Consider the following 57,671-nt stretch of genomic DNA (forward strand, 5'->3'; position numbering starts at 1 on the left):
GCCATAGCGGTATGGCACCACCTGGCTCCATCCCGAACCCAGTAGTGAAACATACCAGCGCCGATGGTAGTGTGGGGTCTCCCCATGTGAGAGTAGGACACCGCCAGACTTCAAATTAAGAAGCCCCAAGCTAACGCTCGGGGCTTTTTTTATGCCCGTCGGCAAGCCAACGGGTACCCACGATATGAACGATATCCCGGAGCCCGAAAATATCGATTTTTGAACACCGATTGGTGTTAAATGCTCGGATGTCCATGGCTACCGGAAATCCCTTCATATCGTAGGTAGCCTTCGGCTTGCCGAAGGGGCGAATGTTCAATGGTGTCCCTGATAGCTAGATCCGTAGGGTCCGTGGTACAATTTTCGTATCATTAGTTTGGATTTTGCTATGAGCGTCGATCTACAACCTTTACACACATTCCGATTACCGAGTCGTGGATTACGTCTATTAAAGATACGTAATGCTGAAGACGTGCAACAATTAGCGGATATTGAACGATATATTATTCTCGCCGACGGTAGTAACACATTGTTTTTGGAAGACTATGATGGGGTTGTGGTACAGCCGGAATTCTATGGAATTGAGATTAAGGAACAAGAAGCTCATTTTGAGATAACTGTTGGTGCATCTGAAAACTGGCATCAGTTAGTCGTTTTTTGTTTAGACAAAGGCATTTTCGGCCTCGAAAATCTTGCTTTAATTCCAGGTAGTGTTGGCGCGGCCCCGGTGCAGAATATTGGTGCTTACGGTGTTGAGGTTTGTGATTTTATAGACTCCGTTGAATGCATTGACTTAGACAGTGGAAACCCAATTACCTTAACCAATGAGCAATGCCAATTCTCATACCGCGACAGCTTGTTTAAACGAAACCCCGAACGTTGGTTGATCAGCAAAGTTCATTTTGTCATCAACAAAGACTGGCAACCTAACCTTAAATATCCTGCGCTTACGGCGCTACCGGACAACGCCACAGCAAAGCGAGTGTTCGAACATGTGGTTGCGACTCGACAAAGCAAACTTCCGGATCCTATAGACATACCGAATGCAGGAAGTTTTTTTAAAAATCCAGTGGTTAGTGTTGAGAAGTTGGAAGAGTTGCAATCGATTTGGCCAGATATCGTTTATTTTAAAACGACAGGTGGAATTAAATTAGCCGCTGGTTGGCTTATTGAGCAGCTTGGGTTAAAGGGTTTACAAGTAGGGGCTGCGTCGGTACACACTCAACAAGCTTTGGTCTTAGTTAATAACGGATCAGCGACAGGTAACGATGTATTAGCGCTCTGCCGACACGTGCAACAACAGATACAACAGCAATGTGGTATCGAGCTTGAGCCCGAAGTTAGGTTAATAGGCCACGAGGGTCTAAAACAGGAACTGTATCCAAAGTGACGCGACAAGAAAATTTTCGAATTAATGATGTACTCGAATTATTGGCCGATGGTGGGTTTCACTCCGGACAAAAGCTGGGTGAGGCACTTGGCGTTAGTCGTGCTGCGGTCAATCAACACGTACACAAGCTGATTGAGTTGGGCGTGGATATTTACTCGGTACAAGGTAAGGGTTATCGCTTAGCCAAGCCGATAGAGCTATTGCAGCTGCACAAAATTGCTTCGGCAGCCAAAGTCGATCCTCAGCGGATCGCAGTGAAGCCAGTTGTCGGCTCTACTAATGATGAGATTAAAAATGACCTGCTGAGTGTTACCTTGAACCCCGGTTATGGGTTGTTTTCCGAAGCGCAAACGGCAGGACGAGGCAGGCGCGGGAAAAGTTGGCATTCGCCTTTTGGCAGTAATCTTTATATTAGTATCTATTGGCCTCTTAACGAGGGCATAAACCGCGCTATGGGCCTCAGTCTAGCCGTAGGTATTGCGGTCGCGGAAGGTTTGATTGAACTGGGTATGGAAGACGTCGGTCTTAAATGGCCAAACGATGTTTATGTTGCGGGCCATAAAATTGCCGGTATTCTGGTGGATATAGAGTCGTGTTACGATGGATCTGCAAGTTGCGTTATCGGTATAGGTGTAAATGTAAACATGCCAGATAGCGTTGGCCAAAAGATTGATCAATTATGGACAGACGTTGCAAAACAGCTCACCGGGCAATGGTCGCGTAATGAAATTGCCGGGGTTATCTACCGACATGTGATAGAACAATTAACCTTGTTTTCGGCGGAGGGTCTGGAAACTATGCGTAAGCGCTGGGCAGAGTTGGATGTTTTTATCAATAGATCAGTAAAGCTGTTAATGGGCGAAAGGATTGTTCAGGGAACCTGTCGGGGCATTGATGAAAATGGTGCGATCCTTATTGAAAGCGACAACAATATTGTGCGGTATTTTGGTGGCGAAATATCTCTCAGGGCAGCGACTTAATGCTATTAATTGACAACGGTAACACGCGTACAAAATTCGCTGTCTATAGCGACGGAAAACTGTGCTTTGAGGATAAAATCGTGAACTCAGAGTTGAGTTCAGCTATGACTCCTGCCTGGCTAAGAAAAATAGCGGATGTTCGTGGGGCTAGAGAGCGTTGTTTCGGATGCAGCGTCGGCGAAAAGCAGTCCGCGTTATTTATCGAACAGCGGCTACAAAACTATGTAGGGCCAATCACCTGGTTACACACCGAGCGCCATTTTGGCGGTATACAAAATGCTTATGGTGACGACTATTATCGACTGGGAGCTGATCGATGGTTTGCGTTAGTTGGTTATCGTAACCTGGCCCGCGATAATGCGGTAATTATAGATGCAGGTACCGCATTGACCATTGACTGGCTTGAGGCCAGCGGAAATCACCTTGGCGGGTGGATTGTTCCGGGTAGACGTTTAATGCAGGAATCTATGCATAATGGCACCGCGAACCTTAACGAACAACTTACCGAAGAATGCTATCGACAGCCTGCAACCTCTACTCAACAGGCGATGAGTTACGGTGCCCATTACGCCTTGGTCGGCGCTATTGCACAAGCGTTGAGCGCATCAGCAGAACTGTTTGCTAATAAACCCTACTCAGTAGTGGTTACCGGTGGCGATGGGGAACGCTTAGTAAAGTCATTACAGACAGTGCAATCAATTAATTATTGCCGTATTGATGACTTAGTATTTAAGGGTTTGGCTGTCGCTGCCGATAACCTTGATAACTAGGTTAAGCAGGAACTAGACAATGACATTGGCGCGTACCTCAATTTTGGCAGGCAGCTTGGTTTTGGCAGGCTGGCATCAATCAGCACTGGCACAGGAAGAAGAGTTGGAAGCCGTGCAGTTATATAGTGATGAACGCTTGGTTGAAATGTTTGAGGCTAATACTCACCTGCGCCAAGTAGAGGACGTTGATCGTTGCCAGCTGGTTATGGATATAGAGGCTCAAGCGGAGCTGGAACGTCGTCCAACCTACCAGTTTTTATATGGCGATATGCTGGCTCAGGGAGTCTGCTACGAACAAGACGTTGAACTTGGCCTGCACTATATGAAAATAGCCGCTGATCAAGGGCTTGTTCAGGCGTTAGAGCAACTTGGACGATACTACCATGAAGGTAAGTTAGTTCAGCCTGACACTGAGCGTGCGATTCTTTATCTGCGTGAAGCTGCGTCACTTGGCAATCTTACAGCGCAGAAACGCTTTGCTGATATTATGTTAGCCGGAAATGGCAGTCCGTATGACTTTACGCACGCCTATCACTGGCTGCACAATTCGGTAACCGGTGACGACCAGGAGCATGCCGCAATTGAGCAGCGGCTTGATGCGTTGGCGAAGCTGATGCCCGAGTCGGCGATAGAAAAAGCCCGGCAACCTGTTTTATAACCGGGCTAGTCGTTATTTATTGCGGCAACTTTAGGATAGACGGTTTCGAAAGTCCTGGTAAGTAAATTGGCGAACACAGTCGAACTCGCCAGTTTCTCGTAGAATCCCAATAGCGGGATGTTGTACACCATTAAAGAAACTGGTCTTAACCATGGTGTAATGCATCATATCTTCAAATACTAAACGGTCACCAACCGCCAATGGCTGGTCAAAGCTGTAGGTGCCAATGACGTCACCTGCCAGGCAGCTATTACCGCCCAAACGGTACACAAATGGTTTGTCATTGGGGAGGCCTGCCCCTGTGATCTCCGGACGATATGGCATTTCCAGAACATCTGGCATGTGGGCTGTGGCAGAAATATCAAGTAACGCAATCTTTCCGTCATTTTCCACCACATCAACAACTTCGCAAATTAATGGCCCAGTTCGCCAGGCGACCGCGGATCCAGGCTCGAGAATAATCTTAAGGTCATACCGATCGGCTAGTGAACGGAGCAGTTCTATTAGGTGCTCAACATCATATCCTTCGCGCGTCATTAGGTGACCACCACCTAAATTAAGCCATTTCACCTGCTTGAGGTAGTTGCCAAAACGTTTCTCGACCGCAGCCAGGGTACGCTCTAAAGCATAGGAATCACATTCGCAGAGATTGTGTACATGTAAACCTTCCACACCGGTTAAATCAACTCCCTCGAGGCTGGATGCCCTTACGCCAAGGCGTGAGCCCGGAGCACTTGGGTCATAAAGCTCTGTATCGGCCTCTTGATGTTCTGGGTTGATTCGTAAACCGACAGATACCCCAGCAGCCTGGGCCTGTTCGCGATAGCGTTGCCACTGGCTTAAGCTATTAAATGAAATATGGTTAACGAGAGGTATTAGCTCATCAATATCCTGTTGCTTATAGGCCGGAGCATACGCATGCACCTCGCGGGCAAATTCTTTTGCAGCGAGTTCTGCTTCCCATACAGAGCTAGCAGTACAGCCTTTAAGGTATTCGCGGATGATCGGAAAAGCCGACCACATCGAAAAGCCTTTAAGCGCCAAAATAATATCGGCGCCGCTTTGTTGTTGTACTCGCTCCATTAACTGCAAGTTTTTCCGCAGTAAGCCCTCATCTAAAACGTAACAAGGCGAAGGAATAGAGGATGAGCTGTAGTTAGCCATAATTATTTACCAAACGGTTGGTCACATTCCATGACCTGCCAGGGTAGTCCATATTGGTTTAACCGTTTCATAAACTCGTCAGGATCGAACTGTTCCATGTTCCATACGCCTGGCTGCATCCACTCTCCCTGCAACATCATAGAAGCTGCAATCATGGCCGGAACACCCGTGGTGTAAGATACTGCCTGAGCGCCCACCTCTTTGTTGGTTTCTGCGTGGTCACAGTTGTTGTAAACGAAAATAGTTTTCTGTTGACCGTCTTTAACGCCAGTGACGTAGCTACCGATACAGGTTTTACCGGTATATCCCTCAGCTAGTGAACCGGGGTTTGGTAACACGGCTTTTAAAAACTCGAGAGGAACAATTTCCTGGCCCTGAAATTTAACCGGTTGAATAGACGTCATGCCGACGTTCTCCAACACTCTCAGGTGAGTAAGGTATTCATCACCAAAGGTCATCCAAAAGCGCGCACGCTTAAGCGTTGGAAAGTGTTTAACCAAAGATTCAAGTTCTTCGTGGAAGAGTAGATAAGATGGGCGAACACCTACGTTCGGGTAGTCTAAATCTTTGCGAACACTGATTGGATCGGTTTCGTGCCATTCACCGTTTTCCCAGAATTTACCGCGTTGGGTAATCTCGCGGATATTAATTTCTGGGTTAAAGTTGGTGGCAAATGCCTGACCGTGATCGCCACCGTTACAATCGACGATATCGAGATAGTGAATTTCGTCAAAATAGTGCTTAGCGGCATAAGCTGTGAACACGTTGGTGACACCCGGGTCAAAACCGGCTCCCAGCAGTGCCATTAAACCTTGCTCTTTAAAGCGTTCTTGGTAGGCCCACTGCCAGGAGTACTCAAATTTAGCTTCATCTTTCGGTTCATAGTTGGCGGTATCCAGATAATGTACGCCAGTCTCCAGGCAGGCATCCATAATTGGTAGATCCTGATAGGGCAAAGCGACATTAATAACCAACGATGGTTTTACTTTGCGGATTAAGTCGGCAACTTTTGCTGCATCGTCCGCATCAACCTGATAAACACCAACCACCCGATCTTTACCGGCGGTTTCCTGCAGTGCTTCACACTTTGAAAGTGTACGGCTTGCTAAGTGAATTTCGGAAAAAACTTCGGGTAACTTAGCACATTTTTGAACGACTACACCGGCGACGCCACCAGCGCCAATAACTAAAACTTTTGACATAAAACCAACCTTTTAGGCGATTGAAATTGAACGTATTAATGTGGCGAAAGATAGCACATTTTTGCGAAACCATCATTGCCAACCTTTATTCGGCCGGCAATTTTTTTAACCAGTCGACGCCAAGCTGGTTAAGTGCAAAGCTCCATTGTTTGCTGGTTTGCTCAATTTCCATCCAGGTAGGGTTTTTAGTTCCGTGCCCTGCATCTTTGGCAATATCTAAGATGATTGGCTGCGGGCAGCCTTGAGCGTACTGTAACTGAGCCGCAAATTTATAGCTGTGCCAGGGTGCTACTCGCTGGTCTTGCAGGCCGGTACTGATCAAGGTAGCGGGATAACACTGACCGTATGTCACGTTGTGTAAGGGGGAGTATGCGTAGAGAGTTCTGAAGTCATTGTCATTACTACTAATACCAAATTCATTTTGCCACCCCAGCGCGTTCGAATTGGCCGTGTGATAGCGCAGCATGTCGTATAGACCGACTTCCGGCAGCGCCGCCGCAAACAATCCTGGATAACGGGTCATGGCTGCAGCCACAATCAGGCCGCCATGGCCACGCCCGTGAATGGCCAGCTTGTCGCTAGCGGTATAATCGTTGTCTATTAACCAACGGGCAGCGGCGACAAAATCTTCGACAGCGACAGTTTTACGATGCTTAACAGCTGCCTGATGCCAGCCGCTACCGAACTCGCCGCCTCCCCTGATATTAGGGATCGCGAGTACGCCCCCCAGTTCCAGCCAAGCCATAAATTCTGCGTGATAGGCTGGTGTTAAAGATTGGCCAAAACCACCGTACCCGTGCAATAAAGTCGGATTTTTTCCATTTAGCAGAGTGTCTTTGGCAGACACCAGAAACATTGGAATGCGAGTACCGTCGTTAGCGCGATAAACCACTTGTTGAGTCTGGTAACGCTCCGGATCTACTGGTAATGGTTCGTCGCGCCACAAGCTGGTGTGTTGGTCGGCAACGTGATAGCGATAAATTTTCCCCGGTTGGGTAAAGCTGGAAAATTTAAAGAAGGTTTGTTTAGCACTGGTATCGCCGTTAAATCCTGAAATGGTTCCTAGCCCGGGTAACGCTAGTTCGCGTAAAAACTTGCCTGATAAATCAAAAGTAATAAGGCGTGAATGGGCGTCATCTAAATAGTGGGCGAAAATTTGCTGGCCAATAATTGAAGCTGATTGCAGCTTGTAATCTTGCGCGGCAACGACTTGCTCACTGGCTTGCCAGTTATCTGCTGAAACTCGAATGATTTGACCCAGACCGCCATCGGCTACGCTGTGAAAATATAAATGTCCGTCATAGCTAGCGAGATATTGATGATTGCCGACTTGCTGCTCTAAAATCAACTGAAAAGGACGCTTGGTTTTATTTAATGGTCGAATATAAAACGCGTTGCGGGTAGGACCTTGTTGAACCCTCAACATTAGGTATTTACCGTCGGAGCTGACTTCGGGATAAGGGTTTTCTCCCGGGTGTTCGGTAATTTCTGTTACCTGAATATCACTGTGCTGGTCACTGTTTAATGAATGATAATAGACTTCGACGGATTCTTGATCGTCGTAACCATTATCAGTTTTCGGATAGCGGCTATAATAAAACCCTTTACTATCAGGGTACCAACTGATGTTGGTAAATTTGGTGCCGGTTATTGCTTCATCCAATAATTGCTGCCGGTTTAGATCTTTAATTCGCCAAGTTTTCCAGTCCGTTCCATTGGACGATAACGCATACGCCAAATACCTACCGTTGGGTGATACACTAAAGTCAACCATCGCTGTAAGCCCTGTCGGATCGATTGCATTTGGATCTACCGCGATTTTAGGTGCTGCGTTGAGGTCTTCCTGTAGATACAAAATAGGCTGGTTTTGCAGCCCATTATTGCGTAAATAAAAGATTTTTCCGCCACGCTCAATCGGTGCCGTTGTTTGTTCCACATTCCACAGCTCGGCCAGACGCTCCTTGATAAATCGGTTGGCTGAAAGTTGTTGCAGGTAGTTGTCGGCAAACTTAGTCTGCGCAGAAGTCCACTGACTGACACTAGCCTTGTGACCCGCCTCTAGCCAGCGATACGGTTCTTCAACCGCGATACCGTGATAGTTTTGGCTGTGCTGCTGGCGTTCCGTCTGCGGATACGCATAGCCCTGGTCGAGTTTGGGTTCAGCCTCTGGTGGGGACTGGGTGGAACAGGCGGTTAACAATAAACTAAAGGTTAAAGCGACACGGCGGTTAAGCTGTTTCATGATACTGAAGCCTGATTAAGTAATGGAATGAAGTTAGCATAATTGCTCACCTGGTCTGAATGCTCTTTACCCTTTGTTAACGTTATTTTAACCTAGCTGCTGGCGAAGTACATCGGTAAGTTGCTGACGACTTTCCACATTCAGTTGCTGCTTTAATTCTGCCAGCGGTAATGGTGACTGACGAAATAACTTTTTGATGTTGGTCGGCAACACGGATTGCGATGATAGCGAGAATTGCGCGGATGCGATGCTCAAACGACCGCTGATAAAGCCATTGAGAACATCTTGCATCACCGAGTCATCGGCTATTATTGGTGAGCTGTCAGCAACAAGCCACTGCAGCTCAGCGTTGCCGTAAGCCGTTAATTCCGACCACTGCGTTTCTAACTGGTTACACAGCCTCTGACCCATAAGCATTGGATGACGAGCACTGACGCGGTCAACGGCAGTACTAATGCGCAGTGGTTGATAGTTATTTTGTTGCCAGAAGGCGTAAAGCGATGACTCGAACCCAAAGCTTGTGCCGATAAAGCCACAACGACGACTCTGTGCCCATTCTTTAGCCTGGCTAAGTAATTGAGAGCCAACTCTTTGGCGGCGACAATTTATCGCGACGGCAACCCGGACAACGCGACACCATTGCTGCGCCATTGCCCAGCGTTGCTGTAGAAAGTAGCCGAGTGCCTGCGGTAGTAAATTACCCTTAGGTCGCCGTTTCCCGTGCATAACAGGATCGAGTAAATCCTCTGCTAAGGGACCTTCTAACGCCAGCCAGGCAACGCCAATAACTTGCTGGCCATGGTAGTTAATTAGTAGCCACTGGTTTGGGTCATCAAGCAGTAGCGCCAGGTCGTTGGGGCTGCTCTGATAGTGAGCTTCCAGCAGTAGCTCAAACGCCTGGTGAAGGTGCGCTTCGGGCAGTTCACTTGCGTGAAACACGCCATTTTCAAATGGGCCGGGCAATGTCTGCGGGGCTGGCTTGAGTAGCAGCGCGTTGCTTAGCCAGCTTTCTAGAGGGTCACCCTCCGGCCAGCGGATCGGCTGGTGTAGCTGGTGCTGTTTTACCCGTTGATAACGCTTACACACCCAATCTCGAAAATGCACAGCAAAACCACGTCCGCAGCCTTCGTAGCCATTAACGGTGGTGGCTAAGATCCAGGGAGTGTATTTATCACAAAGCTTTTGTGTGGCCCATAGTGGAATTCCTGCTGCCTCGTCAATAACTAGCAGTGCGTCGCTGGGCTGGCTGTCTAGCAATTTATCCCAGGCAACGAAGGTTGCGTTATCGGCGATGTTTAACAGAACCTTCGCATTAGCGCGCCGGGGCGCCGTAATCAATACTGATGTTTGGTTGTCAGCTTTCGCTAACAGCTGCTTAACCGCAGTACCCACAATATGGCTTTTACCCCGGCCCCGATCAGCAATGAGCAGATGAGTAGTTTTAGTATCGGTGAGTTGTTCTAATACTGCGGTTTGTGCCGCTGTAGGTAGTTCGGGCAGAGACGCTGTGAGAGCTGTTGGTGTAGGTTGCCAATGATTGATTAAACGCTGCAACATAACGGAGCGTTGCTCGCCGACTAGCAAACTGAGTTGGCCACCGGCTACTACTGTTCCGCATAATGCGGCAATGGCGTCTACGTGCAGCTGCTGGCGACAATCAATGATCACGTGTTTAAATTCGTGACCCAGATAATCCCGGTATCGGCTTAATGCTGCGTCCGCAGTTTTTGATTGGTCAGAGAGGAATAAACGACTTGAGCAACGAACCGGCAGCGATTGCTGCCAGTTCGCAGTATGCTCAACAACTTCTAATTGTCGATACAGTGGCTGTGTCATTAAAACAAGGCATATTGAGGCCCAAAGAACTTGGCTAGCACAGTATTAATAAACACGACCGCTAAAATAAACGGAATAAAAGTACTGATAGAGAAACGAACATACTTAGCCAGAAGGGTGGATGGGTAAGCATGGTTCCCGTGCGTAAGTTCTTGCTCAAGGCCTTTATTGCGCCAGTGCAACCAAACAAACAGACAAATTAGTAATCCGTTTAACGGTAAAATGGTGTCGTAAAAGACATCATAGATAACATCGAATACCGATTTTGACTGGCCGGCATAGCTGACGAACTCAGTAAACGCCGGAATAAAGCCGAATGAGGTTGCTGCGATAATGGTCAAAATAGAGTTAGCGATGACCATAAACAATAGCGCTTTTTTACGACTAACCTTTTTCTGCTCAATGATAGCTGCTGTTGGTACTTCCAAAATAGAAACCAGTGACGTAATTGCAGCAATAAAGGTCAACAAGAAGAAAATAGAAGCAGCAATGCTGGCGCCTACATAGCCAACAGAACTTTGTAGCTCCATAAAAATTTGTGGGAAGAAAGAGAATATCATTCCGACTGAGGATTCACTCAGTTCTGCCGGGTTAGTATCAGGATTTATCGCGAAAATTGCCGGTAAGGTCATCAGGCCAGCAGTAAAAGCCACGGCAGTATCGGTTAGCGCTACCAATTTACCCGAGGTAACAATATCGTCTGAGCGGCTAAAGTAAGAGCCATAAGTAATCAGAATTCCCATCCCTAATGAGAGCGAGAAGAACGCTTGAGATAAAGCACCACTTACTACTGAGCCGTCAATCTTGCTAAAATCTGGAACTAGATAAAATTCTACACCAAGAGCTGCATTGTCCAATGATAGAACAAAAATAACCAACAAAATCAGCATTACAAAAAGAGCGGGCATCAAAAATTTTGCCGCCTTTTCGATACCCTGACGAACACCGCCCAATAATATCACGTTAATGATGACGGTTACGGCGACCAGGAAACCAATAAACCAGTAGTCATTGACGAATTCGGTAAAGTAACCCGGTTGAGCGAGTTGGTCGAGGTTGCCGGTTACGGCGTAAAATAAGTAGCCAAAAATCCAAACCGTGATAACCATGTAAAATATGGCAATCATGAATGGCGTTAGTACCGCAAGAAAGCCTGCCAGGCTCCATATTTTTTTACCGTTGCCAAGGCTTAGGTATGAGCCCAGAGGATTCTTTTGCGCATGTCGGCCAACGCCCATTTCAGCCAACATGATCGGCACACAGATAAAGGCGACAAACAGTGCATAAATTAATAAAAACGCACCACCACCATTTTTGGTGGCAGCCACCGGAAAGCCAACTAAGTTTCCGATTCCTACCGCTGAACCAGCGGCGGCCAGAATAAAGCCTATTTTAGAGCTAAATTGATCACGTTGCTCGCTCATGGTTTTCCTTTTTTAGTCATTATTATTATCAGGCGACAGACTCGCTGCGCGGAAAATTCCAGCAATCCTAGCAAGGGGCTTGCAGGTCGGCAAGCATGGGCTGACTGTTTATGCGTTGAAAGGTGTAAATATTTCGCTCAGTTTACCAATTTTGCATTTCTATGAGGCGGGATATACTGCGCTGAAATGGGAACTTGAGCAATTCTGCTTGGTACAGTTGTTCGATGTCTGTGGCCGCGGAAATAATAAGTAGACAGCCACGGTCGTAACACTCATCCACTAATGCAATAAAACGGCGGGCTTCGTTATCAAGATGGCTTAAATGGGGCAGGCTTTGGCGCTGATAGCCATCCTCGGTACCTTGCGTTGTTTGGTCTGAAGTCGTATAAGTGAACGCTGGAACATTGAGTAGCACTAGACTCTGATAGCGACCCGCCAGTTCCATATAGTCTCGTTGACTGCGGGGGCCGGAACAAAGCGCCCAAAAATCAAAGCCGATGACTTTATCATTTTTCCATAGACAAGGAACTTGCCGGTTCATCACGGTCTCGGATTCTGTGTTATCAAGTGCTCCAAAAAGTTGATTAGCCAGTTGACGCAGACTTTCTTGCTCGCCGTTAATAAAGTAGTAAGGAGTGCCGTTTTCATTTAAACGTCGATAATCAATACCTGAGTCGAGACTCATGATAAGACATTGCTGCTCAATTAGTTGGATAAAAGGTTCGAATCGATGCCTGGCGAGCCCACCACGATAAAGTTCCTTCGGCGGTGTGTTGGATGTCGTTACTAGAACGACATCACGGGCAAATAATTCAGACCAGAGCGTGGCTAGTATCATGGCATCACCAATATCCTCGACAATGAATTCGTCAAGGCAGATCACCCGATATTGGTGTGCCCAGTCGTCGGCAAGCGCTTGCATGGGGTTAGCAAGACCTTGCAGCTCGTTTAATTGGCGGTGAACGCGCTGCATAAAGTGGTGATAATGTAGGCGGATTTTGGCCGTTGTTGCTATCTGTTGCTCAAATAAATCCATTAGCATCGATTTACCGCGTCCAACAGGACCGTATAAATAAAAGCTCTTGGTTGTCTCTTGCCGCTCGATTTTAGGGCATAAAGCGGTTAACGCTTCCCATGCCTTTAATTGCTGAGAATCGTGGATTAACTGTTTCTGCTCGAGCAGTTGCTGATAACTTTGCTGCATAAAAAAACGGCCGGCAGAGGGTGCCGGCCAAACTAGTAGCTAGTGAACAGCCATTAATACATCATGCTGTAAAGAATTCTACGCGCCTTCGACGCCAGCGGATCACCATCAGGCAGTGCGTTGATAATATCCATGGCGTAACGTTTTGCGTCGGCATTTGCCGGTTCCTTACGTAGCACAGTAAACGCGTGATCCAGAGCCTCTTCGTCTCGGTGTGCCTGCTGTAATTGCAGTGCAAGTTTAAGTCGTAATTCGTGATCGTCAGGGCTCTTCTCAACCTGTTCTTGCAGGGCTCGTAGCTCTGGTGAGTCAGCTGCCTCAGCAGCTAATTCTATTTTACTAAGGATACGTTGGTAATCGTTATCGTGCTCGACCATAGGGATTGTGGCAACGAGCTCCCGCGCCTGCTCTAAACGACCGTTATCAACTGCCGCTTCGGCGAGAAGCTTCAGCGCTTGCATATTGTTACCGTCAATATCGTACGCCTGTTTCGCAAAAGTGTACGCATCAGCGGCGCTACTTTCGGCCATCGCCTGTTGTGCCTTTTTAATAAGCTCGTCGGCGGGACCCGGTAAATGTTGGCTAAGCATCTCTTTGATTTCAGCTTCGGATTTTACGCCGGTAAAGCTATCAATCGGCTGACCGTCTTTAAACAACGCTACGGTTGGCAGACTGCGGATACCAAATTGCATTGCCAGTTCCTGCTGCTCATCGCAATTTATTTTGGCCAGGGTGACTTGTTCCGGGTATTGGCTGGCAATACGCTCTAAGGTAGGCATCAATTGTTTGCAGGACTCACACCAATCCGCCCAAAAGTCGATAATGACGAGTTTTTCCTGGGAGCCTTCTAACAGAACTTGTTGAAAGTTTTGAATAGTTACGTCGACAATATTTTCGGCAGCCATAGTTGGCGCGTGCTCCTTTTAATTCGTTTGGTATTAATCAGTGACTAACTGAGATATGCAGGCACTAAAACGGAAATTCAATGGTTGGAAGTTAAGAGATTAACTAAACCAACCCAACACCTTGTCTTTTAGGCGGCTATAGGGAGGATAACGCAGCGCGATATCAAGCATAAATCGGCGTGTCATTACGGGTTTTAAATGACTAAAGGTGTCAAAACCCCAGCGCCCGTGATACCGGCCCATGCCGCTGCGGCCAACACCACCAAAGGGGAGCTTAGGATTAAGCATAAACATTAGAGTATCGTTGTAGCAAACATTACCGGCGGAAACCTGTTCGGTAAACTGACGTAATAACCGTTTGTTTTTGGTAAACGCATAGAGAGCTAATGGTTTTGGCTTTTTCTGAATAATGCTAATAGCTTCAGCGGCTGAAGATATTGTAACAATCGGTAAAATGGGGCCGAATATTTCTTCTGTTAACAAAGGGTGCTCAGGGTCGACTGAGTCCACCAATGTTGGAGATATATAGCGCTCACGCTTAGAATAGTCGCCGCCGTATAGGATATTTTGCTGATCAAGCATATCGACCAGTCGTTGCCAATGTTGCTGGTGAATAATACGGCCATAATCGTCACTGTTTTGTGGCTCGTCGCCGTAAAACTCAGTAATTGCTACGCGCATGGCAGTAACTAGTTGCTCTTTGACGGAGTCTTCTACCAGTAGGTAATCTGGAGCGATACAGGTTTGTCCTGTATTGAGGAATTTACCCCAGACAATACGCCTCGCTGCTATTTGGATATCGCTATCTGCAAGCACCACTGCGGGACTCTTTCCGCCTAACTCCAGAGTTACAGGGGTTAGGTTCTGTGCAGCAGAGGCTAAAATTGAGCGTGCTGCCCGCTCGCCCCCAGTGTAAAAAATATGGTCAAACGGTAATTCGGTTAATTGCTGCGAAGTTTCTACGGCACCGGTAATGACTGTATAGGCTGAGCTGTCGAGATAGTTGTTTAAATGCTTATGCATTACCTCAGCGGTTACTGGAGCATGTTCGGACGGCTTCACAACCGCACAGTTGCCAGCAGCTATCGCTGCGATTAAAGGGGCTAGCAAAAGCTGCACTGGATAATTCCAGGCTCCCAATATTAGAACAGTGCCTAATGGTTCTGGTATTAATTCGCTACGAGCGGGCCAGGCCAATAATGGTGTCGGAACACGTCGCGGTCGGTTCCAGTGGTTGAGGTAACTGATTGTGTGCTTAATGTCTGACAGTAAAAACTGTAACTCGGTTAATTGAGCTTCACTCGGGTGTTTACCGAGATCTTGTTGCAGAGCATCTAGCAGTTCTTGTTGATGATTGATTAAAAATTGCTTTAAGTTATTAAGTTGCTGTTTACGCCAAGCCACCGGGCGCGTTAGCCCGGTGCGAAAAGTGTGATTTAGGTCTGTTAACAGGTGTTGATGGGTCTTCATCCAAGTCCGCCAAGGGTAACCGTTTTAATTTCCAGGTACTCATCTATACCGTATTTTGACCCTTCTCGTCCAACACCGGATTCTTTAATTCCGCCAAACGGATTATAGGCATGCGAAATTCCGCCAGTGTTAACACCAACCATGCCGTACTCTAACGCTTCGCTGACTCTAAATATACGGGCCGTGTCTTTAGCGGCAAAGTAAGAAGCTAAGCCAAACGGCGTGTTGTTCGCTTTGTCGATAGCCTCTTGTTCGGTTTCAAAGGTGCTGATTGCAACAACTGGACCGAAGATCTCTTCGCTATCAATTTCCATTTCTTCGGTAACGCCGCTCAATACCGTTGGTGCGTAAAACAAATCTCCGATATCTGTCAGCACGTGGCCACCGGTTTCGACAGTAGCTCCGTCTGATTTAGCGCCAACAACAAGCCGTTGGACTTTATCAACTGCGTCCTGGTCAATTAGCGGTCCTAGCTCCACGCCTTCCTGATCGCCAGGGCCAACTTTTAGGGCACTGACTTTGCTTGTGATGGCTTTAACAAACTCGTCTTTGACGGATTCATGCACTATAACGCGGTTAGCCGCAATACAAGTTTGGCCACCGTTACGGAATTTACAGGCCATTAGCTGTTCAGCTGCTGCGTCGATATCAGCATCCTCAAATACGATAAAGGGTGCGTTGCCACCTAACTCGAGAGATATTTTTTTGACGTTCTCTGAGCACTGCTGCATAAGTATTTTACCAACCCCGGTGGAGCCGGTAAACGACAGCTTACGTACTTGCGGCGAGGTTGCCAGAATCTTGCCAACAGTTTTCGCGTCACTGGTGGGGATTAGATTAATAACACCATCAGGAATGCCCACTTCACTGGCAAGTTGAGCCAGCGCTAAACTCGACAGTGGTGTCAATTGTGGCGGCTTGACCACTATTGTACAGCCGGCAGCCAGAGCAGGTGCGATCTTACGGGTGATCATAGCATTGGGGAAATTCCACGGTGTGATAGCCGCACAAACCCCGATTGGCTGCTTCATCACAAAAACGCGTTTACTGTTATCAGCAACAGGCAAGATGTCACCATCAATACGCTCGGCCTCACTGGCGAACCAGTCGACAAAGCTGGCGCCATATTCAACTTCGCCGGCTGCTTCGGCAACGGGCTTACCTTGTTCGGCGCTCATTAATTCCGCAAGAGCTTGCTTATTATCCATCATGGCCTGATACCATTTACGCAATAGGTCACTGCGTTCTTTAGCGGTTTTTTTCGACCATTTTTTTAATGCCGTTTCCGCGACGTTTATCGCCCGGCGCGTAAGTTCTTCGTCGGCGTCGGAGACTTCGGTAATCAGTTCACCAGTAGCTGGATTGGTAACTTTAAAACGGTTGTCTGTCGGGACCCAGTGACCCTCAATAAAACAATCCTTTTTTGTAAGCGATGACATAGAATGCGCTGACATAGTGCCTCCTTAAAATAAGTATCTATAACAATGTAGGCAATAAATCGGCTAATGGTTCAACTTTTTCGTAAAAAGCCTTCGCTTGTTGAAACTTTGGCCTAATAAACCAAATTAAGTTGTAATTTACGCAGAAATGCGTAGAATGCGCACTTCTTCAAGGAAATCCGCTTACATCAGTGATAGACACTGAGTCAGAGAGGCTGCGGAAACCCTTGATTCACGGGGTTGAGCGCCTGATTCCAGATAATGGCAAAGTTTTAGCGACTATTCGTGCTACGAATAGCTGCACCAGCACTTATCATTGATTCCTGTTGCCGGGCCAGACCCCCTTATTTTGTAGTTCGTTTGCCACAAGGCAAACAGGAATGAGTGAGATATTCATGTCAAATAATTCTACTGGCATGTCGTTTACCGACATGGCACTACCCGCTGATCTTTTCAATCAACTTGAAAAATTGGGCTTTACCCAACCAACACCTATTCAACAACAGGCGATACCAGCTTTGTTGGAAGGTAAAGATGTATTAGGTGAAGCGCAAACGGGTACCGGCAAAACCGCAGCGTTTGGTTTACCTGCACTGGCAGCGATCGACCCTAGTGTAAAACAAACTCAGGTATTGGTCGTTACCCCAACCCGCGAGTTGGCAATTCAAGTTGCAGAGGCAATTGAAGGTTTCGCCAAGCAAATGAAAGGCGTTGATGTTGCAACAGTCTATGGTGGTGCTGCATTCGGTCCTCAAGTTCAGGCGCTAAAAAAGGGAACTTCTGTCATAGTCGGAACCCCGGGTCGATTAATTGACCTGCTTAACAAAAAAGTTCTGAAGCTGGATGCGTTGCGTGTAGCAGTGCTCGATGAAGCTGACGAAATGCTGAACATGGGCTTTATTGAAGACATCGAGACTTTGTTAAGTGCGGTACCTGAAGGTGCACAACGCGCGTTGTTCTCAGCGACTATGCCTGCGGCAATCCGAAAGCTGGCAAAAACTTTCCTCGATAAGCCGATGAACATTCAGATCGAAGCTATTGCGCGTGAAAAGGCGACAATAACTCAGAAGGCCTGGAAAGTTGCTGGTTTAACAAAAATGGCAGCATTGACGCGCTTATTGGAAGTGACGCCATACCAACGTGCTCTGATCTTTGTTAGAACCCGTCAGGATACAATGGATCTTGCCGAGTTGTTACAACGCTCGGGCTTTAAGGCATCACCTTTGAGCGGTGACCTGAACCAGGCACAACGTGAGCAGACAGTTAGTCAGTTACGCAGTGGTCACATTGAAATACTTGTTGCGACCGACGTTGTAGCCCGTGGTCTGGATGTGCCAGAAATTACGCACGTCATTAACTATGATTTACCAGGCGATACGGAATCTTATGTTCACCGTATTGGTCGTACCGGCCGTGCCGGCCGTGAAGGCGAGGCAATTTTATTCTATCGTCCGAAAGAGCGTCATTTGTTACGTCACTACGAGCGTCTGACAAACTCATCAATTGAGTACTTTGATGTACCAAACGCACAGCAGCTAAGTGAATATCGCCAGCAGAAACTGTTAGGCCAAATTGAGCAAAGCTTGCAGCAGGAAAATCACCAGCCGGTCGAGCAATTACTGCAGAAATGGTTGAGTGAGACGGAGCTGAGTGCAGAACAAATCGCGCTGGCGCTGTTAAAGCAACAGCACAAACAGCAGCCGTTGTTCCTGAAAGAAGACCGTGTCGTGCGTGAACGTCCAGAGCGTTCTGAGCGTGCAGACCGTGGCGGAGATCGTCGCAAACCTCGCGCTGAGCGCAGTAATCGTGCTGCCGATGTCGATTTTGATACTTACAAAATTCAGGTAGGCCGTGAGCATGGTGCTCGCCCAGGCGATATTGTTGGCGCTATCGCTAACGAAGGTTCAATGGATAGCCGCTTTATCGGTCAGATCCAGCTATTTGATCAACATTCGTTAGTGCAATTGCCTAAGGGTATGCCAGCAGAAGTGGTCAAGGTACTAAAACGTGCTCGAGTACGTCAGCATCCAATGTCGTTGGAGCTTTCGACTGAACAGGTAAGCCGTAGCCCTAAACCACCTCGTGGTGGCCGTGACGCTCGTAAACCTGCGGGGCGCCGCGGACAGGGTGCTGCCCGCCGCTTTAACTAAGCTATTACTTGAGTTTGGCCGGGTGATCAACTTCGATCATCTGGTCAATATCAAAGCCCCACTGGTTAGCTTTCGCAAGCGCAAGGTCTATATCACTCTGATCAACATTCGGTGAACGCGACAGTAGCCAAAAATAGTCGTGAGCATCGCTAGTCACTATAGCTAGTTGGTAATCGTCACTTAGCCAGCTCACATAATAACCGCCGTAAAACGGCCAGAAGAATGTCACTTGATATGCAGCGGTCATTCCCTCAACGGGTTCAGCTTTACCTATTGCTGTCTGCCACTCTTTATCGTTAACGTGCCAGCCGCGGTTAGTTACTTCTAATGAACCGTCACCATTTAGCCGATATTCCGCAGTTACAGCGATTAGGTTTTCCTCAAAACCATGTGGCATGCGTAAAATCTCATACCATTTTCCTAAATATTGGTCGGCATTAAACTGTTTAACCGGTGGCGCTACCGGTGTTGGCTCTGACTGGCAGCCAGCGAGAAAAATAACGAGTGCAGCACTAAGAAACCATTTTTTCATGAATTTTTCCTTGGTTATAAATCATCGAGGTGGTCTAAATAATAGTTGGCCTGTTCCAGTAATTGCTCGCGCTCTTGCTGTGACTTCTTATGCCATACAGAATACATCATACCCATCCGATGATTCGTTTTAAATTGTTGTTGGTTGCGGTCAATGAAATGCCAGTACAGACTATTAAAAGGGCATGCTTTGTCGCCGGTTTTTTGGTCGTGCCGGTAATGACAGTTGCTACAATAGTGGCTCATTTTTTGGATATAATTAGCGCTTGAGACATAAGGCTTGGTCGCTAACAGGCCACCATCTGCATACTGACTCATACCGCGCGTATTGGGTAGCTCAACCCACTCTAATGCATCGATATAAATGCCCAGGTACCAATCATCAACCTGGTCTGGGTCAACACCTGCTAATAAAGCGAAATTACCGGTTACCATTAACCGTTGAATATGATGCGCATAGGCGTAATCCAGTGATTGTTGCACGGACTGCCTGACGCAGTTCATATTGGTCTTGGCATTCCAGTAGAACGCAGGCAGCGAGCGTTGATGATGCAGTTGGTTTTGATTTTTATACTCGGGCATAAAACGCCAATAGATTCCGCGTATATACTCTCGCCAACCGATAATTTGTCGCACGAACCCTTCAATTTGATTCAACTCTATAGAGTCTGGGTTACGCTGCCAGCTCGCTACCGCCTGGTCAACAACTTCTAAGGGAGCTAGCATTTTGCTATTAAGAGCAAATGACAAACGAGAGTGAAATAGACTCCAGTAATGCTGATGGTGTTCAGGGCTGGTCATTGCATCTTGATAGGTACCAAAATAGGGAAGTAAATATTCACAGAAATAGCTGAGTAGCTGCCGGGCCTGGTGTCTGGATGTGGGCCAGGACAGTTGTCTGGGGTCAGCATTGCCAATAGTATCAACTTTCATCTCAGTTAACATGATATCGATATCTTCGGCGTCGTTTTTAAAAATAAGAGGTTCACTGACAGCTAGCTTTTTAGGGAGCTTTTTGCGGTTTTTGCTATCAAAATTCCATTGCCCTCCTATGGGCGAATCGCCATCCATTAATACGCCTAAGTGGCGGCGCATGTGGCGATAAAAGGTCTCCATCAGTAATTTGCTGTCACTATCGAAGAGCTGTTCTAGAGAGTCGCGTTGCGTTAAAAAATGTTCACTATCAAACCACTCAATCGTTAGCTCTTGCTCGCCAGCCCAGCTTCTTAGTTGGTGGTCAACTCGGTATTCGTCGGGTAATTGGCACTGTAATCGAGCATTAGGATACTGCTTTAGGTAGCGGGATAAATTTTTCGTCAAGGATTGCTGATTGTTTTTGTCATCAAGTGTCAGGTAGGACACCTGGTGCCCTTTACTTGTGAGAGCTTTGGCAAAATTTCGCATGGCCGCAAAAAAAACCAATACTTTTTGCCGATGATGACGAACATAGGATGTTTCCTGACCTATCTCCATCATTACATAAAGAATACTGTTGTCTTTTTCAGCTAACCAACTGTGGCTGGCATTTAACTGATCACCCAATATCAAACGAAGGATCTGTGGTGAGGCTGATTTAGGCTCAGTCATCGCTGTCTGGACCCGCTAGTGGGATTTCGGTTGGCTCTTTATCCGGTTTGGCGTAACTAAGACGGCATAAGCCTTTGGTCGTGTGATAGCGATCTAATCCGGATACTGCCACGGTGCCGAGTGCCTCAAGGTCAATAAAACCATCATTTTGTACCGCCGCTTCGTCAGTGCGAACCCATTGTATCTCGCCGATAACAAATTCAGTGCCATTATGGGTAATGCTGGCCACCTCGACTAGTTTCAATCCTATCGATAATTTACTTTCGGCCACATAAGGGGCATGAAAACCATCGAAACGCTCGGCGGTTAAACCGGTTTGCTCGAACTCGGATTGTTCCCGATGATAACGAGCGGAGGTTTGGTGAGCCGCTTTTACGATGCCTGAATGCACGTGGTTTATGGTATAAACACCGGTTTCTTCGATATTTTCCAATGTATGCCGGTCGACTGAATGAGGCCTCATGATAAACCCGATTAGCGGAGGGTTTGCACCCAGGTGAATCACAGAACTAATAATTGCTAAATTGTCATCATTGCGGCGACTACTGGTACCTACTAAATTGGCACTTTTAAAACCAGAAAGGGAATTGATGAACTTTACCCGATGCTCGTTTTTCATATTAGCGAGTTGTTGCTGGTCAAAATGTTTCACATTAATTCCTTGCCCATTGACTGATATAATTAGCAGTACGTTGGAGCTCAGCAAGCAGATCTAATACCGAACAGATCGGTTTTGTGGCATTATGCGCAAATAGCTTGTGCAGGAGATGATATGGATAACACGGTTGAACAAGTAAACGTATTGTGTATTAAGTGGGGCGATAAGTACGGCTCCGATTATGTTAATACGTTGTACTCCATGGTTAGTCGAAATTTAAGCCGGCCTTTTCGGTTTATTTGCTTAACGGACGAGGCCGGGGGTATTCGTGATGAGGTTGAAGTAAAAGATATTCCTAAGATCGGCTTTAAAGACTTTGACGAGAAGCACCCATGGGCAAAAGCGCACGGCTGGTTAAAATTAACCTGCTTTGCTAATCCTCTGTATGACCTGCAAGGGCCTACATTATTTTTAGATCTGGATATTGTTATTGTTGGCAGTCTGGATAAGTTTTTTGAGCCAGAAGGAGACTTTTTGGTCATCAAAGAGTGGGATAAGTCTGACGCCACTGGTAATACCTCTGTTTTTCGTTTTGAGGCTGGAGCGCACGAGGATGCGTTGGATTATCTTAAGCAAGATGCCAATAAAGCGACAGCTGATGTGCGTAACGAACAAGAATATATAACTCAGTTTGTGGACCGTCAAAATAAACTTAAATACTGGCCAGAACAGTGGTGTAGAAGTTTTAAGCGGCACTGCCTGCGACCATTTCCATTTAGTTTTTTCCAGCAACCGCGTATCCCTGAAGGCGCAAAAGTCATTATTTTCCATGGCAAACCGCACCCGGATGATGCATTGCGTGGCCGCAGCGGCAAGTGGTACCGAAAGGTTCTGCCAACCGGCTGGATCGCCGAGTACTGGCGCTAATCATGTGGTTTAGGCTTTATGCGGTGTTAATGACCTTATTGACACCGCTAATGCTGGCATATTTTATCTGGCGCGGTCGCAAAGACCCCGGCTATCGCCAACATCTCAAGCAGCGACTTGGCCTTTTGCCCTATCAGGCTAGGTGGCAGGGCGGTTTGCTAATACACACTGTATCGGTCGGTGAGACACTGGCAGCGCGCTCGCTGATTGAGTCGCTTGTTGTCCGCTTGCCGAATTTACCGGTGACTATATCGTGCATGACGCCAACGGCTCGGCGGCTGATAGAGCAGCACTTCGGTGATCAGGTTCGTTGCGTCTACATACCTTTGGATACCCCCGGTTGCTGTAGGCGTTTTTTAAAACGTTGCCGTCCTCAAGCGGTGTGGTTAATGGAAACGGAACTATGGCCTGTATTGTTGGATAATTTGGCAAAAAGGGCGGTTCCGGTGGCTTTGTTAAACGCTAGGTTGTCAGCCAAATCAGCAGCGGGCTACCGACGTTTTTCTGGTTTAACCGCTCAGTGTTGGCGACAACTGGCAGTGGTATGCGCGCAAAGCCGGGCCTCGGCGTTAAGAATGAGAGCGTTGGGTGTTGCGCCAGAACGATTATTTGTTGATGGGAATCTGAAATTTGATATCAGCATCTCAGATGCCCATATAAATCAGGCCGCGGAGTTGCAATCACAATTAAGCCGCCGAGCAGTCTGGTTGTGTGCAAGCACTCACCCGGGTGAGCACGAATCAATAATCGAAGCTTTCACCAGAGTGCAAGCAGATGTGCCAAATCTATTGTTAATTATCGCACCTCGCCACCCGGAACAATTTGCAGCGGTAGCGGAGCTTTTAGTCAGATCTGGGTTGAGTTTTTGTCGTAGAAACACCATTGATCAAGTGACGAGTAAAACCGAAGTGATATTAGCTGACAGCATTGGAGAAATGTCGGTTTGGGCCACCTTAGCTTCGGTTAGCTTTGTTGGTGGCAGTTTGATAGAACGTGGTGGCCACAACCCATTAGAATTAATTGCCGGAGGCGCAGCCGTAGTGACTGGGCCCTCGGTATTTAACTTTGCCGAGGTCTATCGGCAACTGAGTAAGGTTAACGGTGTACGTTGGGCCGACGGCTGCGGTATGCTGGCGGATCAGGTCGCAATACTGCTAACGGATGAGCGTCGGCGTAACGCACAAAATACATCGGCACAACAGGTGCTGACACAACATAAAGGTGCTACTGGACGCATGCTGGAGCACGCACAGGTAGCTACTCTAACAGGAAGTAGTATGGTAAAAACGAAGGCGAACGGGAAAGAGTTTATAAAGTTCGATGAAGCTATCTTGCCGGAGTGTGAGACCAAACATTTCTCTGCCAAGTACTGGCAGCAAAAAAAGGCGATAGCAGGAAATTCGACGGGTCGCTCAACCGTTTGGTTTATTCAACAAGATGACCATGGCATGTTGCTACGTCATTATTACCGTGGTGGATTGGTTGGTAAAGTTAACAAAGATCGGTTTTTGCGGGAGCCGGCTGAGCGCAGCCGCGCTGTTCATGAGTTTGATTTATTAGCAAAGCTACAGGAACTCGGACTACCAGTGCCAAAGCCGATCGCAGCACGAATGCTAAAAACAGGTTTATTTAGCTATCAAGCCGATATTTTAGTGGAAGTGATACCGGGAGCGGTTGATGTATTCCGGTTGCTAAGAGAACGCTCATTAACTGCTGATAATTGGCAGCAACTGGGAGCTGTGGTTAAAAAGCTGCACGACTACAATGTTTTTCACTCCGATTTGAACTGTCACAACTTGATGCTGGATGACACGGACAAAGCGTGGATTGTCGACTTTGATAAATGTGGCTTTAAAGAGCCCGGCGAGTGGAAAAAAGAAAATATCGCCCGCTTAAAACGGTCGTTGCTGAAAGAAAAGAATAAGTATGACAGGTTCTATTGGAAAGAAAGCAGGGATTGGCCTGAATTCTTGACCGGATATGAAAAAACCTGCTCAAAATGAGCAGGTTTTTTTATTGGTGAAAAATTCGCGATATTATTCGCGAATTTGACCATCACCGGTAACTACGAACTTCTCGGTGGTCAGGGCTTGCAAGCCCATTGGGCCATAAGCATGTAGTTTACTGGTTGAGATGCCTATTTCCGCACCCAGACCAAGCTGGCCGCCATCAGAGAAGCGTGACGATGTGTTCGCCATCGTTACTGCCGAGTCTACCTCACGAATGAAGCGTTCCGCAGTTTCCTGGTTTTCACTTACGATTACTTCTGTATGGCCACTACCGAACTGTTGAATATGCTCGACAGCGCCTTCAAAGTTATCGACCGTGCGCACCGCAATTTCAAGCGCAAGGTATTCTTCGCCAAACTCGTCATCACCGATTTCGTCAGCACCGTCAAAGTATTTAACGGAACGCTTATCAGAGTGGATAGTAACGTCTTTTTCAGCTAAAGCTTTGGCTGCTATTGGTAAGAACTTATCGGCTACATCCTGATGCACTAACAAGCCTTCCAGTGCGTTACAGACACCGGTACGTTGGGTCTTACCATTTAATAAGATAGCGAGAGCTTTATCCAGGTCAGCGTCTTTATCTACGTATAGGTGGCATACACCTTTATAGTGCTGTATGACTGGAATCTTACTGGTGTCACTAACATAATGAATCAGACCTTCGCCACCACGCGGAATGACCAAGTCGATATAATCCTTCTGTTGCAGCAGTTCTGTCATTAGCTCGCGATCAGGAGTAGGCACTACAGTAATAACGTCTTTTGGCAGACCGCTCTGTTCCAGCGCCTCGTGCAGCGCGGCTGCGATTGCCTTACTGCTTTCAATCGCCTCGCGGCCACAGCGCAGAATAACGGCATTACCTGATTTAAAACATAATGCGCCTGCATCGGCGGTAACATTAGGACGAGCTTCGTAGATCATCGCAATAACGCCCAGTGGAATCCGCATTTTTTCAATTTTTATTCCGTTTGGACGCTCTTCTAACAGATAACGGTCGCCGACCGGGTCGGTTAACTGAATAATTTCTTCGATGGCGGTAGCCATGCCTTCGACACGCTCGTCATTCAGTTGCAGGCGATCCATCATTGACTCGCTAAGGCCTTTTTCTTTGCCAGCGGCCATATCTTTTTTATTAACTTCCAGAATGTTGTCTTTGTGACTACGAATAGCGTCCGCCATTTTTTGCAGCACACTGTTCTTATCTTTTTCAGATAAGGTTGCTACCGCACGGGCTGCTTTTGCAGCGCGTTGTGAAATTTCTTGTGCTAGTTGTTGGCTCATTAATCCTCCAAAATCATTAAATCGTCGCGATGGATAACTTCAGTTATCGGGCTATAACCAAACTGCTCAGCAATATCTTCTGTTTGTTGCCCTTTAATGTGAAGCAGCTCGTGAGAGCTATATTGGCAAATGCCTTTCGCCAGCGCGTCGGCGTTATTTGCGCTACGAACGACCACAGCGTCACCGCGATCAAAGTCACCTTGTACGTCGACAATTCCAGAACTTAACAGCGATGCACCGTTTTCCATCAACGCTTTCTCAGCGCCATCGTCAATCAATATCTCGCCCTGAGCTACCAGGGTATGACGCAACCAATGTTTCTTGTTACTGATTGGGTCCGACTGACGACGGAATAAGGTGCCCGGAATTTCGCCCTGTAACAGTGACTCAAAGGTTTCACCCTTGCGTCCGTTGACGATATAAGTATCGATGCCGTGCGACGTAGCTTTCTCCGCCGCTTCAACTTTAGTGCGCATACCGCCAGTGCCGACAGCACTGACCGATCCGCCAGCAAGGGAGAAAATACTCTCGTCGATTTGTTCAACGACAGGTATTTTCTTGGCATCTGGGTTTAGGTTCGGATCGGAGTCATATAGACCATCAATATCCGAACAGATAAATAGGGCATCGGCATCAACCAAGGTTGCTACCATTGCCGATAAGTTGTCGTTATCACCAACTTTCATCTCATCCGTTGCGAGCGCGTCGTTTTCGTTTACGACAGGTAAAATGTTGTGCTCTAACAAACGGTTAAGGGTGTTTTTAATGCTGACATAGCGTGCTCTATCGCGTAAGTCGCTATGCGTCATTAGCAGCTGGGCGCAAGGAAAATCAAAAAAGCGCGACCAATATCCCATCATTTCATTCTGACCGACAGCTGACATCGCTTTGCGAACTGCTACCGGTACTTTTTTATGTTCAAAGTGGATATGTTTACGACCCGCAGCAACGCTACCAGAGGAGACGATGACCACTTCCTGTCCCCGTTCATGGCACTCGTTGATAAATCGAGCGATGGGTAGTAAATACTTTGTACTGACTCCGGTTTCATCTGGCGCGATGAGCGCACTACCTACTTTAAGTACGGCTCTTCGCCAGGATGGCGCTTTCATAAAAACTCCCTATTGTTGAATTCGTTAGTAGTCTAACAGAATTGGCTTTTAAGCTCCAGCGAGGTTCATAAGCCAGAACTATTGTCAATATTTTAGTCAATAATTTAGCTTTTCCTGAGTTTTTTACGAAATATGTTAAGACTCAGGCGGCGTATACCCTTCAATTTCGACATCTTTGTGTTCAAATAGAAACGCCACCATGTTTTGTTCCAAAAATTTACGGTCGTCTTCGGACATCATATTTAAGTGTTTTTCGTTAATTAGCATGGTTTGTTTCTTTTGCCATTCAGCCCATGCTTGTTTGGAGATGTGTTGAAAAATACGCTCTCCCAACTCACCGGGGTAGAGCTGAAAATCCAAACCCTCAGCTTCTTTTTGCAAGTATTCACAAAATACGGTTCGGCTCATATCAATTCCCTAAGTTGCTTTATTAGTTTAACCGTGACAGCCGCTAATCCGACGTCGATATCGTTTTCGATGGAAAACCAGCGACACTGTTCTTCTGCGACAGCTTCATGCTTTTTACTATTGACCAAGACTGGAAAGCAGTCCAGATGGAAATGTGAAAAAGTATGCCGAAACGCTGGTAGTTCGGTGACCTGTTCCCGGTTAATCTGGGTCGCATCAACCAGCTGCTCGAGTGTTTCAAACTGAGGGAAGCTCCAAAGGCCCCCCCAAATTCCAGCGCTTGGTCTACGCTCGAGCAAAATCTCATTACCATTCATTTGTATCTGTAAGAACGCAAATTTTACTGGTTTGGTTTTTTTTGGTTTTTTACCCGGATATTGTTCCGGGCTATTACTGGCCAACCCTTGACAGGTTGAAGCTAACGGACAGTTGTTGCAATCAGGAGAGGTACGCGTACACACCATCGCGCCCAGATCCATCATTGCTTGATTATAATCCGCGTGACGTTCACTCGGAGTTAACTCACTAGAGATTTCCCACAATCGTTTTGAGACAGCTGCTTTTCCAGGCCAGCCATCGACGGCAAAATGCCTAGCCAATACCCGTTTTACATTACCATCTAAAATGGGAGCATAGTTCCCGCAACCCAACGATGTTATTGCTCCAGCAGTCGAACGTCCAATACCAGGCAAGCGGATTAACTGTTCGACGGAGCAGGGGAACACGCCCTGATGCTGTGCCACAACCTCTTGCGCGGCTCGATGAAGATTTCTGGCGCGGGCATAATAGCCCAACCCGGTCCACAAACTTAAAACTTCATCCTGAGCTGAGTTGGCCAATGACTGAACGTTTGGGAAGCGAGCGATAAAACGTTCAAAATAAGGAATTACGGTGGTCACTTGAGTTTGTTGTAACATAATTTCAGAAACCCAAACCTTATAGGGGGTTTTATCCTTTTGCCACGGCAGGTGTTTGCGACCGTAGCGATCAAACCAACCGAGAACCCGCTGGTTAAATTGCTCTCGTGGTAAGTTACTGCTCATTCAATCAGCGCCCCTTTAGATATCTGTCGCAGAGGGTATTACAACCTACTGGACTATTTCTGTAAATAAATGCAAACGTTTCTGACAAATCTGAAAAAAGGATTATACTTACGGTCAAGAACAGTCCTATAGTGATCGTTATAGACAATTTGTCGTAGAACGGGGCATAGGATCTTATTTTCGTTTGCAAAAACAAGGAGCTTGCAATGAAAAAATTAAATACGGTGTTACTAGCGCTGGTTAGTGTTGGTATGACATCTGTCGCCATGGCTCAACAAAGCGAAAAAGAACCCGGCGAATTCTACATTGGTGCTCGTCTGGGCGCGTTAAGTCTGGACTCAGATCGGGTTGGCTATAAAGAAGGTACACTGTACCCCGCAGATAGCGGTTTCAATACTCTGGATACTGGTTTAGAAGTCGGCTTTATGCTGACCGAATACTGGGAAACTCGTATTTATTACGATTATGTTCAGGCTGGCATTGATGGCGCGCCTGGCGACCTTTATGGTCAGTCGTTCGGTTCTGATTTCCTTTACCACTTTAACGATATGGTTTATGCCGGTATTGGTGTTAACGGTACCGAAGTCGGTGATTTGTCTGACGCCATGGTACGCGCAACAGTGGGTCATCGCGAATTTATTAATGACGACCTATCCTGGCGCGTAGAAGGTGGTGTTCAGCGCGGCTGGGAACTCGATCATACTGAATTCTTTGCCAACATTGGTTTGCAGTTATGGTTTGGTGAACCTACGGCTGTCGCACCGAAGCAGCGCCCTCAAGTGGCTCCTCAGCCCGCACAACCGGCTGAGCCAGAACCTGAACCAGTTGATTCCGATGGTGATGGTGTAGTCGACAGTAAAGACAACTGTGTGAACACACCGATGAACTACTCAGTTGATGCAAATGGCTGTGTGAAATATAAAGACGAAACAATCCGTGAGGAATTGTTAGTCGAGTTTGACCTGAACTCGTCGAAAGTTCGCGAGTCTGCCATGGGTGAAATCGAAGAAATGGCGATGTTCATGAAAGATCACCCGCAACTGGAGTTAACAGTCCACGGTCATACCGATAGCACCGGTGAAGCAGATTACAACCAATGGTTGTCTGAGCGCCGCGCTCAATCTGTAGCAGACGCATTGGTCAAGCGCTTCGGTATTGCTAAAAACCGTGTTTCATATAAAGGGCATGGCGAATCGCAACTGAAAGTAAAAGAAAATAGTGCTGCTGATCGTCAAGAGAACCGTCGCATTGAAGCGGAATTAAAAGTCGTTAACCGAGTACCGGTAAAACGCTAAGCGTTGATTACAACCTTTAAAAAGCGCTAAAATTAAAGCGGGCCTGTGGAAGCAGGCCCGTTTTTTATTGTTCCGACTATTCAACCTGGTGTTAACTATTTCATGAGTCAGTTTAAAAGTGCTGAAGAAGCCGCCGCAGCGGGCAAGTATGTGCGTACCGTAAGAAGCTTTGTAAAAAGAGAAGGTCGCTTAACCAAAGGGCAGGCCGCAGCGATTGAGCGGCAGTGGCCAAAGATGGGCTTAAACCTGAACAATGGCTTGCTTGATTTTCAAAAAGTATTTGGCAATGACAATCCAGTAACTTTCGAAATTGGCTTTGGCATGGGCCATTCTTTAGTTGAAATGGCCGCTGCCGAACCAGCGCGTAACTTTATTGGAGTAGAAGTACACGAACCAGGAGTTGGCGCTTGCCTGATGGCAGCAGAGCAAGCTGGTGTTAATAACCTTCGGTTATACAATGACGACGCGGTCGAAGTGCTTAAACAATGTGTTGCCGATCAGTCACTGGATACGGTTCAAATTTTCTTCCCCGATCCATGGCATAAAAAGCGTCATCATAAGCGTCGTATTATTCAACCAGAGTTCGTCCAGCAGTTGGTGCAGAAAATCCAGCTAGGTGGAACCCTGCATCTGGCCACCGACTGGGAAAACTACGCGGAACACATGCTCGAGGTGTTAAACAACACTCCTAACCTGGAAAATACCTCAACCACTAACGACTACGTACCACGCCCACAAAGTCGCCCCAGCACCAAGTTCGAACAACGTGGTGAACGCAAAGGCCACGGCGTCTGGGACTTAGTATTCAAAGTCCGCTAAGTCTGGGAGCGAGCCGCGGGGCAATAATAAAGCTTTAGCCGAGTGGTGGTTCGAGAGAACGCTTCGGTCAGGCTTCGAGGCCTCTCATCCGGGAACCGCTGCAAGCACGTCCGTGTGGCTTGTTTCCGGCCATCCATGGCCTCCAACATTCCCGGATGAGAGGCCTCAAATCCTAACGCGCGTTCTCTCGAACCACCACTCGAATCCGGCTCAGTAGTAATAGCCTAGCGGCATAACACGGGTCCCCCAATCAGAGGGTGTCGAAGGCCAGGGATGGCCTGAGACAAGCGCACACGGACGTGCTCGTAGCGTCCCTCTGATTGGGGGACCCGTGTTATGCCAAAGCTAGGTTATTGCTACCCACGCCTAAAGTAGTGTTTCGAGTACTGAGTTTAGGTAGCGGTGGCCGGTTGGGGTTAGTTGCCAGTGGCCGGGGGTTTCGGTTACCCAGCGCTGGGTTATGGCCTGTTGCAGTTTTAGCGAGGCTTGGCTTGCGGGTAGTCCGGTGGTTTGTTCGAAACGTTGTTTTGAGACAGGTTCTAATAGTCGTAATTGGTTCATGAAAAACTCAAAATAACGTTCTTCCGGAGTTATCTCGGTTAACTGATAGCGAAGCTCTCGGGTTAAATCTAAATAGCCCTGTGGGTGTTTGATCTTTTCACAGCGGATAATCCGATTGTCTTCCGCAACTGTCACTTTACTGTGTGCACCACAACCAATACCTAAGTAGTCACCGTATTGCCAATAATTGCGGTTATGGCTGCTTTGATGGCCTGGCTTGGCGTAAGCACTGACTTCGTACTGTTGGTAGCCTGCTTGCTGCAATAACTCGTGGCCGGCCTGATAAATATCCCAGAGCGTATCGTCATCAGGTAACTCTGGCGGTTTACTGGCAAACGACGTGTTAGGCTCTATGGTTAATTGATACCAGGAAATATGTGGTGGCTGCAGTGCTATTACTTGTTTCAGGTCATCTAACGCAGCTGCTAGCGTCTGATCCGGCAAACCATGCATCAAGTCCAGGTTAAAGCTATTTAGCGGCAGTTGGCTTGCGTGAGCGGCGGCGGCTCTTGCCTGGACCGGGTCGTGAATACGCCCCAGCGCGGTTAGCTGGTGTTGCTGTAAGCTTTGCACGCCGATAGATAAGCGGTTAATACCGGCTTTTACAAAGTCGGCAAACTTTTCTGTCTCGAAAGTACCCGGGTTGGCTTCTAGCGTTACTTCGCAATCGGGGGCTAAGTGCACTCGCTGACGGATACCGTCCATCAGACGCTGGATCGCATTGGCGGAGAAGACACTAGGTGTGCCTCCGCCAATGAATATGGAGTGAATCGAGCGCTGCTGAACCCACTCAAGATCTGCGCTTAGATCGTCTAATAGGCGGCTTACGTACGCTTGTTCAGGAACGCTCCCTTTAAGCTTGTGCGAATTAAAGTCGCAGTAGGGGCATTTTTGTATGCACCAAGGTATGTGCACATACAATGATAATTCGGGTAGTCGCAATGGTTCCTGATGCTGGCTCATTAATAGCCTGCGGTTAGCTGGGTAAGTAACTGTGTTAACGCTTTACCGCGATGGCTTAAAGCCTGTTTATCGTCGCGACTTAGTTGCGCTGCGGAACATTGCTTGTCAGCGACCCAGAACACGGGATCATAACCAAAGCCGCCATCACCCTGCGGCGCGTTAAGTATCTCGCCACGCCATTGGCCGTGGCAAATCAATGGTGTTGGATCAGCCGCATGAGCTAAATAGACCAGCACGCAATGGAAGGTTGCCTGACGCTGCTGTGAGCTAACATCTGATAACTCGTTAAGCAGCTTATTAATGTTGTCCTGATCGCTACAACCGACCCCTGCGTACCGGGCAGAAAAAACGCCAGGTTCGCCATCAAGTGCGTCTACGGCTAATCCCGAATCATCGGCAATAGCCGGCAGGCCGGTATGCTGGCAGGCGTGTCGTGCTTTAATAATGGCATTTTCGACAAACGCCAGACCGGTTTCTTCTGCTTCGGCGAAATCCCATTTAGACTGGGGGTGAACTTGCCAAGAGGCGGTGGTCGGGTGCTGGGCCAGCATTGCTTGTAGCTCTTTCACTTTGCCTAAGTTGCCGGTAGCCAGTACTATTTCTTTAGCTTTACGATTCATAACCTTAAATTCGTCGTATACAGTTTCAGCCATGATATCATGGCAAATAACAAATGGCAGGAACTCAATTGTTTAAGGAGAGCCAGTTTGGGCACAGCTAATACGCTGCTACTTATCTGTGGAGTGTTATTGGTCGTTAGTATTCTGGCCGGTGTTCTCTCGAACCGGCTTGGTGCTCCGATCCTATTGACGTTTCTGGTGGTTGGGATGCTGGCCGGCACAGATGGTGTTATTGGGCTGAGCTTCGACAACCCTGATATTGCCTTTTTCATTGGTTCTACCGCACTTGTAATTATTCTCTTTGATGGCGGTATGCGCACCAACCCTCAGCGCTTTAGAGTCGCCTTATGGCCGGCCATAAGTCTTGCTACCGTGGGGGTGGCAATAACCTGTACCTTGGTCGCCTCGGCTGCCGTCTACTGGTTTAATTTACCCTGGCCGGCTGCGCTGCTGATCGGCGCTATTCTCAGCTCGACGGATGCAGCAGCAGTATTCGGTATTTTTCAGTCGCAGGGCTTACAAATCAAAGAGCGGGTTGGTGCTACTCTGGAAATAGAATCGGGTAGCAACGATCCAATGGCTGTTATTTTAACCCTGACAATGACTGCTGCGGTTGCTAACGGCACCTTTGATGTTTGGTACTGGATGATCGGTGAGGTTATCTGGCAGTTAGCGGGTGGTTTAGTGTTTGGCTTTGTTGGCGGTCGGCTATTCATTATCGCGGCCCGAAAGCTGCCCTTGAGCTTTTCATTTTTTCCCCTGTTAGCGGTTGCCAGCGCGGTTATGATTTATGCCTTTACCGCTACACTAAACGCCAGTGGCTTTCTAGCGGTGTATTTAATGGGTTTTGTGATCGGCAATGCCCGGCTACCCCAATTAGTTCATATTTTACATGTGCAGGATGGTCTGGCGTGGCTGGCGCAAATTACCATGTTCCTGATTTTGGGCTTACTGGTAACGCCATCACACTTGCTGGCATATGCTCCGGTTGCTTTAGGAATCGCCTTTGCTTTGATATTTATTGCGCGTCCGATCGCAGTGTTTATAAGCTTGTTACCATTTTCGTTCCCCTGGCGAGAACAGCTGTTTATGAGCTGGGTGGGGCTGCGCGGCGCCGTACCGATTATTTTAGCGTTATTCCCCTGGCTTAGCGGTGTCGAGCAGCAAGAGCTGTATTTTGACATTGCCTTCGTGGTGGTTATGGTATCGTTATTGATTCAGGGTTGGACGATTGCGCCAATGGCGCGTTGGCTTAAGTTAGAAGTTCCCAAACGGCCGCAGCCACAGCAACGTATGCCATTATCCGCCGTGGCCAGTAAAGAATCGTTAGAAGTGTGGCTGTATCAAATTGATAAAGATTCACCAGCCTGTGATCATAACTGGAGTGAGCTAAAGCTAACCGCACCCGCCACTTTTATGGGGTTAATTCGGGAGGGTGAATGGATCCAGCCTGAGACACAACCGCAAGTGGAAGAAGGTGATGGTTTGCTGGTTGCAGCGACCGTAAAAGATATCGATGAAGTGAGTCGGATCTTAGCTTCAGGTGGGCAAGGCTTAAAAATTAATGATAAAGGTTTCTTCGGCGACTTTAGTTTGCGCGGTGATTTAACCTTTGCTGAGTTATCCAATGTTTACCCGCTGGGTGATGTAAAGGACACATTGTTGGCCAAAACATTAACCGATTACTTTACCGAGAAGTTTCACCGGAGGGTTGTTATTGGAGATAATATTGCCGTTGGCGACGTTATTCTTACAGTGCGCGAAATTGATGATTCCGGCGAAGCTAAATCACTTGGCATTAAAGCAAAAGAGTGAGCATGTGCTCACTCTTGATAAAATTGCTGTTCAAACTCCAGTGTGGGGTTTATTTTGCCTTGTTGTGGCAGGGTGATGTTAAAACGCATCCAGTCTTCATCACCAAAGATAAAGCTAGCGATGTAATAAACCGCATCACCTTCGGTGATTTCCTCAAACTCTAGCGTTTGCACCCCACCACGCGGATTACTGACAAAGCCTTTAGGTTTAACGCTCTGTGCGGCCCCGGTTTCTTTATCCAATATTGATAAATTAATCAGGCCGCGTTTTTCGCTCCGGGTAATGCCGTATTCAGCAGCTACTTCAGGCGTTAAAAAAGTGGAATTAAAGGCGCTATAATGCACCTCCCAAGGGCCTAACTGCTGCTTTTGTTCCGCCATAACCGGGCTGCTAAAAAGAGCGGTCAATAGCATCCCGCTGATTACCTGCTTAATTAACCCCATTGTATCACTCCTTAAACACCAATTAGTACGCGTAAAAACTGCAACGCAATAATGACAATAAGGACGGATAAATCCAGTCCACCGATAGGCGGTATAACCCTGCGTACAGGCGCTAATAAAGGTTCTGTTAATTGGTGAAGCATGGCTTCCATCGGGTTATAGCCTTGTGAAAACCAACTCAGTATCGCCCGAATAATCAGTATCCAGAACAGCATAGAAAGTAAGCTGCTAATGGTTGTTAGTACCCCCTGAACAATAATTGGCAGGGCGGCTAAACCGTAGCCATTCAACCAGATTAAGGCGGTAATTTTTAACATTCCCAACGCCAGCGCAAGCGCAACGCTGGCAGTATCAAGCCTGCCCGCCATTGGCAACAGTTTGCGTAACGGCGCGATTACCGGTTGTGTTGCTTTAACCACAAACTGGCTCAATGGGTTGTAATAGTCCGCTTTTACCAGTTGCATCCATACTCGTAATAAAACGATGATTAGATACAAATCGATAATGGTCGCGACCAAAAAGGTCATCGCGTTATTCATCTCTGCTCCTAAAACAGCTTAGCCATTTCTTGGTTACGGTTGACGGCTGCTTTGACCGCGTCGGCGGAAATATTGTGCAACTCGCGTTGCTGATAAGTTTCGACACCCTTAGCTGTCGAGCCGCCTTTGCTGGTGACTTGCTTACGCAGGTCTTCTAACGATAAATCGCTTTCTTTAGCCATTTGGGCTGCGCCTAAGCAGGTCTGTTGAACCATCGCCCGGGCTTTTTCTGGATCAAAACCAAGTTCTACCGCGCCTTTGGCGAGACTGTCCATAAACTCGAAAAAGTATGCCGGACCGCTACCGGCGACCGCACCCAATATATCCAGTTGGTCTTCATCGCTGACCCACAAGGTTTCACCGACCCCGTTAAAGGCTTCTGTCACATAACTTTTGTCAGCGTCATTAACGCTATCGTCGGCAACTAGCCCAGACATCCCCTGGCCGACTAAAGAGGGTGTGTTTGGCATAACCCGGATAATTTTGATGTCGTCGCCTAAATACTGACGGTATTTAGGGATACGAATACCCGCTGCTATGGTAATAATGAGCTTATCGGCTAAATTGTCGATATGCTGTTTAAGGTGATCACAAACCTCGGCCATTAGCTGAGGTTTTACTGCCAAGACAATCGCGTCGGCTGCATTTACCACCTCTAAGTTATCCTGACTGGTGTTAACGCCCAACTCCGACTTCATTTTGTCTAACTTACCGGTACTAGGATTGCTAATCCACACTTTTTCAGCGGGGTAGCCACTTTTACACATGCCACCAACGATGCTTTGTGTCATATTTCCTGCGCCGATAAAGGCAATATTACGGATATCGTTCATTATCACTCCCGTTGTCCAAAAATTGCTGTTCCAATACGCACCATATTAGCACCCTCGAGTACCGCTTGTCGCATATCGCCACTCATTCCCATGGACAAAGTATCCACCGAGTCACCGTAGCTGGCTTGCAGTTGTTGGTATAGCGCGCGCATTTGCGCGAAGCTTTGCTGTTGCTGGGCACTATCTGTATTGGCTTTTAGTATGGTCATTAAGCCACGTAACTTAAGCTGTTGGCAATTATTCACATACTCTGCCAGCTGCTCAACCTGTGCCGGTGCTAAACCTGACTTATTGTCGTCATCATCAATATTCACCTGTAGCAAGATATTGAGTGGCGGTAGGTCTGCCGGGCGCTGTTCATTTAAACGGCGGGCGATTTTTTCGCGCTCCACACTTTGCACCCAGTCAAAGTGGGTTGCGACATCTTTGGTTTTATTTGACTGTAAGGGACCAATAAAATGCCAGGTTAGCGTTTCGTCTTGTAACTCGGCTATTTTGGTAACACCTTCTTGTACGTAGTTCTCGGCAAACTGACGTTGTCCGGCATCAGCCGCAGCCCGAACCGCATCACTGCTGTGTCGTTTGCTGACGGCGACCAGCGTAACCTGGTTAACGTAGGCTGACTCATTTGCTAAGTTCGCCAATTGTTGCTCTATCTGAGTCAGGTTTTTTGCTATGGTCTCTGCCGTTTTCTCTGCTACCTTAGTCACATCTATCGTCCTTAGCTTTTAGAGAATCACTATGAATGTTACTGATTTACTAGCCTTTAGTATGAAACAATCCGCTTCGGATTTACATCTCTCTGCGGGCAGTGTCCCCATGATACGAGTAGATGGCGACATTAGGTCATTAAATCAACCTGCGCATGAGCCCGCTGAACTCAAGTCAATGTTATTTGATATTATGGCGGAACCGCAGCGCGAAGAGTATGAACGGGAGTTTGAATGTGATTTCTCTTTTACTCTAGAGAATATCGCTCGCTTCCGGGTCAATGTATTTACCCAACGTAAGGGCATTGCGGCAGCGTTTCGGATGATCCCGAACGACATTCTGACGTTAGATGACCTGGCGGCTCCGCCAATATTTAAGGATATTGTAGACGCACCGCGCGGATTGGTGTTGGTTACCGGGCCAACGGGGTCTGGTAAATCAACCACGCTGGCAGCGATGCTTGATCATATTAATCAGTCGCGTTCACAGCATATTCTGACGATTGAAGATCCCATTGAGTTTGTGCATAACAATAAAAAAAGTCTGGTCAGTCAACGTGAGGTGCATCGTGACACTCGCTCATTTGAAGCCGCGTTGCGCTCGGCTTTACGCGAGGACCCGGATGTTATTCTAGTGGGTGAAATGCGTGATTTAGAAACTATTCGGCTGGCGATGACTGCTGCCGAGACCGGTCATCTGGTACTAGGTACTTTGCATACCACATCAGCGCCTAAGACGATTGACCGGATTATTGACGTGTTTCCTGGCGATGATAAGCCGATGGTACGGTCGATGTTATCGGAGTCTTTGCGGGCAGTAATTTCGCAGACATTGTTGAAGCGTGTTGGTGGTGGCCGGGTTGCTGCACATGAAATTATGTTGAGTAATTCCGCAATAAAAAACCTGATCCGAGAAGATAAAGTCGCGCAAATGTATTCAGCGATACAAACTGGCGGAGAGAGAGGAATGCAAACACTCGATCAGGCATTAAAGAAATTGGTTGCGCGGGGCGATATAGAAGTTGATGAGGCGCGACGCTGCGCGGTGACTAAAGAGGATTTTTAATGATATCGAGGGTTGTTTCGGCGTTCATTATCGGTTTACTGCTGAGCGTATCCAGCGGGCCTGCTAATGCACAGCAGTCAACACGAGTTGCCTTTGGTTGTTGTTTTAATCATAGCGAACGGCAGCCGGTATTTGATGGACTGCATCGGTCAGACCCGGAAGTGTTTGTTTTTTTAGGAAACGTACTGGACGTCGATGCGGATGATATGGACGACATGCTGGAGGCCTACGAAGTATTTAACCGTTTTAGAGGTCCTAAAGTATTGCGCAGACAGTCGGCGGTGATGTCAGTATGGAACCTTACGGATTATCGTATTGACGGTCATACTGGCGCTAATAACCCGGCCAAGCACGCGGTCAAAAATCATTTTTTGACCTACTGGCGTGAACCGATTTCATCACCAAGGATGTTCCAGGAACATGGCCTCGCAAAAAGCATTATTATCGGAAATGAGCCGCAACGAGTTCAGGTTATCGTGTTAGATGGCCGCTGGAACCGAGACGCCTTAACTCAGGTTGGCTGGTTTGAACGCGTCGCCAGGAGCATGGATGAGCAACTTGGACCCTATTTACGCAACCCAGCCGGACGTTTGCTGGGAGAAGCTCAGTGGCAATGGCTTGCCGAGCAGTTGCAAAAACCAGCTGAAGTCCGGGTGTTAATGAGTGCCACGCCTTTTTACGCGCCGGCAAACGGTTATGACAGTTGGGCAATGTACTCTCAGGAGCAACAACGTTTAGAACAGTTATTACAAGAATTACAGCCAGAAGGACTGGTATTAGCTGTCGGCGACCGTGGGTTTGGCGAATTTTCTAAAGTAGAAGGTGTTGTTGATTACCCACTATGGCAGGTGACTGCGGGCTGGATGTCTGCTGAGAATCAGGATGCTTATAACTCTGATGTTCGGAACGGGGCTGCCTATCCCAAATCTCGATATGGACAAATTGAGGTGTTGTGGAGAGACACGCCCGAGCTCAAATTGTCGTTAAGAGACGTTGATGGCCGGCCGTTGACTACTAAAACGCTGCTATTGCCTAAGGTTAGTCCGAACTAAGCTGCGACAGTTTTGGCAGATTGACGATAAAAAATACGTTAAACTGTTGTCTTCTTGAGGTTATTGCGACAGAGCGCGAGTGAGTTATGCGAGTATTGGGTATTGAGACGTCCTGCGACGAAACGGGTATTGCTATTTACGATACCGAAAAGGGGTTGTTAGCCCATCAGCTGTATTCCCAGGTAAAACTGCACGCCGACTACGGTGGTGTGGTGCCAGAGCTGGCGTCGCGCGACCATGTTCGAAAAACATTGCCGTTAATAACCGCCGCGTTAGAACAAGCGCAGCTTACACCGCAACAACTTGATGGGGTCGCTTATACAGTGGGACCTGGCTTAGTGGGAGCTTTATTGGTCGGTAGCTGTATTGGGCGCAGTTTAGCCTTTGGTTGGGATCTACCCGCGGTTGGTGTGCATCATATGGAAGGGCATTTGCTGGCGCCAATGCTCGAAGAACATCAGCCAGAATTTCCTTTTGTCGCATTGTTAGTGTCTGGTGGACACACTCAGTTAGTTCAGGTCAGGGGGATTGGAGATTATCAGCTGCTGGGCGAGTCTGTGGATGATGCAGCTGGCGAAGCCTTTGACAAAACCGCTAAATTAATGGGTCTTGATTATCCGGGGGGGCCGCGCTTAGCGGCATTGGCAAGTAAAGGCCGAAGCGGTCAGTATAAATTTCCAAGGCCGATGACTGATCGTCCCGGATTGGATTTTTCGTTTAGTGGATTAAAAACGTTTGCGGCTAATACATTGGCCAGTAGCCCATCGGATCAGCAAACTCTGGCCGATATTGCACGGGCATTCGAAGATGCTGTGGTTGATACGTTAGTGATAAAGTGCAAACGTGCGTTACAGCATACCGGCTATCAGCGACTCGTCGTCGCCGGCGGTGTCAGCGCCAATCAGCATTTGCGTGAGCAATTGGCGGAGTTGCTGGGTAAGGTGAATGGGCAAGTGTATTACCCAAGAACTGAGTTTTGCACCGATAATGGTGCAATGATTGCTTTAGCGGGGGCGTTACGCTTACAGGCAGGAGAACGTGAGTCGCTTAGCATTAAGACGTATCCACGCTGGCCGATGACAGACCTTAGCCCAATGGTTGATTACCAATAGCTTATTGGCGACGTCGAAAAGAGCTTTCCTGACCACTACTTAAGCGGGCTATGTTAGCTTGATGTCGCCAAAAGATAAGAACTGAAATCATGATCACAGGGACGGTATATTGCGGTTTTATCCAATACGCGTAAAAAGGGGCCAGGCTCACCGTAATTAAGGCCGCTAGTGAAGATACCTTGCTTACCTTAAATACCAGTAACCAGGTAGCCATCAGTAACAGTGCCATTTCCCAGGCAACAGGAAACATTGCACCAAGAGCCGTAGCAACCGCTTTACCGCCACGGAAGTTAAAGTAGAGCGGGAAAATGTGACCCAAGCATGCGGCAACCGCGATAAGTCCCAAATAGAACGGTTCAATGCCCAGAAAGTAGGAGCTCCAGACCGGTACCATCCCTTTTAATACGTCGAAAAACAGCGTTAGTATCGCTGGTGCTTTTCCGCCCAGACGGTAGACATTGGTTGTCCCTGGGTTGCCAGAGCCGTTTTGTCTGGGATCCGGTAAGCTAAATAGTTTACAAATAACAACGGCACTGCTTACCGACCCAAGTAAGTAGGCGGTTAAGATCATTAGCAAAGTCAGTGCGGTCATAGGGTACGATTCTCTTGGTCTTTGGTGTAGACTGCAATGATGTTAGCGCCTTCTAGAATAAGCGCTTTTTAATCGAAATACCAATGAAGGTTAGCAATGACGACCACAGATTCCGATATTGTCAGTATAGAGGGTTTGAATGTCGATACAGTGATTGGCGTGTATGACTGGGAACAACGCCAGAGCCAACGTTTAGTTATCGACCTGCAGATGGCCTGCGACATTCAGACTGCCGCGAATAGTGATAACATTGCAGAGGCTTTGGACTATGCTACCGTCAGCGAAGCAGTCACCAACTGGGTGCAGCAGCAACCAAGACAGCTTATCGAAACCGTCGCCGAAGGTATTGCAGAACTTGTTCTAAAAGAGTTTGCGGTGACTCAAGTCCAGGTGAAAGTGAGTAAACCGGGAGCTGTGGTTAATGCGACTAATGTTGCAGTAACCATAAAACGCACCCAGTTTGACAGTCCTTTTGGTTAACTTATGGCGCAAGTTTTTCTAGGTATCGGTTCTAATATCGATCGTGAACAACACATTATCAGCGGTCTTATTGCTCTAGCGGAACATTTTGATTGGCGTCAGCGGTCACGAGTATTCGAAAGCAGGGCGGTAGGTTTTGACGGCAGCGACTTTTATAACCTAGTGGTTGAAGTGAGTACGACTCAGTCTGTTGCCGAGACATTCTCTGTCTGCAAGCACATAGAACAACAAAACGGTCGTGCGGCAAATAGCCCAAAATACAGCCCGCGTTCTTTAGACATCGATATGCTGCTTTATGACGACAGAGTTAATACTTACGAACCTCAGTTGCCGCGGGCCGAGATCACCGAAAATGCCTTTGTATTATGGCCGCTGGCGGAAATAGCACCGGACAAAATACATCCGTTGCAGGGAAAAACATTCGCAGAACTTTGGCGAAACTATCGCAGCGCACAACAACTTGCGCCAATAGACGATGAGCGCTGGTTACCGTTTTAAGATCCCGGGAAATATTGCTCAAATGCCTGCTGGCGTTTCACCTGTAACGCTTCTCCCAGCTGTTTACCTTGCAAACCTTGTTGTTGAAGTTGTTTAGCACTTATCTGGGTCGTTTGTTTTGCTGCGAGTTCTATTCCAGTCGATAACTGCAAAGAATGATGACTAACCAGAGCTTCTCTTAGTTGCAAGAATTGCTGTAATCGCTGCGGGCGACGCCAGTAATCAATGTCCTTCAAAAGTTTAAAGTAGTCACTGCTGTCAATATTCGGCGCGGTGACCAACTGTCGTTGATAGAGCGCCATTTGCGCCGCGTCCCGGTAACGATTGGGAATTGCCAGCTGCCGGCAAAACTGGTTCAGGTTAAAGTCGCCGGACTGCTGAATGAAGATGCTGGCAAACCGTGTTTCGTGGTCATCGGTATGTTGCGCCGTTTGTCTAAGATGCTCTAGGCAGGCTTTGGTTACGATTAACTGCGGGAATACTTGCTCAGTGGCGTTAAGCTCTAATAATAACTGTAAGAACAGTTCCGGATTTCTGGTACCCAGCGCTTTTTGCCACTCTGTCCAGACTCTCTCTGGCGTCAAATGCTCTAACTCGCGAGAAGCTGTCATTTGTTGTAATAAACGATATGTATTGTCGGCAATACTAAAACCGAGGTGTGCGAAACGTGCCCAGAACCTTGCGATACGCAATACCCGCAAAGGGTCCTCACTAAATGCCGCAGACACATGCCGTAGCAGTCGTTGCTCGATATCCTTTTGCCCATTAAACGGATCGATTAGCTGACCTTCGGTGTCCTCGGCAATAGCGTTGATGGTTAGATCACGACGTTCTAAATCCTGTTCCAGGGTAACCTCTGGATCAAAACTTACGCTAAAGCCTTTGTAACCTTTGCCGGATTTGCGCTCGGTGCGAGCTAATGCGTATTCGTCTCTTGTTTCAGGGTGCAAAAAAACGGGGAAATCTTTGCCTACCTGTTGATAGCCGTCTGCCTCGAGTTCTGCAGGTGTTGCGCCTACCACAACCCAGTCGTGTTCATGGGGGGTTAGTCCCAATAATTTATCTCTGACTGCTCCGCCAACTAAGTAGGTTTTCAAGTCTGTCTCCAATTGTTTTTTTTCGATCTTGTCTAATCACTCGCAGTACTGCAAGCTACTAGTTACACTGACACAAAAAAAATTACTGCCAATCCTTATGTATCAGAACTTTTTTGGTTTACAGGAACAACCTTTTTCCATTGCACCGGATCCGCACTACCTCTATATGAGTGAGCGACATCAGGAAGCGTTAGCGCATTTAACCCAGGGTTTGCAGGGCAGCGGTGGCTTTATTTTGTTGACCGGCGAGGTCGGTACCGGTAAGACGACCGTATCGCGAGCGTTGCTTGATCAGTTGCCGGAAACGACGCGCACTGCTTTTATATTAAACCCAATGTTAAGTGAAGACGAATTACTCGCCACCTTGTGTGATGAGTTTGGTATTCGCTATCAAAAACGTTCGGCAACCCGTAAAACTCTGACCGATAAAATTAGTAAATTTTTACTGTCGGCTAACGAACAAGGTGAACAGTGTGTGGTGTTAATTGACGAAGCACAACACCTAAAACCACAAGTGCTGGAACAGTTACGCTTACTGACCAATTTAGAGACACATCAAAACAAATTGTTGCGAGTCATACTGATTGGCCAGCCGGAACTCCAGGATTTGCTAAGACGCCGAGAGTTGCGTCAACTGGCGCAACGGATAACCGCTCGCTATCACATATTACCGTTAACGCAGGCGGATACAGAACGTTATATTGCCTATCGGCTGCAGATAGCGGGAGCAAATCGCGCATTATTCAGCCATGCTGCATGTGTAGCAGCCCATAAGGCAACAGAAGGGGTTCCTCGACTATTGAATTTGGTCTGCGATAGGGCGTTACTGTCAGCCTATACCAGTTCGTCACAACAGGTTCAGCCAAAACACATAAAACAAGCAATCGCTGAATTAGAAGGAACCGACAGTCACCAAACTAAAGGAACCCTATTGAAAGTCACCGCTGCGATAACGCTGGCAGTGTGTTTGGTGGTACTAGCAACAGTTGTCAGTTACTTCTTATTGCAACCGAACGAACCCGCGATGGGTGCTGTAGAGCAGAAACAAGACAAATATGCAGCGGTGGAACGGTTGGCCGTTGCCTGGCAATTGCCGCAACCACCCGTGGAACAAGCGTTCTGTGATTGGGTCAGAAATTATGAACTTGCTTGCTTGACCGACACACTCAGTGTTTCTCAAGTACAATCGATCAACTACCCGGCTTTGCTATTTAAAGACCAACGCCCGGCAGCATTAGTGGAAACCACTGACCGAGTTGATACTAATCAGTGGAATGGTGAACTGTTGATGTTGTATCAACATCCGTTTTCATCCGGTAACTTGTCCGAAGATGAACAGAAACAGTGGTTGCAACAACAACTTAAGCAGCACTTGAGCGAAGCGGATGCGCAGCTCTCTTCACAGCAACAGTTTCGGCAATTACAGCGCCAGGCAGGGCTTCCTGTGACCGGTCGTTTAGATGCCGCGACGCTGGCATGGTTGAGTTCCCGGTATTATCAGTCAGGGCCGCGACTGCGCAATGAAGTAGGAGAAGGGTAGTCACATGTCATCGTTGTTAAAAGCCTTAAAGCAGCAACAGTCGCCGTTGGTGAATCGCGGCAGTCAGCTTGACCCGTTGTTAATGGATAATAAATCAAACAATTCTAAACCTTGGTTGATAGTGTTGGTGGCAGCAATGGCAATCGCCACGGCTGCGTTAATTATTTTGCTTGCTTTAGTAAAACCCTGGGTAACCGAGCAACCACTTCCCGGGCAACCCGAGCAATCACAAGACTACTCTTTGGGCAACGCCAAAACAGTAAGCGCTATTGAGTGGGAAGCATCGCCTCAACCAGAGCCACCTCAGCCAGAACCTACGGTAGTTAATCAACAACCGCAACAGCAGGATAGTGCCAGTCGGCAACCGCTCGATTTAAATAGTGTTTCTGAAGACCTGTTAGCGAAATTTGAGCAGGCGGTTAAAGAAAGTTCCTCTTCTGAGAGCCCATCACAAAGTTCTTCGGTGATGCCCGCTTTAGCTGATCTTGAACGTGAATTCCGGCGTCAGGTGCCTGAATTTAGTTACGACGGGCACATGTTTGTGTCGAACAGAGCCGACCGTTGGATCGAGTTGAATACTCAGCGGTTGTATGTTGGTGACAACTTCCAGGGGCTGACTGTTGAACGCATAGAGCCACAGCAAGTCGTGCTGTCACTGAGCGGGAAAGCTTTTACCGTTAGAGCTCTGGAAGACTGGAGGAAAGAGCCTTAAAAGGGATTGTGATTGACATTATGAGACGAACTTTTTACTCTAAGCAGACTAAATCAAACAGGTGTTTGAAATAACTGTTTAGCAAAGAGGTTTCCGATGGCAGATTACAGAGCTCCGCGTGATGACATGGACTTCGTTTTACACGATGTTTTTAATGTTGCGGCTGATTGGCAGCAAACTGAAGAACTGGCTGAGATGATGGACGTTGAGACGGCTAGCGCCATTCTCGATGAAGCCGCTAAAGTCGCTGAGAACCTAATTGCTCCACTTTCCCGCGAGGCTGATGAGCAAGGCGTTAGTTTTGCCGACGGTGTTGTGACAACTCCCGATGGTTATAAAGAAAATTTCCGGCAGTTGGCGGAAGGCGGCTGGGTCGGTGTTACCGCAAACCCTGATTTTGGTGGAATGGGTCTACCGAAGTCGCTATCGGCACAATACGAGGAGATGCTGTGTAGTGCAGACATTGCTTTCTCACTCTATTCAGGCTTAACCTCAGGCGCCATCATGGCGTTGGATCTGCATGGTAGTGATGAGCTTAAAAGTCATTACCTACCTAAAATGGCCAGTGGCGAATGGACTGGCAGTATGTGTCTTACGGAGCCGCATGCCGGCACTGATCTTGGTATTATCAAAACCAAAGCAACGCCAAACCATGATGACAGTTATTCAATAACCGGTACCAAGATATTTATTACCGGTGGTGAACACGATTTGGTCGATAATATTGTACACTTGGTACTTGCTAAATTACCGGATGCGCCCGCTGGTACGAAGGGTATTTCGCTATTCCTGGTGCCCAAAGTATTGTCAGATAGTAATGGCAATTTAACTGAGCCGAACTCGCTCAGTTGTGGCTCTATTGAACATAAAATGGGAATACACGCGTCAGCTACTTGCGTGATGAACTTTGATGGTGCCAAAGGTTGGCTGGTCGGTGAACCACATCGGGGTTTACCGGCGATGTTCACGATGATGAATTATGAGCGGCTAGGTGTTGGGATACAAGGTCTGGGCGCAGCAGAACGTTCGTACCAGAATGCACTGGAATATGCGAAAGACCGGACTCAGGGCCGGGGGGCAAAAGCAACTCGTAATGAGAGTGCCGAGGCGGACTCTATTTTAGTGCACGGTGATGTGCGTCGCATGTTGCTTACCATGAAAGCAATGAACGAAGGCGGCCGGGCTTTCTCTACCTGGGTGGGTCAACAACTGGACCGTGCTAAATATGCATCAGACGCGCAGCAGCAACAACGGGCTGATGCCATGGTTGCGCTGTTAACACCGGTGGCTAAGGCTTTTCTAACAGATACTGGGCTGGAATCAACGATTCACGGGCAGCAAGTGTTTGGTGGTCACGGTTACGTGCGTGAATGGGGTCAGGAACAACTTGTCCGCGATACTCGTATTGCGCAGATTTATGAAGGTACCAACGGAATTCAGGCGCTGGATTTACTGGGTCGAAAAGTCTGCGGCTCTGGCGGTAAATTGCTGCAGCCATTTACTGCTGAAATCGAAGATTTTATCGAACAAATAGCACCGCATAAAGAGTGGACTAAGCAACGCGCTCAATTAAAACAGGCATTGGAATCACTAAATGGAGTGAGTGCCGAAGTGCTGGATAAGGCCGCTGCTGATGAAAACATCATCAATAGTGTTGCGGTTGAGTATTTGCACTTGCTAGGCTACGTCGCATACGCTTATTTGTGGCTGAGAATGGCGGTGGTTGCCGAAGAAAAACAGGCGGAACGTCCCTATTTAGCAACCAAGATTAAAACCGCTAAGTTTTATTATGCACGGATCCTGCCACGTATCCACTCGTTAGTAGCAAGTATTAAAGACGGAAGTGAGAGCCTTTACTTACATGACCAAGACGACTTCTAAGAAAATAGAATTCTATCGAGATAGTCGCCGTCCCCAAGGTTGGGGCGGCTTTTTTTTGGCTATTTGGGTAGCCATTCACATTGGTGGTGCGGTGCCATTATGGATTATTGCTATTGGTGCTTTAACAACCATGGCGATTGTTGCCGCCGTCATCATTAAGTTTCGGCCTAAACAACTGGCCGCAAGCTGGGACGGGCAGACATTGTTGGAAAAGCGATTTATCCTGCCACCGAGCTATCACAAATTGGACAACCCGCCGAAATTAGTCCGATACGAAGAGGATATTGCGGCTGTGCAGTTTCAGGATAACCAACGATTAGTAGAAATTTACGTGATATATGATGATGATTTAGAGCAGCAGTTAGCGGACAGCGAGATCAAGATAGTAGACGAAAGAGACTAAAAAGCCGGAGTCGTCGAACTCCGGCTTTGCTATAAAACAACCACTTTTATTAGTCGTCTAAAGACAACAAGGTAGCATTACCACCTACCGCGGTGATGTTATCAGAGCGAGTTTTTTCGGTTACAAAACGGGTCAGGTAGTGTGGCCCGCCCGCTTTTGGCCCGGTGCCTGACATACCACGACCACCAAATGGTTGCACGCCGACGATAGCACCAATCTGGTCACGGTTGATGTAAACGTTACCCACATCGATGCGTCTTGCCACATCGTAAGCGAAGGTCTCGTTACGGCTGTGGATACCGAAGGTAAGACCAAAGCCGGTGCCGTTAATGCTGTCGATAACTTCGTCGATGTTATCGGTGCTGTAGCGGATAACGTGCAAAATCGGGCCAAAGTTTTCTTTTACCAGTTGGCTGATGCTATCGATTTCAATCGCTGTTGGAGCAACGAAAGTACCGCCATTGGTATAGTCCGGCATTGGCGCCCGGGCAATCAACCGGCCTGCTTGTTGAATATCTGAAATGTGCTGCTCCAGATTAGTCTTAGCGATACCGTCAATCACCGGACCTACGTCGGTTTCATGCAGCATTGGGTCGCCTACGGTCAACTCTTCCATGGCTCCTCGTAGCAGGTCGATAACGCGGTCGGCGACATCCTCCTGGACGAATAGTACACGCAGTGCGGAACAGCGCTGACCGGCACTCTGGAAGGCACTGGCTACAACATCGGTAACCACTTGCTCAGGCAGAGCGGTCGAATCAATCATCATTGCGTTTTGACCACCAGTCTCTGCAACTAATGGCACGATTGGCCCTGTGCGGGCTGCTAATGCACGGTTAATGGCTTGAGCGGTGTAAGTAGAGCCGGTAAAGCAAACGCCAGCAATGTCTTCTTGCGAGGTTAGATAGCTACCCACTTCGGCACCACTGCCCGGCATAAAGTGCAGAACATTACCTGGAATGCCAGCTTCTAATGCAAGCTGGACGGCGCGATACGCAATAAGCCCGGTTTGCTCGGCTGGTTTTGCAATGACCGAGTTACCGGTAACCAGTGCTGCCGCAACCTGGCCGACAAATATTGCCAATGGAAAGTTCCAAGGGCTAATACAGATAAAGGTACCACGACCCTCGACAAACAGTTTATTGTCTTCGCCGGTCGGCCCGGGTAACTGAATAGCTTCACCGGTTAGCTTACGAGCCTGCTTAGCATAGTAACGGCAGAAATCGACCGCTTCTCGAACTTCGTCAATACCATCTTGTAAGCCTTTACCTGCTTCGATAGAGCACAAAGCAATTAACTCGTCGCGGTTGGCTTCCATTAAGTCCGCGAATTTTTCCAGGCTTTTGGCCCGGTCCTCGGTAGGAACCTCACGCCACGATTTGTACGCTTTGTTGGCGCTTATTAAGGCTTGCTCGGCCAGCTTTTTGTCGCCCCAGTAGATGCGTCCGGCTTGTTTTGCCGTTTCTTGAGGGCTGGTGATACTTACGTGGTGGTCGGTTTCGACAGTTTTGCCGTCAACGATTGGACCACCTTGCCATTGTTTGTCACGATATTGCTGCACTGCAGCAATAAAATCATCTGCTTGTGAGTGAATATTCATATTCAATCCTAACGAATTTTTGCGATCCCCATAAATTTCCGGGGGAAGAGGAATCTTGCTGCTAGCGTATTTCTCGTAACCTGAGGCTGTTTCCATTGGGTGTTCAACCAATTCCATCACAGGTGTGTCAGAGTCCAGCAACTTGTGAACAAATGACGAGTTAGCACCATTTTCCAACAGTCGTCTGACTAAGTAAGGAAGTAGGTCACGATGTGGCCCTACCGGTGCGTAAATACGAACCACCAACTCGGGGTCTTGCGCCATTAAAGTGTCATAAAGACTATCGCCCATGCCGTGCAAACGCTGAAACTCAATCCGGCGTTGCGCTACTTCGTTCATGTGCTGTATCGACACAATGGTTTGCGCGTTATGCGTCGCAAACTGCGGATAAATGGCCCCATCCGTGTCGTCACTTAATAAGTACCGTGAGCAGGCTAAGAATGAAATATCGCTGTGCGATTTGCGGGTAAATACCGGGTACGCAGGAACGCCATTTTCCTGACTCCATTTAATTTCATTGTCCCAGTATGCGCCTTTAACCAAGCGTACGGGAATTTCATCACCGCACTCCTTAGCCAGCGCTGATATCCAACAAAGTGTTGGTAGAGCCCGTTTAGAGTATGCCTGAACCACAAGTCCGAAGCGTGGCCAGCCTTTACAAACGCCGCTGCGATAAACTTTCTCGAACAACTCCAGCGACAGCTCGTGGCGATCTGCTTCTTCTGCATCGATCGTTACCCCGACGTCGGCCTCTTTAGCTAGCTTGACTAGCTCGGTTAAGGTTGTTGCCAGTTCCGTTAACACACGCTCGTGGTTAGAAGCTTCGTAGCGTGGATGCAGCGCCGATAACTTTATCGAAATCGTCGGCCGCGGCGCATCCGGGTTATTAAAGTCTTCTTTAGTAATCGTCTTGATAGAATTGACATATTGCTGTTTGTAGTACTCTGCGTCTTCTTCGGTCAGAGCTGCTTCGCCCAACATGTCATAAGCATGGGTATAACCCTTGTCGCGATTATCCCTACTTTCTTTTAAGGCTTCTTCAATGGAGCGTCCTAATACGAACTGCTTGCCCATAATCTGCATTGCCGTATAGGTGGCTTTGCGAATGACTGGTTTGCCCATTTTTCGAACCAGGCGGCGGAATGCGCCTCTAGGCGTTTCCATTGGAATGCCGGTTGGATTGATTACACTGTTGGTTAAAGCTAATCCCCAGGTACCGGAATTAACTAACCAGGATGCACTTTGTCCCATATGCTTCTGCCAATCACCACCAGATAATTTATCCTGGATTAGCGCATCGGCGGTATAGGCATCCGGGACGCGTAGCAGAGCCTCTGCCAGACACATCAAAATAATACCTTCTTTGGTGTCCAGACTGTACTCTTGCAAAAACGCATCAACCACGCCGTTATCGGCGTTTTCTCTTACTTGCTCAACTAATTTAGCTGCGCGATCGGTAACCGCGCTAACCGTATCATCATCGGCAGGAACCAGCGGCAATAGCTCACGCATGTAAGCATCTTCGTCGACCATATAATTGTCGGTTATTGCCTGCTGCAAGGACCTTAGGTCCTCAGCCTGATGCTGTTTGGATAGCACCTCACTCGCTTTAAACATAGCATCTCCTGTAAAGCCAGGCCGAAGCTCGGCGTGCTTCCCCAACGATGGGAATCGGGCGCCAGTATAAATTACTTTTAGCGCCGGTAAAGACTTCTTTTGCTACTTCACGTTGCAACTTTTAACACCCCCTGTCAAGCCAGCGCAGAGAGGCTTTATATTGACCCGAGGCTAGCAAGCCTATACCTTTATCAGCACACCTTTCAGCACTGGAACATCATTTATGTCGCACGAAATGTCGCAAGAGTTAGAGCTCAAATTAATGATTGAGCCTAAGCAACGCGAAAATGCCTTGCAAACATGCCGTGATATAGCGCAAAACTTTTCAAAACAGCTTGATTATCAAGAGCTTGAACTTGAAAACGCCTACTACGACACGAGCGACTTACGTTTGCGGCAGTTTGATATGGGGTTACGTATCAGGCGCTCAGCGGATCAACTTGAACAAACAATAAAGTTGGCCGGTCGAGTGTTAGGAGGGATGCATGAACGTCCCGAATACAATGTGCCAGTGCTCGAAATGTCACCAGATTTAACCCTATTTGAAGAAGATATATGGCCTGATGACTTCCCGGTATACGACATTCAACGTGACTTACAGCAGTTATTTGTTACTGACTTTACTCGCCACCGGTGGATATTGCCCAGCGCGGACGGTCAAATAGAGTTGGTTTTAGATCTGGGTCAAATTAATGCTAACGGCGAAACCCAACAAATTGCTGAGATTGAGTTGGAGTTACAAGGCGGGGATGTCGAAGATATTTATTCCCTGGGAGAACAAATTGTCGAACAACTTAATGCCCGCATGGGATCGCTGAGTAAAGCAGCCCGAGGTTACTTATTGGCGGGGCGCAGTGTTTTAGAACCTTTTGTACAGACTCATTTTGTGGCAGTGAAAGCCGAACAAAGCCTAGCTGAAGCGCTCTACCGGTCACTTGAGTATGGCTTACGGCACTGGCAACATAACGAGGCCTGTCTTGATAATCATGCCAATGTGCGAGCCGCTCAAGGAATGGCCGACGGAATTTATTTGTGTCGGGCAGTGCTAGAACAACTGCAACGGATGGAAGTGGACATTGATGGTCTGGCGGAGCGACTGGGTCGTGTGCAAACTCATTTAACCTGGTTGAAACGTTTTGAGGGCTTAGCAGAGCTGACTGCTGAGGATGGTGCTTACCATCGGGCGTTAAAGCGCTATAGCGGTTTATACGAGTTGCTAATGGATAACCAACAACAAGTGGTTCAGTTGCATCAGCTAGTAGAGCAAGTCCATTCTCATGACTACCAGTTACTATTGCTGGATCTGTCACGATTATTAATTGCTCGTCCGCAAACCGAGGAATTGCAGCAACCTTGCGAGCAATGGGCAACCACTCTGCTAAGAGACGATTGGCGCGAGGTTCAGCAAGAATTTGCAGAAACCGAAGACTTGAGTGAAGAGCGGTACCTCAAATTGTTACCTAAGCTGCAGCATAGCCTGATGTTGGGCACCTGTTTTGGTATGCTATTCGATCCGGCAACGCGCGATAACTTCCGTTCCCCCTGGCAGGATTTGGCTCGTGGTATCCGAGAAATCACGGCTCTGCATATTTTGCACGAGATGGTTAAAAACAGTGATGATTTCAACGATCAAAAATTGATTGAATGGCAGCAGGTACAGCGAGAGTCGCTGTTAAAAGCGTTGGAATATTCTCGAAAAGCGGCACTGAAAAGAGAACCCTACTGGCAAGTTTAAATGGCGATGAAAAACTTACTAAAAGAATCTCCACAAACCGATCTATTGCAGTCTTCGCAGGCTATTTGGGAACGCATTGAAGAACGTCTGGACAGTGTTGTCGACGACTCAGAATGTCGTCATTTAGTGGCAAGCAGCGACTTTTTTGCGCAAACCATGGAGCGTTATGGACAAGCGGTTATAGAAACATACCAGCAAGCGCTTGAAGCCAGTGACTATCGCTCGTTAATAACGGCAAAACTGAACGATTGTAGCTCGGAGTCAGAACTAAAAAGAACGTTGCGACAGTTTCGCCATGCCTGTATGGCGGCGCTACTTTGGCGGGAGATAAAAGGTCAGCTGAGTTTGTCTGATTCGCTGGCACACTATACGGCGTTGGCCGACGCCTGCGTTGCAGCAGCCTTAGCGTGGAGTACAGAAAACCTGAGCGATCGCTTTGGGTACGCGCTGACTGAGAATGGCGAGCGACAACCACTGTTGATCCTGGGGATGGGCAAACTAGGCGGCAGGGAGCTTAATTTTTCCTCTGACATCGACTTGATTTTTTTCTACCCTGAACAGGGTGAAACAAAAGGCGGTAAACGTTCTATCGAAAATAGCGTTTACTTTACCAAGCTAGCCCAAGCTTTGATTGCTGCATTGGATGAACAAACCGCAGACGGCCAAGTGTTTCGGGTTGATATGCGGTTACGACCATTCGGTACATCAGGACCGTTAGTGGCAAGTGTTAATGCGCTTGAACATTATTACCAGGAGCAAGGGCGCGACTGGGAGCGCTATGCCATGGTAAAAGCCCGAGTGGTTAATCAAGACTCGGCTTATGCCCAGGATTTCTATCAATTAATACGACCCTTTGTCTATCGTCGTTATATCGACTTTAGCGCTATCGAGTCGTTACGCAAAATGAAACTGCTGATTACTCAGGAAACCCGTCGTCAGGGTGCTAAAAATAATATAAAACTTGGCGCAGGTGGCATTCGGGAAGTGGAGTTTATCGCACAGGCTCACCAGCTCATCCGTGGCGGTCAGCAAAAGTCACTACAAACTCAATCGTTGTATCAGGCTTATAAAGAAATAGAACGTTTAGATTTGATGCCTGGGCCAACGGTTAAACAACTGATAACGGACTACGAATTTTTGCGCGTGGTCGAACACCGTTTGCAGCAACTGAATGATGAACAAACCCAGCAGTTGCCCGACGAAGAACTGAGGCAGCAGCAGCTCTGTTACTTGTTAGGTTACGACGATTGGTCAACTGTGATGACCGACGTTACCGCAGTGATGAAACGTATTCATGATGAGTTCCAGCAGGTAGTGGGAGCGCATTCGGAAGAAGACGAAGAAGAGCAGGGCCTGCAAGTACTTTGGCAGGATATGCTTGAGGACGATGCGGCGCTGGAAATTTTGACACAGGAAACTGACGCAGACGTCGATACTATTTGGCATCAGATTAAAGACTTTCGGCTAGAAACGCGGAAGCGCAGCTCTGGACCCAGAGGACGTTCCGCTCTAACCCGCTTAATGCCCTTGTTGTTACGCCAGATTTTGCAGCAACAACATCCGGTTCAGTTGCTGGATCGGGTGCTTTCGGTGATTCGAGCGATTATGAGTCGAACGGCCTACATTGAATTGCTGGCGGAAAACCCAGGCGCTCGTGAGCAGCTGTGTAAATTGTGCGCAGCCAGTCCCTGGATATCAGAAAAGTTAGCGCTCCACCCGATGTTGCTAGACGAACTTATTGACCCACAGCAGCTCTACCAACTGGCGGATCCTGATGACTATCCAGGCCTGCTACGAGATTACCTGGTCCGCATCCCGGAACAGGATATGGAACGGCAGATGGATGCGTTGCGTCAGGCAAAACAAGCATTGCAGTTAAAAATTGCAGCAGCCGATATCAGCGGTGCTCTGGAATTGATGAAAGTAAGTGATCACTTAAGTTACCTGGCCCAGGCCGTTATTGCCGAAGTGGTGACCATGGCGTGGGCACAGTTGACGCAAAAACATGGTGCCCCAACCGGACGTTCGATTGATGATACCGGTTTTGCCGTTCTCGGATATGGCAAGCTGGGTGGCCTAGAGCTTGGTTATGGCTCCGATTTAGATTTAGTTTTTGTATGTGATGCCGATTATCAAGCGCAAACCGATGGCCCGAAGCCGATAGAAGTACAACAGTTTTATTTGCGCCTCGCTCAGCGGATTTTACATTTGTTCACCACCCGTACTGTCGCCGGCGTGCTTTATGATGTTGATTTACGATTGCGGCCATCGGGCCAGGCCGGGCTGCTGGTGACTCAGGTAAGCTCCTTTGTACGCTACTTGCGGGAGGATGCATGGACCTGGGAAGTGCAGGCATTAGTAAGAGCTCGGTGTGTATATGGCAATCACTATCTGTGCGCCGAGCTAGAGGACATACGGCAGTCGATGCTGTCGCGGCCGCGCGATCAAGAAGCGTTAAAAGAAGATGTGCTGAGCATGCGCAAGAAAATGCGTGACCACTTAGCATCAAAGCCAGCGGATACCGAACAGCAGAGCTTTGATCTTAAGCAGGATCGCGGTGGTATTGCCGATATTGAATTTATCACTCAATACCTGGTGTTAGCTTATTCTGATGAATACCCCGAGTTATGTCGCTACAGTGACAACATACGAATATTGACAGTTGCCCAAGAGCTACAACTGATTCCCGAGGTTGATGTGCAAAATCTGATCAATGCGTTTCAAATTTTTCGTTGCGAAAGTCATTCACTGGCGCTTCAGGGTGAAAACGTATTGGTGCAACACGATTTAACCAATGAGCGGCAGGCTGTTTTAGAATGCTGGCGACGACTTTTTGAGTAGCTTAATCGTAATAGCTGGGCATGTCTTTTTCGGGTCGGGTTTTAAACCGCCGGTGTACCCAAAGATATTGAGTCGGAGCTTTTAAAACCGCCTCTTCGACCAAGCTATTAATATAAGCCGCATCAGCTTTGTCATCACCGCTCGGGTAGCCTGTTAATGCTGGCTCGTAATAAACATCGTAGCCGCTACCGTCATCGCGGCGAACACAGCGACTGACCAGCACATTGCAATTAGGATGCTGCGCAAATAACGTGGTTCCGGTGGTCGTTGAGGCGTCTGCAACATTAAAAAAGGGGACAAACTCAACCCGTCTGCGGCCATAGTCCTGATCGGGCAAGTAACCAGCTATCTCGCCTTGTTTAATGGCATTAAGCATGCCTTTAACGTCACGTCTTTGAATCATATATTTATTGGAGCGACCACGCCCGCGTGTCTGCAAGAACTCCATGACAGCGTTATTGTGTGGGCGGTACAAACCAACAGCAGGCTTGACCAGTCCATGTAGCCGGGCATGAACTTCTAAACTTAAGAAATGAAACAACAGCATTAACACGCCCTTGCCATCTTTTTGCGCATTGTCTAAGTTTTCTCTGCCGTGAACATGCAGCTTGCGTTTAATTCGCCAGTTAGGCCACCACCAGGCAATACCTATTTCAAAATAGGCGATACCGGTATTTTCCAGATTCTTGGTGACTAGCTGTTCAATTTTTTCGGCTGAGTAGTCGGGAAAACACAGCTCTAAATTGCGTCTGGCAATGTTGACCCGGCGTGGCATGGCTTTCTTAAATAGTCGCCCCAGACCTTTGCCAAGCAGCAGTTGCAGACGGTATGGAAACCAGGAAACCAGGTATAGAAAAAGTACGCCCAGCCAGGTTAGCCAGAACTTAGGGTGTAGAAAATAGAGTTTGAATTTCGGCTTTTCGATCACGGTATGTTTTTATAACCAGCTAAGTTTTTCGGCATACTAGCACAAAAATAAAAGGCATCGTGAACAGACCTGTTACGATGCCTTTGTTACGCCATTTAAAAGAGTGTTTTAGTCAGCGGCTGTGCTGTCAACATTTTCTGATAGGCTGGCGTTTATCGAGTCTAAGTCGTTTGGAGTTAAGTCACCAATGGCTTGCTCTAAAGCCAGACGCTGGCGCACGTATCCGTAGCGTGCTTCGGCTAAATTACGACGCGCATTAAACAGATTACGAGTACTGTTTAATACGTCAACGATGGTACGGGTACCCACTTCAAAACCGGCTTCAGTTGCTTTTAAGGCGCTTTCTGCTGAGGTTACCGACTGTTGAAACGCTTTAATGCTAGAAATCGATGCATTGACATCATAAAAGGCGTTACGAACCTCACGCTCTACCGTGCGCTGAGTTTCTACCATGGTCTGACTGGAGGCAACGTAGTTGTCGCGAGCCTGTTTTGTTTGAGCTGAAACTCGGAAACCGGAGAAAATCGGTACACTGACGTTAAGTCCAATTGACTGATTATCCAGTCGTGGAGGATTGGTGGTCCGGTTAAAGCCGGCGCCTGTGGTATCGGTTTCGGTATCAGCCGTAGAATATTGGGCTGATAATGAAACGGTCGGATAGTGGCCTGTTTGCTGCAGCCTGATTTGCTGGCTAGCGATGTCGACTGAAACCATGCTCTGCATTAGGCTTAGGTTGCCATTCTCTGCTTTTTTGACCCATTGCTGGATGCTTGCGGGAGTTGGCTCTGAAGGCGAAAAAGATTCAGTATTGAGGCCAGCGAGTGAATCAGGATACTGACCCGTGATTTCGCGGATGTTTTCCATCGCAATTTTAACCGCATTACGCGCCTGAATTTCCTGGGCGACTGCGGTGTCAAACTGAGCTTGCGCTTCGTGTACATCAGTGATGGCGGTTAAGCCGACAGAGAAACGTTGTTTAGTTTGTTCCAGCTGGCGTTCAATGGCGCGTTTTTCTGCTTGCGCGAAGTCTAAATCATCTTGTGCTTGTAATGCTCCAAAATAGGCATTTACCACTCGCAGCATTAAACTTTGAGCGGCATCGCGATATCCTACTTCGGCACGATAAGCCTGCTTTTCGGCAATATCGGCTTGCTTCCATGTACTCCAGTCAAACACACTTTGGTTTAGAGTTAGACCAGCATTCCAGCCTGTTCGTTCGGAATCGAGTGTGACGTACGCATCCTGCGTCTCGAAATAGGTTTGTGATTCAGAAGTCGACTCTGAATACCCGAGTGAACCGGTCACCTGAGGCCAAAATGCTGACTTTGCGATATCAATATTTTTCTGCGCAGCGTCGCGTTCAGCGGCAGCGCGCAATAATGCAGGATCGTTTTTAGTAGCAAGTTGATAGATTTGAGCCAAATCGTCGGCGCTTGACGTAAATGTAACTGCGGAAAGTGCTAAACCAACAGTTGCGGACAGTAAATGCTTTTTCATCGTTTGTTATGTCCCGTAGCTATAATTGAGCAATTGACGAATATTTTACATACAGTGCTGAATGAATACCAGTTTAACCTGAGATTGATGTA

At 47.7% G+C, this 57,671-nt stretch carries 48 protein-coding genes and 1 rRNA gene; 22 read left to right on the forward strand and 27 right to left on the reverse strand.

From position 1 onward, the window contains the following. The 5 genes from rrf to CWI81_RS12175 all read left to right on the forward strand — a co-directional run. Positions 1-109 (forward strand): 5S ribosomal RNA (gene rrf, locus CWI81_RS12155); the annotation flags it as partial. A gap of 279 nt (positions 110-388) precedes the next feature. Further along, on the forward strand, positions 389-1,390 hold the full coding sequence (murB, locus tag CWI81_RS12160; protein ID WP_126785591.1) for a UDP-N-acetylmuramate dehydrogenase: 1,002 nt from the start codon (positions 389-391) through the stop codon (positions 1,388-1,390). After that, the gene (gene birA / locus CWI81_RS12165) at positions 1,387-2,370 is read left to right on the forward strand and encodes a bifunctional biotin--[acetyl-CoA-carboxylase] ligase/biotin operon repressor BirA (protein WP_126785592.1); all 984 of its coding nucleotides are present in this window, start codon (positions 1,387-1,389) and stop codon (positions 2,368-2,370) included. The genes murB and birA overlap by 4 nt, the downstream gene beginning before the upstream one ends. Next, positions 2,370-3,140 (forward strand): type III pantothenate kinase, encoded by a 771-nt coding sequence (locus CWI81_RS12170; RefSeq protein WP_126785593.1) that lies wholly within the window; start codon positions 2,370-2,372, stop codon positions 3,138-3,140. Before birA ends, CWI81_RS12170 begins: the two co-directional genes overlap by 1 nt. A gap of 19 nt (positions 3,141-3,159) precedes the next feature. Then, positions 3,160-3,798: a tetratricopeptide repeat protein gene (locus CWI81_RS12175; protein WP_126785594.1), complete on the forward strand. Its 639-nt coding sequence runs from the start codon at positions 3,160-3,162 to the stop codon at positions 3,796-3,798. A 30-nt stretch (positions 3,799-3,828) separates the two neighbouring features. Here CWI81_RS12175 and nspC read toward each other — a convergent pair whose 3' ends face one another. The 9 genes from nspC to CWI81_RS12220 form a co-directional block, all read right to left on the reverse strand. Continuing rightward, positions 3,829-4,962, reverse strand: a complete 1,134-nt coding sequence (gene nspC, locus CWI81_RS12180; protein ID WP_126785595.1) for a carboxynorspermidine decarboxylase — start codon at positions 4,960-4,962, stop codon at positions 3,829-3,831. A gap of 2 nt (positions 4,963-4,964) precedes the next feature. Then, the gene (locus CWI81_RS12185) at positions 4,965-6,164 is read right to left on the reverse strand and encodes a saccharopine dehydrogenase family protein (RefSeq protein ID WP_126785596.1); all 1,200 of its coding nucleotides are present in this window, start codon (positions 6,162-6,164) and stop codon (positions 4,965-4,967) included. 85 nt (positions 6,165-6,249) lie between these two features. Continuing rightward, on the reverse strand, positions 6,250-8,406 hold the full coding sequence (locus tag CWI81_RS12190; protein WP_126785597.1) for a prolyl oligopeptidase family serine peptidase: 2,157 nt from the start codon (positions 8,404-8,406) through the stop codon (positions 6,250-6,252). An 87-nt stretch (positions 8,407-8,493) separates the two neighbouring features. Continuing rightward, positions 8,494-10,242, reverse strand: a complete 1,749-nt coding sequence (locus CWI81_RS12195; protein ID WP_126785598.1) for a GNAT family N-acetyltransferase — start codon at positions 10,240-10,242, stop codon at positions 8,494-8,496. Beyond that, positions 10,242-11,666, reverse strand: a complete 1,425-nt coding sequence (locus CWI81_RS12200) for a sodium-dependent transporter (RefSeq protein WP_126785599.1) — start codon at positions 11,664-11,666, stop codon at positions 10,242-10,244. Before CWI81_RS12200 ends, CWI81_RS12195 begins: the two co-directional genes overlap by 1 nt. A 142-nt stretch (positions 11,667-11,808) precedes the next feature. Next, complete coding sequence (gene zapE, locus CWI81_RS12205; RefSeq protein ID WP_126785600.1) at positions 11,809-12,870, reverse strand: cell division protein ZapE; 1,062 nt, start codon at positions 12,868-12,870, stop codon at positions 11,809-11,811. 53 nt (positions 12,871-12,923) lie between these two features. Beyond that, complete coding sequence (gene trxA, locus CWI81_RS12210; protein WP_126785601.1) at positions 12,924-13,775, reverse strand: thioredoxin; 852 nt, start codon at positions 13,773-13,775, stop codon at positions 12,924-12,926. Between the two features lie 99 nt (positions 13,776-13,874). Further along, the gene (locus tag CWI81_RS12215) at positions 13,875-15,245 is read right to left on the reverse strand and encodes an aldehyde dehydrogenase family protein (RefSeq protein ID WP_126785602.1); all 1,371 of its coding nucleotides are present in this window, start codon (positions 15,243-15,245) and stop codon (positions 13,875-13,877) included. Next, on the reverse strand, positions 15,242-16,699 hold the full coding sequence (locus CWI81_RS12220) for an NAD-dependent succinate-semialdehyde dehydrogenase (RefSeq protein WP_276567855.1): 1,458 nt from the start codon (positions 16,697-16,699) through the stop codon (positions 15,242-15,244). The genes CWI81_RS12215 and CWI81_RS12220 overlap by 4 nt, the downstream gene beginning before the upstream one ends. A 380-nt stretch (positions 16,700-17,079) precedes the next feature. Here CWI81_RS12220 and CWI81_RS12225 point away from each other — a divergent pair, with 380 nt between their 5' ends. Beyond that, positions 17,080-18,834 carry a DEAD/DEAH box helicase gene (locus CWI81_RS12225; RefSeq protein WP_126785603.1) on the forward strand — a complete coding sequence of 585 codons (1,755 nt, stop codon included), beginning with the start codon at positions 17,080-17,082 and terminating at the stop codon, positions 18,832-18,834. 4 nt (positions 18,835-18,838) lie between these two features. Here the strand turns inward: CWI81_RS12225 and CWI81_RS12230 are convergent, their stop codons facing one another. Genes CWI81_RS12230 through CWI81_RS12240 form a run of 3 tightly spaced genes read right to left on the reverse strand, consistent with a single transcriptional unit; the run spans position 18,839 to position 21,571 of the window. Beyond that, the gene (locus CWI81_RS12230; protein WP_126785604.1) at positions 18,839-19,366 is read right to left on the reverse strand and encodes a lipocalin family protein; all 528 of its coding nucleotides are present in this window, start codon (positions 19,364-19,366) and stop codon (positions 18,839-18,841) included. A gap of 14 nt (positions 19,367-19,380) precedes the next feature. Beyond that, positions 19,381-20,952: a cryptochrome/photolyase family protein gene (locus CWI81_RS12235; RefSeq protein ID WP_126785605.1), complete on the reverse strand. Its 1,572-nt coding sequence runs from the start codon at positions 20,950-20,952 to the stop codon at positions 19,381-19,383. Then, on the reverse strand, positions 20,945-21,571 hold the full coding sequence (locus tag CWI81_RS12240) for a flavin reductase family protein (RefSeq protein ID WP_126785697.1): 627 nt from the start codon (positions 21,569-21,571) through the stop codon (positions 20,945-20,947). The genes CWI81_RS12235 and CWI81_RS12240 overlap by 8 nt, the downstream gene beginning before the upstream one ends. A gap of 153 nt (positions 21,572-21,724) precedes the next feature. Here CWI81_RS12240 and CWI81_RS12245 point away from each other — a divergent pair, with 153 nt between their 5' ends. After that, positions 21,725-22,477 carry a glycosyltransferase gene (locus tag CWI81_RS12245; protein ID WP_126785606.1) on the forward strand — a complete coding sequence of 251 codons (753 nt, stop codon included), beginning with the start codon at positions 21,725-21,727 and terminating at the stop codon, positions 22,475-22,477. A gap of 2 nt (positions 22,478-22,479) precedes the next feature. Then, a complete protein-coding gene (gene waaA / locus CWI81_RS12250; protein WP_126785607.1) occupies positions 22,480-24,480 on the forward strand; it encodes a lipid IV(A) 3-deoxy-D-manno-octulosonic acid transferase in 2,001 nt (666 codons plus the stop codon). 33 nt (positions 24,481-24,513) lie between these two features. Here the strand turns inward: waaA and CWI81_RS12255 are convergent, their stop codons facing one another. The 4 genes from CWI81_RS12255 to mutY all read right to left on the reverse strand — a co-directional run bounded on the left by CWI81_RS12255 (position 24,514) and on the right by mutY (position 28,330). Continuing rightward, positions 24,514-25,767, reverse strand: a complete 1,254-nt coding sequence (locus CWI81_RS12255; RefSeq protein WP_126785608.1) for a glutamate-5-semialdehyde dehydrogenase — start codon at positions 25,765-25,767, stop codon at positions 24,514-24,516. Further along, a complete protein-coding gene (gene proB, locus CWI81_RS12260) occupies positions 25,767-26,879 on the reverse strand; it encodes a glutamate 5-kinase (RefSeq protein WP_126785609.1) in 1,113 nt (370 codons plus the stop codon). Before proB ends, CWI81_RS12255 begins: the two co-directional genes overlap by 1 nt. Before the next feature lie 135 nt (positions 26,880-27,014). Then, a complete protein-coding gene (locus tag CWI81_RS12265; protein ID WP_126785610.1) occupies positions 27,015-27,287 on the reverse strand; it encodes an oxidative damage protection protein in 273 nt (90 codons plus the stop codon). Further along, a complete protein-coding gene (mutY, locus tag CWI81_RS12270) occupies positions 27,284-28,330 on the reverse strand; it encodes an A/G-specific adenine glycosylase (protein WP_126785611.1) in 1,047 nt (348 codons plus the stop codon). The genes CWI81_RS12265 and mutY overlap by 4 nt, the downstream gene beginning before the upstream one ends. Before the next feature lie 206 nt (positions 28,331-28,536). Here mutY and CWI81_RS12275 point away from each other — a divergent pair, with 206 nt between their 5' ends. Next, entirely contained in the window at positions 28,537-29,625 is a 1,089-nt protein-coding gene (locus tag CWI81_RS12275; RefSeq protein WP_126785612.1) for an OmpA family protein, read from the forward strand. A 102-nt stretch (positions 29,626-29,727) separates the two neighbouring features. Continuing rightward, positions 29,728-30,444, forward strand: coding sequence for a tRNA (guanosine(46)-N7)-methyltransferase TrmB (gene trmB, locus CWI81_RS12280; RefSeq protein ID WP_126785613.1), 717 nt, complete (start codon positions 29,728-29,730; stop codon positions 30,442-30,444). Positions 30,445-30,810: 366 nt separating this feature from the next. Here the strand turns inward: trmB and hemW are convergent, their stop codons facing one another. Both hemW and rdgB read right to left on the reverse strand, forming a co-directional pair. After that, positions 30,811-31,968: a radical SAM family heme chaperone HemW gene (gene hemW, locus CWI81_RS12285; protein WP_126785614.1), complete on the reverse strand. Its 1,158-nt coding sequence runs from the start codon at positions 31,966-31,968 to the stop codon at positions 30,811-30,813. Continuing rightward, positions 31,968-32,588: an RdgB/HAM1 family non-canonical purine NTP pyrophosphatase gene (rdgB, locus tag CWI81_RS12290; protein ID WP_126785698.1), complete on the reverse strand. Its 621-nt coding sequence runs from the start codon at positions 32,586-32,588 to the stop codon at positions 31,968-31,970. Before rdgB ends, hemW begins: the two co-directional genes overlap by 1 nt. Before the next feature lie 87 nt (positions 32,589-32,675). Here rdgB and CWI81_RS12295 point away from each other — a divergent pair, with 87 nt between their 5' ends. Further along, on the forward strand, positions 32,676-34,403 hold the full coding sequence (locus CWI81_RS12295) for a potassium/proton antiporter (RefSeq protein WP_126785615.1): 1,728 nt from the start codon (positions 32,676-32,678) through the stop codon (positions 34,401-34,403). A gap of 8 nt (positions 34,404-34,411) precedes the next feature. Here CWI81_RS12295 and CWI81_RS12300 read toward each other — a convergent pair whose 3' ends face one another. Genes CWI81_RS12300 through CWI81_RS12315 form a run of 4 tightly spaced genes read right to left on the reverse strand, consistent with a single transcriptional unit; the run spans position 34,412 to position 36,928 of the window. Further along, complete coding sequence (locus tag CWI81_RS12300) at positions 34,412-34,846, reverse strand: DUF4426 domain-containing protein (RefSeq protein WP_126785616.1); 435 nt, start codon at positions 34,844-34,846, stop codon at positions 34,412-34,414. Positions 34,847-34,857: 11 nt separating this feature from the next. Next, the gene (locus CWI81_RS12305; RefSeq protein WP_126785617.1) at positions 34,858-35,385 is read right to left on the reverse strand and encodes a YggT family protein; all 528 of its coding nucleotides are present in this window, start codon (positions 35,383-35,385) and stop codon (positions 34,858-34,860) included. Positions 35,386-35,393: 8 nt separating this feature from the next. Further along, entirely contained in the window at positions 35,394-36,218 is an 825-nt protein-coding gene (proC, locus tag CWI81_RS12310) for a pyrroline-5-carboxylate reductase (protein WP_126785618.1), read from the reverse strand. Between the two features lie 2 nt (positions 36,219-36,220). Then, positions 36,221-36,928, reverse strand: coding sequence for a YggS family pyridoxal phosphate-dependent enzyme (locus CWI81_RS12315; protein ID WP_126785619.1), 708 nt, complete (start codon positions 36,926-36,928; stop codon positions 36,221-36,223). 31 nt (positions 36,929-36,959) lie between these two features. On the opposite strand from CWI81_RS12315, the gene CWI81_RS12320 reads away from it, so the two are divergent. From CWI81_RS12320 to tsaD, 3 genes are all read left to right on the forward strand, one after another. Beyond that, on the forward strand, positions 36,960-37,994 hold the full coding sequence (locus tag CWI81_RS12320) for a type IV pilus twitching motility protein PilT (protein WP_126785620.1): 1,035 nt from the start codon (positions 36,960-36,962) through the stop codon (positions 37,992-37,994). Continuing rightward, a complete protein-coding gene (locus CWI81_RS12325) occupies positions 37,994-39,046 on the forward strand; it encodes an alkaline phosphatase D family protein (RefSeq protein ID WP_126785621.1) in 1,053 nt (350 codons plus the stop codon). The genes CWI81_RS12320 and CWI81_RS12325 overlap by 1 nt, the downstream gene beginning before the upstream one ends. Before the next feature lie 86 nt (positions 39,047-39,132). Next, on the forward strand, positions 39,133-40,158 hold the full coding sequence (gene tsaD / locus CWI81_RS12330) for a tRNA (adenosine(37)-N6)-threonylcarbamoyltransferase complex transferase subunit TsaD (RefSeq protein ID WP_126785622.1): 1,026 nt from the start codon (positions 39,133-39,135) through the stop codon (positions 40,156-40,158). A gap of 1 nt (position 40,159) precedes the next feature. Here tsaD and plsY read toward each other — a convergent pair whose 3' ends face one another. Beyond that, positions 40,160-40,750, reverse strand: a complete 591-nt coding sequence (plsY, locus tag CWI81_RS12335; RefSeq protein WP_126785623.1) for a glycerol-3-phosphate 1-O-acyltransferase PlsY — start codon at positions 40,748-40,750, stop codon at positions 40,160-40,162. Between the two features lie 96 nt (positions 40,751-40,846). Here plsY and folB point away from each other — a divergent pair, with 96 nt between their 5' ends. Together folB and folK are read left to right on the forward strand one after the other, a co-directional pair. Continuing rightward, positions 40,847-41,230: a dihydroneopterin aldolase gene (gene folB / locus CWI81_RS12340; RefSeq protein ID WP_126785624.1), complete on the forward strand. Its 384-nt coding sequence runs from the start codon at positions 40,847-40,849 to the stop codon at positions 41,228-41,230. A gap of 3 nt (positions 41,231-41,233) precedes the next feature. Beyond that, positions 41,234-41,728, forward strand: a complete 495-nt coding sequence (folK, locus tag CWI81_RS12345; protein WP_126785625.1) for a 2-amino-4-hydroxy-6-hydroxymethyldihydropteridine diphosphokinase — start codon at positions 41,234-41,236, stop codon at positions 41,726-41,728. On the opposite strand, the gene CWI81_RS12350 is transcribed toward folK, so the two are convergent. Continuing rightward, complete coding sequence (locus CWI81_RS12350) at positions 41,725-42,825, reverse strand: tRNA nucleotidyltransferase/poly(A) polymerase-related protein (RefSeq protein ID WP_126785626.1); 1,101 nt, start codon at positions 42,823-42,825, stop codon at positions 41,725-41,727. The two genes, folK and CWI81_RS12350, sit on opposite strands and share 4 nt — an antisense overlap. 97 nt (positions 42,826-42,922) lie before the next feature. On the opposite strand from CWI81_RS12350, the gene CWI81_RS12355 reads away from it, so the two are divergent. From CWI81_RS12355 to CWI81_RS12370, 4 genes are all read left to right on the forward strand, one after another. Then, positions 42,923-44,365, forward strand: a complete 1,443-nt coding sequence (locus CWI81_RS12355) for an ExeA family protein (RefSeq protein WP_126785627.1) — start codon at positions 42,923-42,925, stop codon at positions 44,363-44,365. A 4-nt stretch (positions 44,366-44,369) separates the two neighbouring features. Beyond that, positions 44,370-45,077, forward strand: coding sequence for a general secretion pathway protein GspB (locus tag CWI81_RS12360; protein WP_126785628.1), 708 nt, complete (start codon positions 44,370-44,372; stop codon positions 45,075-45,077). 96 nt (positions 45,078-45,173) lie between these two features. Beyond that, the gene (locus tag CWI81_RS12365) at positions 45,174-46,958 is read left to right on the forward strand and encodes an acyl-CoA dehydrogenase C-terminal domain-containing protein (RefSeq protein WP_126785629.1); all 1,785 of its coding nucleotides are present in this window, start codon (positions 45,174-45,176) and stop codon (positions 46,956-46,958) included. Next, on the forward strand, positions 46,939-47,361 hold the full coding sequence (locus CWI81_RS12370; RefSeq protein ID WP_126785630.1) for a hypothetical protein: 423 nt from the start codon (positions 46,939-46,941) through the stop codon (positions 47,359-47,361). The genes CWI81_RS12365 and CWI81_RS12370 overlap by 20 nt, the downstream gene beginning before the upstream one ends. Before the next feature lie 49 nt (positions 47,362-47,410). Here CWI81_RS12370 and putA read toward each other — a convergent pair whose 3' ends face one another. Next, positions 47,411-50,578 carry a bifunctional proline dehydrogenase/L-glutamate gamma-semialdehyde dehydrogenase PutA gene (gene putA, locus CWI81_RS12375; RefSeq protein ID WP_126785631.1) on the reverse strand — a complete coding sequence of 1,056 codons (3,168 nt, stop codon included), beginning with the start codon at positions 50,576-50,578 and terminating at the stop codon, positions 47,411-47,413. Between the two features lie 223 nt (positions 50,579-50,801). Between putA and CWI81_RS12380 the strand changes: the two genes are divergently transcribed. Further along, positions 50,802-52,313, forward strand: coding sequence for a CYTH domain-containing protein (locus CWI81_RS12380; RefSeq protein ID WP_241970432.1), 1,512 nt, complete (start codon positions 50,802-50,804; stop codon positions 52,311-52,313). Positions 52,314-52,319: 6 nt separating this feature from the next. After that, positions 52,320-55,154 carry a bifunctional [glutamate--ammonia ligase]-adenylyl-L-tyrosine phosphorylase/[glutamate--ammonia-ligase] adenylyltransferase gene (gene glnE / locus CWI81_RS12385; RefSeq protein WP_126785700.1) on the forward strand — a complete coding sequence of 945 codons (2,835 nt, stop codon included), beginning with the start codon at positions 52,320-52,322 and terminating at the stop codon, positions 55,152-55,154. Position 55,155: 1 nt separating this feature from the next. On the opposite strand, the gene lpxL is transcribed toward glnE, so the two are convergent. Further along, complete coding sequence (gene lpxL, locus CWI81_RS12390; protein ID WP_126785632.1) at positions 55,156-56,082, reverse strand: LpxL/LpxP family Kdo(2)-lipid IV(A) lauroyl/palmitoleoyl acyltransferase; 927 nt, start codon at positions 56,080-56,082, stop codon at positions 55,156-55,158. Between the two features lie 108 nt (positions 56,083-56,190). Beyond that, complete coding sequence (gene tolC, locus CWI81_RS12395; protein ID WP_126785633.1) at positions 56,191-57,579, reverse strand: outer membrane channel protein TolC; 1,389 nt, start codon at positions 57,577-57,579, stop codon at positions 56,191-56,193. Positions 57,580-57,671: the final 92 nt, after the last annotated feature.

The sequence above is a fragment of the Idiomarina seosinensis genome (assembly GCF_003987275.1).
GTDB classification, from domain to species: Bacteria; Pseudomonadota; Gammaproteobacteria; order Enterobacterales; family Alteromonadaceae; genus Idiomarina; species Idiomarina seosinensis.

Bases quoted from the DNA above. Each gene is read 5' to 3' on its own strand.
- CWI81_RS12355 (WP_126785627.1), top strand. From the start codon at position 42,923: ATGTATCAGAACTTTTTTGGTTTACAGGAACAACCTTTTTCCATTGCA.
- CWI81_RS12265 (WP_126785610.1), bottom strand. From the start codon at position 27,287: ATGAGCCGAACCGTATTTTGTGAATACTTGCAAAAAGAAGCTGAGGGT.
- CWI81_RS12325 (WP_126785621.1), top strand. From the start codon at position 37,994: ATGATATCGAGGGTTGTTTCGGCGTTCATTATCGGTTTACTGCTGAGC.
- nspC (WP_126785595.1), bottom strand. From the start codon at position 4,962: ATGGCTAACTACAGCTCATCCTCTATTCCTTCGCCTTGTTACGTTTTA.
- plsY (WP_126785623.1), bottom strand. From the start codon at position 40,750: ATGACCGCACTGACTTTGCTAATGATCTTAACCGCCTACTTACTTGGG.
- CWI81_RS12185 (WP_126785596.1), bottom strand. From the start codon at position 6,164: ATGTCAAAAGTTTTAGTTATTGGCGCTGGTGGCGTCGCCGGTGTAGTC.
- trxA (WP_126785601.1), bottom strand. From the start codon at position 13,775: ATGGCTGCCGAAAATATTGTCGACGTAACTATTCAAAACTTTCAACAA.
- CWI81_RS12175 (WP_126785594.1), top strand. From the start codon at position 3,160: ATGACATTGGCGCGTACCTCAATTTTGGCAGGCAGCTTGGTTTTGGCA.
- rdgB (WP_126785698.1), bottom strand. From the start codon at position 32,588: ATGAATCGTAAAGCTAAAGAAATAGTACTGGCTACCGGCAACTTAGGC.
- folK (WP_126785625.1), top strand. From the start codon at position 41,234: ATGGCGCAAGTTTTTCTAGGTATCGGTTCTAATATCGATCGTGAACAA.
- proC (WP_126785618.1), bottom strand. From the start codon at position 36,218: ATGAACGATATCCGTAATATTGCCTTTATCGGCGCAGGAAATATGACA.
- trmB (WP_126785613.1), top strand. From the start codon at position 29,728: ATGAGTCAGTTTAAAAGTGCTGAAGAAGCCGCCGCAGCGGGCAAGTAT.
- proB (WP_126785609.1), bottom strand. From the start codon at position 26,879: ATGAAAGCGCCATCCTGGCGAAGAGCCGTACTTAAAGTAGGTAGTGCG.
- CWI81_RS12245 (WP_126785606.1), top strand. From the start codon at position 21,725: ATGGATAACACGGTTGAACAAGTAAACGTATTGTGTATTAAGTGGGGC.
- CWI81_RS12320 (WP_126785620.1), top strand. From the start codon at position 36,960: ATGAATGTTACTGATTTACTAGCCTTTAGTATGAAACAATCCGCTTCG.
- CWI81_RS12370 (WP_126785630.1), top strand. From the start codon at position 46,939: ATGACCAAGACGACTTCTAAGAAAATAGAATTCTATCGAGATAGTCGC.
- CWI81_RS12255 (WP_126785608.1), bottom strand. From the start codon at position 25,767: ATGAGCCAACAACTAGCACAAGAAATTTCACAACGCGCTGCAAAAGCA.
- CWI81_RS12360 (WP_126785628.1), top strand. From the start codon at position 44,370: ATGTCATCGTTGTTAAAAGCCTTAAAGCAGCAACAGTCGCCGTTGGTG.
- CWI81_RS12275 (WP_126785612.1), top strand. From the start codon at position 28,537: ATGAAAAAATTAAATACGGTGTTACTAGCGCTGGTTAGTGTTGGTATG.
- CWI81_RS12240 (WP_126785697.1), bottom strand. From the start codon at position 21,571: ATGAAAAACGAGCATCGGGTAAAGTTCATCAATTCCCTTTCTGGTTTT.
- CWI81_RS12220 (WP_276567855.1), bottom strand. From the start codon at position 16,699: ATGTCAGCGCATTCTATGTCATCGCTTACAAAAAAGGATTGTTTTATT.
- CWI81_RS12190 (WP_126785597.1), bottom strand. From the start codon at position 8,406: ATGAAACAGCTTAACCGCCGTGTCGCTTTAACCTTTAGTTTATTGTTA.
- hemW (WP_126785614.1), bottom strand. From the start codon at position 31,968: ATGAGCCAGCATCAGGAACCATTGCGACTACCCGAATTATCATTGTAT.
- tsaD (WP_126785622.1), top strand. From the start codon at position 39,133: ATGCGAGTATTGGGTATTGAGACGTCCTGCGACGAAACGGGTATTGCT.
- zapE (WP_126785600.1), bottom strand. From the start codon at position 12,870: ATGCAGCAAAGTTATCAGCAACTGCTCGAGCAGAAACAGTTAATCCAC.
- glnE (WP_126785700.1), top strand. From the start codon at position 52,320: ATGAAAAACTTACTAAAAGAATCTCCACAAACCGATCTATTGCAGTCT.
- CWI81_RS12300 (WP_126785616.1), bottom strand. From the start codon at position 34,846: ATGGGGTTAATTAAGCAGGTAATCAGCGGGATGCTATTGACCGCTCTT.
- putA (WP_126785631.1), bottom strand. From the start codon at position 50,578: ATGTTTAAAGCGAGTGAGGTGCTATCCAAACAGCATCAGGCTGAGGAC.
- mutY (WP_126785611.1), bottom strand. From the start codon at position 28,330: ATGAGCAGTAACTTACCACGAGAGCAATTTAACCAGCGGGTTCTCGGT.
- CWI81_RS12305 (WP_126785617.1), bottom strand. From the start codon at position 35,385: ATGAATAACGCGATGACCTTTTTGGTCGCGACCATTATCGATTTGTAT.
- murB (WP_126785591.1), top strand. From the start codon at position 389: ATGAGCGTCGATCTACAACCTTTACACACATTCCGATTACCGAGTCGT.
- CWI81_RS12200 (WP_126785599.1), bottom strand. From the start codon at position 11,666: ATGAGCGAGCAACGTGATCAATTTAGCTCTAAAATAGGCTTTATTCTG.
- CWI81_RS12195 (WP_126785598.1), bottom strand. From the start codon at position 10,242: ATGACACAGCCACTGTATCGACAATTAGAAGTTGTTGAGCATACTGCG.
- waaA (WP_126785607.1), top strand. From the start codon at position 22,480: ATGTGGTTTAGGCTTTATGCGGTGTTAATGACCTTATTGACACCGCTA.
- CWI81_RS12235 (WP_126785605.1), bottom strand. From the start codon at position 20,952: ATGACTGAGCCTAAATCAGCCTCACCACAGATCCTTCGTTTGATATTG.
- CWI81_RS12170 (WP_126785593.1), top strand. From the start codon at position 2,370: ATGCTATTAATTGACAACGGTAACACGCGTACAAAATTCGCTGTCTAT.
- CWI81_RS12215 (WP_126785602.1), bottom strand. From the start codon at position 15,245: ATGAAGACCCATCAACACCTGTTAACAGACCTAAATCACACTTTTCGC.
- CWI81_RS12365 (WP_126785629.1), top strand. From the start codon at position 45,174: ATGGCAGATTACAGAGCTCCGCGTGATGACATGGACTTCGTTTTACAC.
- CWI81_RS12380 (WP_241970432.1), top strand. From the start codon at position 50,802: ATGTCGCACGAAATGTCGCAAGAGTTAGAGCTCAAATTAATGATTGAG.
- folB (WP_126785624.1), top strand. From the start codon at position 40,847: ATGACGACCACAGATTCCGATATTGTCAGTATAGAGGGTTTGAATGTC.
- CWI81_RS12225 (WP_126785603.1), top strand. From the start codon at position 17,080: ATGTCAAATAATTCTACTGGCATGTCGTTTACCGACATGGCACTACCC.
- tolC (WP_126785633.1), bottom strand. From the start codon at position 57,579: ATGAAAAAGCATTTACTGTCCGCAACTGTTGGTTTAGCACTTTCCGCA.
- CWI81_RS12230 (WP_126785604.1), bottom strand. From the start codon at position 19,366: ATGAAAAAATGGTTTCTTAGTGCTGCACTCGTTATTTTTCTCGCTGGC.